Origin of the sequence: Limnobacter alexandrii (genome assembly GCF_005871185.1) — a bacterium.
GTDB lineage: Bacteria > Pseudomonadota > Gammaproteobacteria > Burkholderiales > Burkholderiaceae_B > Limnobacter > Limnobacter alexandrii.
The window spans coordinates 636,368-694,038 of sequence record NZ_SWKN01000006.1; the positions used below are offsets into that span (position 1 = coordinate 636,368).

53 protein-coding genes (2 of these 53 running past the window's edge) are annotated in these 57,671 nt (G+C 52.3%); 43 read left to right on the forward strand and 10 right to left on the reverse strand.

The features are described from left to right. Positions 1-820, forward strand: the 3' portion of a protein-coding gene (locus FCS97_RS03265) for a DsbA family protein (protein WP_138516542.1). 467 nt of this gene lie to the left of the window's left edge; only the last 820 of its 1,287 coding nucleotides appear in the window; its start codon lies off the left edge, out of view; the stop codon is at positions 818-820. A gap of 49 nt (positions 821-869) precedes the next feature. Then, on the forward strand, positions 870-1,526 hold the full coding sequence (locus tag FCS97_RS03270) for a cation efflux transmembrane domain-containing protein (protein ID WP_138516544.1): 657 nt from the start codon (positions 870-872) through the stop codon (positions 1,524-1,526). Positions 1,527-1,541: 15 nt separating this feature from the next. On the opposite strand, the gene FCS97_RS03275 is transcribed toward FCS97_RS03270, so the two are convergent. Next, positions 1,542-2,495 (reverse strand): GlxA family transcriptional regulator, encoded by a 954-nt coding sequence (locus FCS97_RS03275; RefSeq protein ID WP_138516546.1) that lies wholly within the window; start codon positions 2,493-2,495, stop codon positions 1,542-1,544. A gap of 104 nt (positions 2,496-2,599) precedes the next feature. Between FCS97_RS03275 and FCS97_RS03280 the strand changes: the two genes are divergently transcribed. Next, positions 2,600-3,421: an MBL fold metallo-hydrolase gene (locus tag FCS97_RS03280; RefSeq protein ID WP_138516548.1), complete on the forward strand. Its 822-nt coding sequence runs from the start codon at positions 2,600-2,602 to the stop codon at positions 3,419-3,421. Here FCS97_RS03280 and FCS97_RS03285 read toward each other — a convergent pair. Both FCS97_RS03285 and FCS97_RS03290 read right to left on the reverse strand, forming a co-directional pair. After that, positions 3,372-4,703: an ABC1 kinase family protein gene (locus FCS97_RS03285; RefSeq protein ID WP_138516550.1), complete on the reverse strand. Its 1,332-nt coding sequence runs from the start codon at positions 4,701-4,703 to the stop codon at positions 3,372-3,374. The genes FCS97_RS03280 and FCS97_RS03285 overlap by 50 nt on opposite strands. 107 nt (positions 4,704-4,810) lie before the next feature. Continuing rightward, positions 4,811-5,122 (reverse strand): hypothetical protein, encoded by a 312-nt coding sequence (locus tag FCS97_RS03290; RefSeq protein WP_138516552.1) that lies wholly within the window; start codon positions 5,120-5,122, stop codon positions 4,811-4,813. Between the two features lie 187 nt (positions 5,123-5,309). Here FCS97_RS03290 and FCS97_RS03295 point away from each other — a divergent pair, with 187 nt between their 5' ends. The 24 genes from FCS97_RS03295 (at position 5,310) to FCS97_RS03410 (ending at position 28,289) form a co-directional block, all read left to right on the forward strand. Then, the gene (locus tag FCS97_RS03295; protein WP_138516554.1) at positions 5,310-6,026 is read left to right on the forward strand and encodes a heavy metal response regulator transcription factor; all 717 of its coding nucleotides are present in this window, start codon (positions 5,310-5,312) and stop codon (positions 6,024-6,026) included. Positions 6,027-6,058: 32 nt separating this feature from the next. Next, positions 6,059-7,369 (forward strand): ATP-binding protein, encoded by a 1,311-nt coding sequence (locus FCS97_RS03300; RefSeq protein ID WP_138516556.1) that lies wholly within the window; start codon positions 6,059-6,061, stop codon positions 7,367-7,369. Between the two features lie 47 nt (positions 7,370-7,416). Then, positions 7,417-7,713: a hypothetical protein gene (locus FCS97_RS03305; protein WP_138516558.1), complete on the forward strand. Its 297-nt coding sequence runs from the start codon at positions 7,417-7,419 to the stop codon at positions 7,711-7,713. A 23-nt stretch (positions 7,714-7,736) separates the two neighbouring features. Next, positions 7,737-9,134, forward strand: a complete 1,398-nt coding sequence (locus FCS97_RS03310) for a TolC family protein (protein WP_138516560.1) — start codon at positions 7,737-7,739, stop codon at positions 9,132-9,134. After that, entirely contained in the window at positions 9,131-10,519 is a 1,389-nt protein-coding gene (locus tag FCS97_RS03315) for an efflux RND transporter periplasmic adaptor subunit (protein ID WP_246065786.1), read from the forward strand. The genes FCS97_RS03310 and FCS97_RS03315 overlap by 4 nt, the downstream gene beginning before the upstream one ends. Further along, complete coding sequence (locus FCS97_RS03320) at positions 10,516-13,650, forward strand: efflux RND transporter permease subunit (protein WP_138516562.1); 3,135 nt, start codon at positions 10,516-10,518, stop codon at positions 13,648-13,650. Before FCS97_RS03315 ends, FCS97_RS03320 begins: the two co-directional genes overlap by 4 nt. A gap of 99 nt (positions 13,651-13,749) precedes the next feature. After that, positions 13,750-14,265 carry a hypothetical protein gene (locus FCS97_RS03325; protein WP_138516564.1) on the forward strand — a complete coding sequence of 172 codons (516 nt, stop codon included), beginning with the start codon at positions 13,750-13,752 and terminating at the stop codon, positions 14,263-14,265. Between the two features lie 154 nt (positions 14,266-14,419). Beyond that, entirely contained in the window at positions 14,420-15,148 is a 729-nt protein-coding gene (gene phnF / locus FCS97_RS03330) for a phosphonate metabolism transcriptional regulator PhnF (RefSeq protein ID WP_138516566.1), read from the forward strand. A 17-nt stretch (positions 15,149-15,165) separates the two neighbouring features. After that, positions 15,166-16,110, forward strand: coding sequence for a phosphate/phosphite/phosphonate ABC transporter substrate-binding protein (locus tag FCS97_RS03335; protein ID WP_138516567.1), 945 nt, complete (start codon positions 15,166-15,168; stop codon positions 16,108-16,110). Positions 16,111-16,121: 11 nt separating this feature from the next. Continuing rightward, the gene (gene phnC / locus FCS97_RS03340; protein ID WP_138516569.1) at positions 16,122-16,925 is read left to right on the forward strand and encodes a phosphonate ABC transporter ATP-binding protein; all 804 of its coding nucleotides are present in this window, start codon (positions 16,122-16,124) and stop codon (positions 16,923-16,925) included. Between the two features lie 25 nt (positions 16,926-16,950). Then, complete coding sequence (phnE, locus tag FCS97_RS03345) at positions 16,951-17,976, forward strand: phosphonate ABC transporter, permease protein PhnE (protein ID WP_138516571.1); 1,026 nt, start codon at positions 16,951-16,953, stop codon at positions 17,974-17,976. A 12-nt stretch (positions 17,977-17,988) separates the two neighbouring features. Next, on the forward strand, positions 17,989-18,456 hold the full coding sequence (phnG, locus tag FCS97_RS03350; protein ID WP_138516572.1) for a phosphonate C-P lyase system protein PhnG: 468 nt from the start codon (positions 17,989-17,991) through the stop codon (positions 18,454-18,456). Then, positions 18,449-18,994, forward strand: a complete 546-nt coding sequence (gene phnH / locus FCS97_RS03355) for a phosphonate C-P lyase system protein PhnH (protein ID WP_138516573.1) — start codon at positions 18,449-18,451, stop codon at positions 18,992-18,994. Before phnG ends, phnH begins: the two co-directional genes overlap by 8 nt. Next, entirely contained in the window at positions 18,994-20,112 is a 1,119-nt protein-coding gene (locus FCS97_RS03360; RefSeq protein WP_138516575.1) for a carbon-phosphorus lyase complex subunit PhnI, read from the forward strand. Before phnH ends, FCS97_RS03360 begins: the two co-directional genes overlap by 1 nt. Further along, positions 20,099-21,034, forward strand: a complete 936-nt coding sequence (locus tag FCS97_RS03365; RefSeq protein WP_281283830.1) for an alpha-D-ribose 1-methylphosphonate 5-phosphate C-P-lyase PhnJ — start codon at positions 20,099-20,101, stop codon at positions 21,032-21,034. Before FCS97_RS03360 ends, FCS97_RS03365 begins: the two co-directional genes overlap by 14 nt. Beyond that, on the forward strand, positions 21,031-21,861 hold the full coding sequence (locus FCS97_RS03370) for an ATP-binding cassette domain-containing protein (protein WP_138516577.1): 831 nt from the start codon (positions 21,031-21,033) through the stop codon (positions 21,859-21,861). The genes FCS97_RS03365 and FCS97_RS03370 overlap by 4 nt, the downstream gene beginning before the upstream one ends. 14 nt (positions 21,862-21,875) lie before the next feature. Further along, positions 21,876-22,586 (forward strand): phosphonate C-P lyase system protein PhnL, encoded by a 711-nt coding sequence (gene phnL, locus FCS97_RS03375; RefSeq protein ID WP_138516579.1) that lies wholly within the window; start codon positions 21,876-21,878, stop codon positions 22,584-22,586. Beyond that, positions 22,583-23,785: an alpha-D-ribose 1-methylphosphonate 5-triphosphate diphosphatase gene (locus FCS97_RS03380; RefSeq protein ID WP_138516581.1), complete on the forward strand. Its 1,203-nt coding sequence runs from the start codon at positions 22,583-22,585 to the stop codon at positions 23,783-23,785. The genes phnL and FCS97_RS03380 overlap by 4 nt, the downstream gene beginning before the upstream one ends. Then, the gene (phnN, locus tag FCS97_RS03385; protein WP_246065787.1) at positions 23,778-24,344 is read left to right on the forward strand and encodes a phosphonate metabolism protein/1,5-bisphosphokinase (PRPP-forming) PhnN; all 567 of its coding nucleotides are present in this window, start codon (positions 23,778-23,780) and stop codon (positions 24,342-24,344) included. The genes FCS97_RS03380 and phnN overlap by 8 nt, the downstream gene beginning before the upstream one ends. Continuing rightward, entirely contained in the window at positions 24,335-25,105 is a 771-nt protein-coding gene (phnP, locus tag FCS97_RS03390; RefSeq protein ID WP_138516586.1) for a phosphonate metabolism protein PhnP, read from the forward strand. The genes phnN and phnP overlap by 10 nt, the downstream gene beginning before the upstream one ends. Then, complete coding sequence (locus FCS97_RS03395; RefSeq protein ID WP_138516588.1) at positions 25,102-25,950, forward strand: EamA family transporter; 849 nt, start codon at positions 25,102-25,104, stop codon at positions 25,948-25,950. The genes phnP and FCS97_RS03395 overlap by 4 nt, the downstream gene beginning before the upstream one ends. A 49-nt stretch (positions 25,951-25,999) precedes the next feature. After that, positions 26,000-26,308, forward strand: coding sequence for a PepSY domain-containing protein (locus tag FCS97_RS03400; protein ID WP_138516590.1), 309 nt, complete (start codon positions 26,000-26,002; stop codon positions 26,306-26,308). 5 nt (positions 26,309-26,313) lie between these two features. After that, complete coding sequence (locus FCS97_RS03405; RefSeq protein WP_138516592.1) at positions 26,314-26,982, forward strand: response regulator transcription factor; 669 nt, start codon at positions 26,314-26,316, stop codon at positions 26,980-26,982. After that, positions 26,979-28,289, forward strand: coding sequence for a sensor histidine kinase (locus FCS97_RS03410; protein WP_171035149.1), 1,311 nt, complete (start codon positions 26,979-26,981; stop codon positions 28,287-28,289). The genes FCS97_RS03405 and FCS97_RS03410 overlap by 4 nt, the downstream gene beginning before the upstream one ends. On the opposite strand, the gene FCS97_RS03415 is transcribed toward FCS97_RS03410, so the two are convergent. Both FCS97_RS03415 and FCS97_RS03420 read right to left on the reverse strand, forming a co-directional pair. Further along, positions 28,286-28,621, reverse strand: a complete 336-nt coding sequence (locus FCS97_RS03415) for a PepSY domain-containing protein (protein WP_138516596.1) — start codon at positions 28,619-28,621, stop codon at positions 28,286-28,288. The two genes, FCS97_RS03410 and FCS97_RS03415, sit on opposite strands and share 4 nt — an antisense overlap. Before the next feature lie 85 nt (positions 28,622-28,706). Continuing rightward, positions 28,707-33,686, reverse strand: coding sequence for a PAS domain S-box protein (locus FCS97_RS03420; protein WP_138516598.1), 4,980 nt, complete (start codon positions 33,684-33,686; stop codon positions 28,707-28,709). 74 nt (positions 33,687-33,760) lie between these two features. On the opposite strand from FCS97_RS03420, the gene FCS97_RS03425 reads away from it, so the two are divergent. Beyond that, positions 33,761-34,636 (forward strand): DMT family transporter, encoded by an 876-nt coding sequence (locus FCS97_RS03425; RefSeq protein ID WP_138516600.1) that lies wholly within the window; start codon positions 33,761-33,763, stop codon positions 34,634-34,636. A gap of 100 nt (positions 34,637-34,736) precedes the next feature. Here the strand turns inward: FCS97_RS03425 and FCS97_RS03430 are convergent, their stop codons facing one another. The 4 genes from FCS97_RS03430 to FCS97_RS03445 form a co-directional block, all read right to left on the reverse strand. After that, entirely contained in the window at positions 34,737-35,303 is a 567-nt protein-coding gene (locus FCS97_RS03430) for a fasciclin domain-containing protein (RefSeq protein ID WP_138516602.1), read from the reverse strand. Positions 35,304-35,429: 126 nt separating this feature from the next. Beyond that, positions 35,430-35,996 carry a histidine phosphatase family protein gene (locus tag FCS97_RS03435; RefSeq protein ID WP_246065789.1) on the reverse strand — a complete coding sequence of 189 codons (567 nt, stop codon included), beginning with the start codon at positions 35,994-35,996 and terminating at the stop codon, positions 35,430-35,432. Positions 35,997-36,084: 88 nt separating this feature from the next. Then, on the reverse strand, positions 36,085-36,846 hold the full coding sequence (locus FCS97_RS03440) for a TerC family protein (protein WP_138516604.1): 762 nt from the start codon (positions 36,844-36,846) through the stop codon (positions 36,085-36,087). Positions 36,847-36,927: 81 nt separating this feature from the next. Then, entirely contained in the window at positions 36,928-40,005 is a 3,078-nt protein-coding gene (locus FCS97_RS03445; RefSeq protein ID WP_138516606.1) for an ATP-binding protein, read from the reverse strand. 174 nt (positions 40,006-40,179) lie between these two features. On the opposite strand from FCS97_RS03445, the gene FCS97_RS03450 reads away from it, so the two are divergent. The 15 genes from FCS97_RS03450 (at position 40,180) to FCS97_RS03520 (ending at position 56,405) form a co-directional block, all read left to right on the forward strand. Beyond that, complete coding sequence (locus tag FCS97_RS03450) at positions 40,180-40,704, forward strand: YgjV family protein (protein ID WP_171035150.1); 525 nt, start codon at positions 40,180-40,182, stop codon at positions 40,702-40,704. A gap of 304 nt (positions 40,705-41,008) precedes the next feature. Then, a complete protein-coding gene (metH, locus tag FCS97_RS03455) occupies positions 41,009-44,806 on the forward strand; it encodes a methionine synthase (protein WP_138516609.1) in 3,798 nt (1,265 codons plus the stop codon). 99 nt (positions 44,807-44,905) lie between these two features. Continuing rightward, positions 44,906-46,222: an HrpJ domain-containing protein gene (locus tag FCS97_RS03460; protein ID WP_138516611.1), complete on the forward strand. Its 1,317-nt coding sequence runs from the start codon at positions 44,906-44,908 to the stop codon at positions 46,220-46,222. Positions 46,223-46,233: 11 nt separating this feature from the next. Beyond that, the gene (locus FCS97_RS03465; RefSeq protein ID WP_138516613.1) at positions 46,234-46,647 is read left to right on the forward strand and encodes a hypothetical protein; all 414 of its coding nucleotides are present in this window, start codon (positions 46,234-46,236) and stop codon (positions 46,645-46,647) included. Continuing rightward, on the forward strand, positions 46,637-46,936 hold the full coding sequence (locus FCS97_RS03470; RefSeq protein ID WP_138516615.1) for a hypothetical protein: 300 nt from the start codon (positions 46,637-46,639) through the stop codon (positions 46,934-46,936). Before FCS97_RS03465 ends, FCS97_RS03470 begins: the two co-directional genes overlap by 11 nt. Further along, complete coding sequence (sctV, locus tag FCS97_RS03475; RefSeq protein WP_171035151.1) at positions 46,933-49,023, forward strand: type III secretion system export apparatus subunit SctV; 2,091 nt, start codon at positions 46,933-46,935, stop codon at positions 49,021-49,023. Before FCS97_RS03470 ends, sctV begins: the two co-directional genes overlap by 4 nt. 22 nt (positions 49,024-49,045) lie before the next feature. Next, complete coding sequence (locus tag FCS97_RS03480) at positions 49,046-50,068, forward strand: hypothetical protein (RefSeq protein WP_138516618.1); 1,023 nt, start codon at positions 49,046-49,048, stop codon at positions 50,066-50,068. An 8-nt stretch (positions 50,069-50,076) separates the two neighbouring features. Beyond that, positions 50,077-51,429, forward strand: coding sequence for a FliI/YscN family ATPase (locus FCS97_RS03485; RefSeq protein ID WP_138516620.1), 1,353 nt, complete (start codon positions 50,077-50,079; stop codon positions 51,427-51,429). Beyond that, positions 51,429-51,869, forward strand: coding sequence for a hypothetical protein (locus FCS97_RS03490; protein WP_138516622.1), 441 nt, complete (start codon positions 51,429-51,431; stop codon positions 51,867-51,869). The genes FCS97_RS03485 and FCS97_RS03490 overlap by 1 nt, the downstream gene beginning before the upstream one ends. Before the next feature lie 52 nt (positions 51,870-51,921). After that, positions 51,922-52,539, forward strand: coding sequence for a hypothetical protein (locus FCS97_RS03495; RefSeq protein WP_138516624.1), 618 nt, complete (start codon positions 51,922-51,924; stop codon positions 52,537-52,539). Continuing rightward, the gene (locus FCS97_RS03500; RefSeq protein WP_138516626.1) at positions 52,532-53,578 is read left to right on the forward strand and encodes a FliM/FliN family flagellar motor switch protein; all 1,047 of its coding nucleotides are present in this window, start codon (positions 52,532-52,534) and stop codon (positions 53,576-53,578) included. Before FCS97_RS03495 ends, FCS97_RS03500 begins: the two co-directional genes overlap by 8 nt. Beyond that, positions 53,575-54,237, forward strand: coding sequence for a type III secretion system export apparatus subunit SctR (sctR, locus tag FCS97_RS03505; protein WP_138516628.1), 663 nt, complete (start codon positions 53,575-53,577; stop codon positions 54,235-54,237). Before FCS97_RS03500 ends, sctR begins: the two co-directional genes overlap by 4 nt. Further along, the gene (gene sctS / locus FCS97_RS03510; RefSeq protein WP_138516630.1) at positions 54,234-54,503 is read left to right on the forward strand and encodes a type III secretion system export apparatus subunit SctS; all 270 of its coding nucleotides are present in this window, start codon (positions 54,234-54,236) and stop codon (positions 54,501-54,503) included. Before sctR ends, sctS begins: the two co-directional genes overlap by 4 nt. Further along, positions 54,500-55,303: an EscT/YscT/HrcT family type III secretion system export apparatus protein gene (locus tag FCS97_RS03515; protein ID WP_138516632.1), complete on the forward strand. Its 804-nt coding sequence runs from the start codon at positions 54,500-54,502 to the stop codon at positions 55,301-55,303. The genes sctS and FCS97_RS03515 overlap by 4 nt, the downstream gene beginning before the upstream one ends. A 16-nt stretch (positions 55,304-55,319) precedes the next feature. Beyond that, complete coding sequence (locus FCS97_RS03520; protein ID WP_138516634.1) at positions 55,320-56,405, forward strand: EscU/YscU/HrcU family type III secretion system export apparatus switch protein; 1,086 nt, start codon at positions 55,320-55,322, stop codon at positions 56,403-56,405. Between the two features lie 27 nt (positions 56,406-56,432). Here the strand turns inward: FCS97_RS03520 and sctC are convergent, their stop codons facing one another. After that, on the reverse strand, positions 56,433-57,671 hold the 3' portion of the coding sequence (gene sctC / locus FCS97_RS03525) for a type III secretion system outer membrane ring subunit SctC (protein ID WP_138516636.1). 504 nt of this gene lie beyond the right edge of the window; 1,239 of the gene's 1,743 nt are visible here — the last part of the coding sequence; its start codon lies off the right edge, out of view; the stop codon is at positions 56,433-56,435.

Sequence of the window (57,671 nt, forward strand, 5' to 3'; positions counted from 1 at the left end):
ACCAGAACAGATCAATGCATTGAAACCAGTGTCCAGCCAGGATGTGCAAAACCACATTGCGCAATCTGATGACTTGCGAGAAAAACTGGGCCATTACCTGGGCGGTATGTTGTATTACGAGGGCGAATGGTACTGGGGCATTGATCGCCTGTATCACCTGGAGCAACGCCTGCAAGAACTGGGTGCGCAACGCAGCGGCGTGTTTGGCCTGCTGTTTCCTGCAGACGACAGCCTTGCAAATGCCAAGCCGCTGAACAACCCGCCCGATATTGATTTTTTCTTTTCATTCCGTAGCCCCTATTCCGCCATTGTGGCGCCGCGCATTTTTGAGCTGGGGCGGCTGACTGGCGCAAAAGTGAACTTGCGCTTTGTGTTGCCCATGGTAATGCGGGGGCTTCCCGTGCCCAAAGTGAAACGGGAATACATTGTGTACGACACCGCGCGAGAGGCGCATGTGCGCGGTATTCCCTTTGGTCGCTTGAATGACCCCGTGGGCAAACCCACCGAGCGTGGTTTGGCCTTGATTCCGTTTGCCGAACAGCACAGCAAAGGGCAAGAATTTGTGCTTTCCTACATGCAGGGTGTGTGGGCTGAGGGCATTGATGCAGGCAGCGACAAGGGCTTGAAAAAAATTGTCGAGCGTGCCGGTTTGCGTTGGGAAGGTGCACAAGTGGCTTTGCAACACGAGGCCTGGCGCGAGCGCGCCGCTGCCAATCGGGAGGAATTGTTTGCCGCTGGCCTGTGGGGTGTGCCCTCGTTCAAAATGGGAAGCCGGGTGGTGTGGGGGCAAGACCGCCTTTGGGCCTTGACCTTGCCATAGTGTCAGGGTTTCTAATAGAGTTATTACATATTCTGATTCAGGACACGCCATGCCCGGTTGCAACCACTGCCCATCTGATGAAGCGGCCAAGTCCGCAGCAAACAACCCCGGCTTTCGCAAGGTGTTGTGGATTGCGCTGATTGCCAACGCCGCCATGTTTTTCATTGAAGTGGGTGCCAGCTGGTCAGCAGGCTCGGTTTCTTTGCTGGCCGATTCGCTCGATTTTGGGGGCGATGCTGCCAATTACGCCTTGTCACTGTTTGTATTGGGCATGGCCTTGCAAACCCGCGCCAAAGCGGCTTTGCTCAAGGGTATCTCCATGGGCCTGTATGGTTTGGGTGTGTTGGGTTTTGCCGGGTATGCCGCACTTCATGGCGAGGTTCCTTCCTACGCAACCATGGGCATTGTGGGTGTCATGGCTTTGAGTGTGAATGTGGGCGTTGCTGCCATTCAGTACCGCTACCGCAATGGCGATTCCAACATGCGTTCAGTGTGGCTGTGCAGCCGCAACGATGCAATTGGCAACCTGGCGGTTTTGGGTGCCGCGTTGTTGGTGGGTGTAACACAAACCGCCTGGCCCGATCTGGCCGTGGCAGCACTGATGGCCACGCTTGGTTTAACCGCGTCTGTCAGTGTTATCAAACAGGCCCGGGCAGAAATACGTGGCGAAGTGCTCGAACACGCCTCGCATTCCCATTCACATTGATTCCATTTCAACCCATTACCTGGCGTATTTTTGCCGGTATTGAAATGGCGACAAACCGGTCACGGTTTTGAACTGCCTGCGCAGGTTGGACTCATTGCTGTAACCCAGACTTTCGCTGATGCTGCTGACGGGTGCGGCGGACCATATTAATTGTTCGCTCACCTGCTGAAGCTTTAACAGGCGCACATAACTGGCCACAGAATGTTGGGTGAGGTTTTGTACTTTTCTGGCCAGTGTGCGTTCACTCATGTTCAGGTAGCTTGCAAGTTGCCCCACGGTAATTTCTTCTGCGGGCAGGCGGGTCACCAGTGCAGCAAGTTTTCTGAGCAGTGGGTCAGCCTGTTCCATCAAGGCAAATGATCGAAACGCCGGGTGATGCTGCACTGGTCGGGGTAGCACCATCAACTTCATGAATTCCTGAAAGGCTGCTTTGCTCAGCGACTTTTCAATCAGTTGCTGCGCAAGCAGCAGGTAACCATGCACCCCGGCTGCAGTGGCCACCTTGCTGGTGAACATACAGTCGCTGTCAATTTGCCAATGCACTTTTGGGTAATGTTTTTGCATGAATTCGACCAGCCACCAGGTGACAGTCGCCTTCTGGTTTTTCAGGCGACCACTGGCAGCCAGCAGGCACACGCCAGTGCAATAACTCCACACTTGTGTGCTGGCTGGCAAGTGCTGAAGGGTGTCAATCAACCCGGCATGCTGGGCCAAACGGGCAGGAATGTCAGTGGGCGATTCGGTCCACATGCCTGGCACCAGCAGCACATCGAGCTGCGTTTCTTCAAGCAATGAATTGGCAGTCAACACCATGTGATTGGCGCATTGCACAGGTTTCAGGCTGGTGCCAACCAGGCAGGTTTCAAACAGTTTTTTACCCGACAGCCTGTTGCTGGCTTGCAGCAGGTCATTGAATGCCAGCAACCCCGCAGGCATGCACCCGTTGTAAAGCAAAAGCCCAATTTTCATTCACACCCCGTTTGGCAAGAAATGACTGAATATTGTCATTCTATGCCATAACGGTTGGGTGTGTTTTATTGGGATGATCAGCCATCCAGTCAGGGAGCTGAATCATGAAAATTCAACAAATACGCAATGCAACCATTGTTGTGGAGTTCGGACCATACCGTGTGCTGGTCGACCCCATGTTGTCGCCGAAAAACGCCTTGCCACCGCTGAAGTTCACCCAAGGCATGCAAAGAAACCCCACTGTCAATTTGCCCCGTGAAGCGGATTTGGCTTTGCTGGGCGTTACCCATTGTTTGATCACGCACTGCCAGAAGGGACATTTTGATCACCTGGACCGTTTTGGAAAGGCCTGGCTTCGAGAACATCAAATTCCCGTGATTTGTACGGCGCATGATGCACCGCACCTTGCAAGCAAAGGCTTGAATGTTGAGGCCTTGCCAGCCGATGTGGGTAGCAAGAAGGCCCATTTTCTGGGCGGCCTGATCAGCACGGTGCCTTGCGTACATGGCCGTGGTTTCGTGGGTTCCTTGATGGAACACGGTGTGGGTTACTTCATTCAAATTCCGGGTGAGCCTTCGCTTTACCTAACCGGTGACACTATTTTCACACCGCGTATTCAAGAGTTTTTGTGGACGCGCAAACCCGAAGTGAGTGTGGTGCCCGCAGGTGGCGCGCGTTTTGATGTGGGTGGGGAAATTATCATGGGCGTGAAAGATGTGCTGCAGTTCACCCAGGCCTCCACAGGCTTGGTGATCGCCAATCACCTGGAGGCAATCAGCCATTGCCCGGTGACTCGAACAGAACTTTTGAATGCGGCGAGAAGTGCTGGCCTTGAGCACAGAATGCGCGTGCCGCATGATGGCGAAAAACTGGTGTTTACAACTGAGCAGCCTTTGCCACATTCACCCGCGCTTTCAGGCGGGTGACCAGCAAAAACAGGCCCCCTAACTTGCGGTGTATGAACAGGCAGTCAATGGGCGGGGCATGCCAGAATTTTCGGTCCTCGCCCAACTCGAAACCTTTGTCGCGAATTCGTGCGGCCAGGTCGGTGTTGCCAAAATCGAATTCACCTTGGGTACAAAAAGGCTCGCAAGCCAGTTCCATTAAATCGAGCACCAGTTCACGGTGATGTGGGGCGGTGGTGTTGTCGAAATATCCAATCCGGGTGGCGGCTTTCAGCATCATCTCACGGCTGCCAGCCTTGGCTGCATTCATCACATCCACATAGCCGTCCACCAATTCTTTCTGAAAGCTGCGGGTGGCACCGAAATCCAGCAACACCACTTTGCCGGTTTTGGGGTTGTAGCGGTAGTTGGCAAAATTGGGATCGGTTTGCATCAGCCGCATGCCCAGCAATTCTTTAAACAGCAATTCGAACATGGTGGTGGCAATTTTGTCGCGAATTGGCTGTGTGGCATGGGCCATTTGTTCAATGGGCACGCCTTCCACATAACGCATCGCCAAAATTCCGTGCGTGGTCAAGCCGGCGTTGACGGTGGGAATTTCAAACCGATCGTCGTTGCCCAGCGCCTCGGTGTATTTCACGATGCATTCGGCTTCGCGCAGGTAATCGGCTTCTTCGTGCAATTGTTTTTTGGCTTCAGCCAGCAGTGCGGCCAGGTCGAATGTTTTGGGCACCAGGCCGGTGAAGCGCAAAATGGTGACTACGTTGTCAATGTCGCTGTCAATGCTGTCGCGCACACCGGGGTATTGAATTTTGATGGCGAGTTTCTCACCGTCCAGCGAAATGGCCTCGTGCACCTGGCCAATCGATGCAGCCGCGATTGGCGTTAAATTGAATTCACGAACCTGTTCCCGCCAGTTTTCTCCCCACTCCTTTTCAAGCACTGAAAGCAATTGTTTGCGCGGCATGTGTTTCGCGTCTTGCCGAAGCTTGGCCATAATTTCAGCCAGTTGGGGTGGCAACATGTCGCCTGCATCCATGGACACCAACTGCCCCAGCTTCATGGCGGCACCACGCAATTGAGCCAGTTGGTCTGCAACCCGCAGGGCGTTTTTTGGTGTGAGCAACAATTTGCTCAATTGGGGCCGTTTGCCCTGGGCGAGTTGTTTGGTGCCGTTCTTAACCACAGACCCTGCCACTGTTGTGGCCAGCGCACCAAAACGGCTTAAGCGCGCAAAACGCCCGGAAGGCACTGCCGATTCATTGCTGCTTTTGTTGGCTGGGGGTTTCTGGCTAGACGACATGAGGACTGCTTGGGTGCAAAGTTGAACCTCATCTTAAAACAAAAGGCGCCTGTGCGGGGAATCACAGGCGCCCTTAGAAAACCGGTCAATCGTCCGGTTTTTAACACTTAGCTGGCATCGCCTTTGGTCAGATCAACACCATTGATCTTGCTCAACACTTCAGCACGTGTGGCTGTTGACTTGCTGGTTTCGAAGGTCTGGCTGGCATCACCAGCCACTGGGCTGAATTCGCCAGTTTGTACTGCTTTTTGATATTCGTTCAGCACGGCATTGCGTGTGGCTTGGTCACGCTGGCTGTCAGCCGCATACACGTGGCGGGTAGCGTCGCCTTGCTGGGTTGCTGAGTTGGCCATGACCACGGCTGGTACAGATGCTGAAATGGCCAATACGGAAGTAGCGATCAATTGACGTGCGTTCATGGTAAATCTCCTTTTAGGGTACTTCATCAAGTTTTGCCGTTGCATTGTTGCGTTGGCATGAGTCGTACTTTACGCAGGGTCGAATTACCAAGGCCCCACACGCACATTACAAATTTGTAATTTTAAAAAGCACGCGTGCCTTCTATACTTCAAGGCATGTTTGTTCACGCACAGCGAAGTTGCGCCCATGAAAATTTTGGTGATTGAAGACGAGAAGAAGTTGGCCAGTTACCTTCAAAAGGGGCTGAACTCCGAAGGCTTTGTGGTGGATGTGGCCCACAACGGGATTGATGGCCTGCATTTGGCCACTGAAGGCCATTACGAGCTCATTATTCTGGACGGCATGTTGCCCGATCTGGATGGTTTGGGTGTGTTGGCCGCCTTGCGCCAAACCATGAATATTCCTGTGCTCATGCTCACAGCCCGTTCCATGGTCGAAGATCGTGTGAAGGGTTTGCAGGCTGGGGCCGACGATTACCTCACCAAGCCTTTCGCATTCTCCGAACTGGTGGCCCGTGTGCATGCCTTGGCACGCCGTGCCCAAGGCCAGCAAAGTGCCACAGCTGACAGCAGCCACCTAAGCTTGGCAGACCTTGAACTGGATGCAGTGAAGAGGCAGGCCAAACGTGCCGGGCAGGACCTGCGTTTGACCGCAAAAGAGTTTAGCTTGCTGTGGTTGCTGTTGCGCAGAAAGGGCGAGGTGTTGTCGCGCACTGAATTGGCCGAGCTGGTGTGGGACATGCACTTTGACAGCGAAACCAATGTGGTCGATGTGGCGGTGCGCCGTTTGCGCAGCAAAATGGACGAGCCATTTGACCAACCCCTGTTACACACGGTGCGTGGCATGGGCTATGTGCTGGAGCAACGCGCAGCGGAGCACACCGTGGGAGACTTCGAATCGTGAGGCGTTCAATTGCAAGGCGATCGTCATTGCAAATGTCGATACTCAGTATTCTGGGTGTGGGCATTATCGCCATCATCAGTTACCAGGCCATTTGCATGTGGCAAGACATGCGGCACCAGGACACGCTAAGCCGCGCGGCTTCCAGCGTTGAACAGGTGTTGGCGCGCAACAGCGAACTTCTGCCCACCGAGATGTGGGGTCGGGTGGACGAATTGCTGCTAAGCCTCGGCAATGTGCGGGCCAAAGTACACGGCGAGAACGGGCAAGTGTTGTATGGCCCACAAGTGTTGCTGAGCCAGGTGAAGCACAAGGTGACGTACATGCACCCCTTGAATGGCTTGGGTGGCAGCATGCCGATGAACGATCTTGAACTGGCCATGGATGTGTCGGAAGACAAGCGGTTTTTAAAGTTTATTGCCCTGCTATTCACTGCTGTAACCCTGGTGTGGGGCTTTTTCATCATGTTGCTCAGCGGCACCCTGGCCCGTTTTGAATTGAAGCCCCTGAACAAGTTTGGCCGGAAAATTGCCGACTTTGATCCTTCAAATGTAAACGCCAGAATTCAAAGCGACAAGGAACCCGAAGAGCTTTACCCGGTGGTTGAGCAGTTCAACAAACTGATGGGCAAGGTGGGCCAGTATCAAGAGCAATTGCGTTCATTCAATTCCAATGTGGCGCATGAGTTGAACACGCCATTGTCCAGCCTGACCGTGAGCCATGAATTGCTGCTGCGTGAGAAAACCCCGGACCCTGAACACTTGAAAGAGGCCTTGCACAGCCATTTGGAAGAGCTGCAACGCATGAACCGAATTATTCAAAGCATGCTGTTTTTGTCGCACGCCAGCCAAGGGCAGTACAACGATTTTCGCTGGGTAGACAAGTTGAGTGAACCGGTGATGACGGTGATGGACTACATGGAAGCCATGCTGGAAGAAAAACATCTGCATTTTGAATTGCATGGCGATGCGGCAGCCCGGGTTGATTCGGAATTGATTAAGCGGGCTTTGTCCAATCTTGTGTCCAATGCCATTCGTTATGCGGAGGAAAGCAGCACCATTCAAGTTCACATTGAACCAGAACTCGGCAGTGGTCGGGTTAGCGTGACTGTGAGCAACAAGGGTGTGTGTATTCCTGAGCGCAGCGTGCCGCATTTGTTTGAACCCTTTTATCGGGTTGATCAATCCCGCAATGAAAGTGGTCACAACCACGGCTTGGGTCTGGCCATTGTGGCGGCCATTGCGCGTTTGCATGGGGGCGAACCCTTTGCCCAGTGCGACGGCGACTGGGTGCGCATCGGGTTTTCACTGAAGCAGGGTGCCCAGCCTGCGCTTGCCGAGGCTTAAATGGGCTGTGCTAAACTTGATTTACCGCAGTTTGTAGATTTCACCCAATGATTCGTCGGATCGGTGTTCATGTGTTGTTGCTGTGTGCGCTCATGTTTCAAAGCATGGCCCACGCAATGCCGTGTTGCGCCGACATGCAAACCGAACAGCACACCATGCATTCGGCAGTTGATCTTGACCATGGCTGTTTCGAGGGTTCTCCCCTGTGTTGCGCTGTGCCTTCCCTGCCGTACGCAGCGGCAGTCATCATTCCCCAAAGCCCCTCTCCGGTGTATGCCACTGTAGAACAGGTGCTTCAAATTTCTTTCCAGCAAAGTTCTCCTGAACGCCCGCCCCGGGCCTGATCACGCCTGAATTGCATTGAGGGTTGGGTTGGCTGCATGGCCACCCCGACTGCGTGATTGTTTCTCACGGCTTGATTGCCGTGTGGGAGAACCCCATGCCGGGTAAACATGTTTTATTGAAAATTGTGCTGGCTGTGCTGGCATTGTTTGTATTGCTGAATTTTGGTGGGGTGCTGGCCGCCCAGCAATACACGTTGGAGCAGGCATTGGCCGCCCCTGAAAGCCCGCAGTCTTCCGGGCCACTCAGCCTGAGCCGCGCACTTGAATTGGCCGAGCAGCGTTCCGAATCAGTACGCGCCCAAAAGGCCGCTGCACAGGCGGCACAAAGCGAAGCAGTGGCCGCCGGTGAGTTGCCCGACCCCATGTTGAATCTGGAGGTGAGCAACATTCCAGCCAACGGGCCTGACCAGTTCAGCCTGGCTGCAGACTTCATGACCATGCGGGGGGTTGGTATTTCCCAAACTTTCACACGGCAAGACAAACGCAAAGCCCAGGCCAATGTGTTTTCAAAAAATGCTGAAGTTGCCCAAGCCAGCGAACTGTTGGCCCTGAGCCAATTGCGCACTGGCACCGCACAAGCGTATCTGGACCGGGTGTACCTGCAACAAATGCTTGAATTGCTGCAAAGCCAGCGCACTGAATTGCAATTGCAAATTGATGCAGCCGATGCCTTGTTTCGCGCTGGCAAAGCACCACAAACCGATGTATTCACCGCGCGCACTGAACTTGGCCTGTTGAGTTTGCGAATTCAGGACACCCAGGCCATGTTGGACAACGCGCAGGCCGATTTGAACCGTTGGGTTGGCGATGCAGCAGACAGTGAGTTGAATGACAGTGTTGATTTGACGCGCTCCAGCCTGGGCGAAGTGGATTTGGCTGAAAGCCTGAACAAACATCCGGAAATCCTTGCCCTGCAAAAAGCAGAAGATGCAGCACTGGCCAATGCCGAAGTCAAACTGCAGGAAAAATCGGCCGATTGGACCTTGTCGGTGATGTACGCAGGCCGTGGCCCCGAGTTTTCTGAAATGCTCACGCTGGGTGCCTCCCGGCCCCTGTTTGTTGATCAAACCTCCAGGCAAGACCAGGCAGTGGCCGCTGCCAATTCCATGGCGACCAAAGCGCGTTCAGAGCGAGTCGAGTTGTACCGCAGCCACTTGGCACAGACCAAGCGCTGGCAGCAAACCTGGCAAAGCAATTTGAAGCGGTTGAGCGACTTTGATCAAAGCCTGATCCCCTTGACCCAACAACGCACGCAAGCCGCGCTGGATGCCTATCGCGGCAACACCGGCACCCTGAGCGAGGTGTTGGCGGCGCGCCGCATGGAGCTGGACATGCGCATTGAAAAACTTCGTATTCAAATGGACACAGCCCGGCTTTGGGCCCAACTGGAATACCTGATTCCCGAAGAGGTACAACAATGAAAAAGACGCACATCGCAATCAGCGTGGTGGCATTGGCAGCCATGGCAGGTGGGGGTTATGGCTTGTGGGCATTGGGCATGAGCCAGGGCATGGAGATGATGTCGGCACCGATTGGTTCTGCAACTGAGGGCAGCGCTGACGGAGAAGCGGGTTCGGGCAATTCAAGCGGTGTTGGGCAAGACCCTTCAACCTGGAACATCCCCCAGGGTGAGGCGGCCACCCGCAGACACATGGAAAGCGGAATCAAGGCCGGTGATGTCGATCCGGAAACCGGCTTGACTGTGCAGTATTACCACGACCCCATGGTGCCGGGCCGCAAATTTGATTCGCCGGGCAAAAGCCCGTTCATGGACATGATGCTGGTGCCCGCCTATTCCGGTGCCGATTCTGCCGACACCAGCAGCGTGAAGGTGAGCCCCCGAATTCAGCAGAACCTGGGCATCCGCACGGCCAGGGTTGATATGGGCATGCTGGCGCCAGAAATTACGGCCAGTGGCGCGGTGCAGTGGAATGAACGCGACCGGGTGGTGGTGCAATCCCGTGCCATGGGTTATGTGGAAAAACTCAATGTGACGGCCACGCTGGACCCGGTCAAGCAGGGGCAAACTTTGCTGACCGTGTACGTGCCCGACTGGATTGCGGCACAAGAGGAATTTTTGTCGTTGCGAAAAATGAAGGGCGATAACTTGCAGCCACTGGTGGATGCAGCCCGGCAACGCATGTTGCAGGTGGGTATGAGCACAGCGCAAATACGGCAGGTGGAACAAAGCGGGCAAGTTCAGCCGCGCGTCGCCATTGTGGCACCCCGCAGCGGCGTGGTCACGGAGTTGATGGTGCGCGAGGGCATGACCGTGCAACCTGGAACCACCTTGATGGAAATCAATGGGCTTTCCACGGTGTGGGTGCAGGCCGAAGTGCCTGAAAGCCAGGCTGCGTATGTGCAGCCTGGGGTCACTGTGAATGCAGTTGCGCAAGCCATGCCTGGGCAGGTGTTTGAAGGCCAGGTACAAACAGTGTTGCCACAAGTGAATGCCAATTCCCGTACGGTACTGGCTCGCCTGGTGTTGAAGAATCCGGGCAACAAGTTGCTGCCCGGCATGTTTGTACAAACCCGGTTTATGGACACCAGCAGGCCGCAATCCCTGATTGTGCCCTCCGAGGCTGTCATTCAGACCGGTCGCCGTGCAGTGGTGATGCTGGCTGGTGAGGATGGTCGCTTCTCGCCGGTTGAAATCAAAACAGGCATTGAATTTGGTGGACAAACAGAAGTACTCGCAGGCCTGGAGGCGGGGCAGGAAGTGGTGCTGTCTGGCCAGTTCCTGATTGATTCCGAAGCCAGCTTGCGTGGGCTTGAAGCGCGCCTGAATGATGGGGAACAACGATGATTGCAATGCTGATTCGCTGGTCGATCGCCAATCGACTGCTGGTGCTAATCGCCACTGTAATGATCAGTGCTTGGGGCGTGGTGTCGGTGTACAAAACACCGCTGGATGCCCTGCCCGATTTGTCCGATGTTCAGGTCATTGTGCGCACCAGTTTTCCGGGGCAGGCGCCGCAAATTGTTGAAAACCAGGTGACCTACCCGCTCACCACCACCATGTTGTCCGTGCCGGGTGCAAAGGACGTGCGAGGTTTTTCCTTTTTCGGTGACAGCTTTGTCTACATTATTTTTGAAGATGGCGTGGACTTGTACTGGGCCCGCTCACGGGTGCTGGAGTACCTGAACCAAGCGCAAAGCCAGTTGCCGGCGTCGGCAAAAAGCGTGTTGGGTCCCGATGCCACAGGCGTGGGCTGGATTTACCAATATGCCCTGCGCGACACCACGGGCAATATGGATGTGTCGCAACTGCGGGCCTTGCAAGACTGGTTTTTGCGTTATGAACTGAAAACAGTCGAGGACGTGGCCGAGGTGGCCTCGGTGGGCGGCTTTGTGAAGCAGTACCAGGTTGAGCTGGATCCGCAAAAGCTGGCGGGCTATGGCATCACGCTGGATCAGGTGATTCAGGCGATCAATGATGCCAATCAGGAAGCGGGTGGGTCGGTCATTGAACTGGGCGAGGCCGAGTACATGGTGCGCGCCACCGGTTATCTGGAGAATCTGGAGGATTTCCGGTCTGTCCCGTTAAAGGCCAGCCTCACGGGCATCCCGGTGCAGCTGGGCGATGTGGCCCGCATACAGATTGGTCCCGAAATACGCCGTGGCATTGGTGAACTGAATGGCAATGGCGAATCGGTGGGCGGCATTGTTGTGATGCGGTCAGGAAAAAATGCCCTGCAAACCATTGATGCCGTGAAAGCAAAGCTTGAAAGCCTGAAAGCAGGCTTGCCGCAAGGTGTTGAAGTGGTAGAGGTGTATGACCGCTCCACGCTGATTAACAATGCCATCGACAACCTCAGCTTCAAATTGCTTGAGGAATTCATTGTGGTGGCACTGGTGTGCTTTGTGTTTTTGCTGCATTTTCGCTCGGCATTTGTGGCAATTGTTTCCCTGCCCTTGGGCGTGTTGATTTCGTTCATCGTGATGCAGCAGCAGGGCGTAAATGCGAATGTGATGTCGCTGGGTGGAATTGCCATTGCCATTGGTGCCATGGTGGATGCTGCACTGGTGATGATTGAAAATGCGCACAAGCATTTGGAACAGTGGGCACACGACAATCCAGATCAGGAGCTAAAAGGCGCCGAGCGCTGGCGCGTGATTGGTGATGCTGCCGTGGAGGTAGGGCCAGCCCTGTTTTCTTCCCTGTTGGTCATCACGCTCAGCTTTATTCCGGTGTTCACGCTGGAAGCACAAGAGGGGCGTTTGTTCTCGCCACTGGCCTACACCAAAACCTATGCCATGGCGGCCTCTGCCGGTTTGGCGGTTACGCTGATCCCTGTTTTGATGGGGTATCTGATTCGCGGAAAAATCCCATCTGAAAATTCAAACCCGATTAATCGAGGCTTGATTGCGGCATATCGACCTGCGCTGGATGTGGTGCTGAAGTTTCCCAAGGCTACCGTGCTTGTGGCGGTGGTGTTGCTGGGTATCAGCTTTTATCCGCTGACCAAGCTGGGCACTGAATTCATGCCCCCGCTGGACGAAGGCGATTTGCTGTACATGCCCACGGCCTTGCCCGGCTTGTCCGTGGGCAAGGCGGCTGAATTGCTGCAGCAAACCGACCGCTTGATTAAAACTTTGCCGGAAGTTGAAAGTGTGTATGGCAAGGCGGGGCGGGCAGAAACCGCCACAGACCCCGCGCCTTTGGAAATGTTTGAAACCACGATCCAATTCAAGCCCAAAGACGAATGGCGCGACGGCATGACTGCCGACAAACTGATCGAGGAGCTGGACCAAATTGTTCGGGTACCGGGCTTAACGAATATTTGGGTGCCACCCATTCGCAACCGTATCGACATGTTGGCCACTGGTATTAAAAGCCCGGTGGGTGTGAAAGTAACCGGCCCCGACTTAAACACCATCAATGAAATTTCCGTGAAGGTTGAGAAAGCGGTGAAAAACATTGAAGGCGTGAGCAGTGCCTTTGCGGAACGGCTTACCGGTGGGCGCTACATTGATGTCGATATCAATCGCGACAAAGCGGCGCGCTACGGCATGAATATTTCCGCTATTCAGTCGATTATTTCAAGCGCAGTGGGCGGCATGAACATTGGCGAAACCGTCGAGGGGCTGGAGCGTTTTCCGATCAATGTGCGCTACCCGCGTGAACTGCGCGATTCGCTCACTCGCCTGCGTGCCTTGCCCGTGTACACCGACACGGGTCAGCGCATTGTGTTATCCGATGTAGCAAGCATTCAGATCACCGATGGCCCACCCATGTTGCGCAGTGAAAACTCGCGGCTGGCCGGGTATGTGTACATCGACATACGGGGTCGTGATTTACGCTCTGCGGTATTGGACATGCAACAGGTGGTGGCCGAGCAGGTCAATTTGCCCGCAGGCTATTCCATTTCATGGTCGGGTCAGTTTGAGTACCTTGAACGCGCAACCGAGAAATTAAAACTGGTGGTGCCTTTCACGGTACTGATCATTTTTGTGTTGCTGTACATGACTTTCAAGCAAGTGGACGAAGCCTTGTTGATCATGGCAACCCTGCCCTTTGCACTCATTGGTGGTGCATGGCTGCTGTGGCTGCTTGACTTTAATTTGTCGGTGGCTGGTGCTGTGGGCTTCATTGCCTTGGCCGGTGTGGCGGCTGAATTCGGCGTCATCATGCTGCTGTACCTGAATCAAAGTTGGGCCAACCGGGTCAAGCGTGGCGCAACCGAAGAAGATGATTTGCTGGATGCAATTCGCGAGGGTGCTGTGTTGCGCGTTCGGCCCAAGGCCATGACCGTATTGACCATTCTTGCGGGCCTGATACCCATTATGTGGGGTACGGGTACAGGAAGTGAGGTCATGCAACGCATTGCCGCACCCATGGTAGGTGGTATGGTCAGCGCACCCCTGTTGTCCATGTTCGTGATTCCTGCCGTGTTTCTGCTGATTCGGCGTGGTCAAGCCCGAAAACCTGACTGATTTGCTTGCTGCTGTGTAAACCCAGACCGAACTGTGACGTTGAGAAAGATGCAGCTTCAATGCAAATATCCCAACCTCACTCACAGAAGGTCACCAGCCATGTTTAACCAACGCAGCAGGTCGCGTTCCCTGTCGTTCGATTCCAGTCGAAGGCAGGGTTCGTTTCTGGGCAAAGCCAGTAAATTTCTCTTTGTGTTGTTCAGCCTCATGGTCGCCACTGCACTCACCTTGTTCGGTGTGTCCTCCTGCCAGGAAAAAGCAGCAGCGCAGCAGGTGTTGTCGTATGCCTCGAAAAACAATTGCGAGTTTCGCTTTGAAGGCGTGGGCCACACCCTGATCGAAAACCATTGTGGCAACAACGCAGGTGTGTATTTCATGACACCGCAAGGTTTGCACACTGCACCCTTGATTGATCCTGAGATGAGTGAACTGGTGAACCAACACGGTTGCGAAGCACCCAACCAGTGTGTATTCAATCTGGAAATGAAGCCCCGCGCAATCAGCGGTCAGTTTGACTACACCATCAACGGCAAGCAGGGTTTTTACAGTTTTGAGTGGCCACGGGACGAACAACCCCGCCTGGTTGAAAGCAGCAGTACGCCCAATAAATCCTGATTCACAATAATTTCAAACAACGCCAAGAGGTCCTTTCCAAGGGCCTCTTGGGATAGTTTCACGCCCCGCCCCCGGCTTGTTACAGCCAGCGTCATAAAAGCTTAACGACCCATTCGTACACTTTGTGCATTGTCTACATGTCTAGATCACTGCCATGACCCTGTACGCCCTTGCCCGAGACACCGGTGAAGCCCTTTACTTCCAGATTGCCCGTCAACTGGAGCAGGAAGTGCTGCGCAACTACCAACCAGGTGATGGATTGCCTGCCGAGGGTGAGCTTGCCAAAAACTATGGCGTGAACAGGCACACCCTTCGCCGCGCAATTGACGAGCTGGTTGATTCTGGCTTGCTGGAGCGCCGCCACGGCAAGGGCGTGTTTGTGTTGGACACGTATCTGGATTACCAGATCGGCCAAGGCACTCGTTTCACTGAAAACCTGGCAGCGCATGGCATGCAGGCCGAAGACATTGTTCACAAGCGACAAATCATTCCGGCGATTCACCGAGTGGCCGAGCGCTTGAACATTGCTGTGGCCGACCCCGTGGTGTGGATTGAGTCTGTGCGCACCGGCGAGGGTCGCCCCCTGTGTGTGATCTCCCATTTCCTGCCTGCCGCCAAATTCCCGAATCTCGAAAACTTGTATGAAGGCGGATCGTTGCATGCCTTGCTGAAAAAAGAGTATGGCTGCACGCCCCGCCGCACGGAAAGCCTGGTGACCTCCGTGTTGCCACAAGGTGATGACGCGCGGCTGTTGAGCATGCCGCAAAACCGCCCCGTGCTGCGTGTGAAAAGTTTGAACCTTTGCAGTAAAACCGGCGAGCCGGTGGAATACGCAATTACGCGATTCCGCGCAGATCGCATTCAGTTACGAATCAATCCTTGACCCATTCGGAGAACACCATGATTTCCAAACGCAACACCCTGAAAACCTTGACTGCGCTGGCTGTTGCAGCGGCATTTGCACCCAACATTGTCATGGCGCAGGTTCAAAACGATGGCACCGCCAACAAGCCCTTGCGCGTTGTGCTGATTCCCGCCGATGGCGGCACCGAAGACGGCACCAAAAAAGACTTCCAACCCGTGTTCAGCGCGATTACCCAAGCCACCGGCATTAACTTTGACATCAAGGTAGGCCAAAGCTACTCGGCTGCAGTAGAAGCCATGTGCAGTGGTGCTGCAGACATCGCGTTTTATGGCCCAGCCACGTATTTGCAAGCCAAGGCCCGTGATTGTGCCGAACTGTTGGCGCTTGCTGTGCGTGGCGGTGGCTCTGTGTATTACAGCGGTATTTTTGCCCGCAAAGATGCCAATGTGAACAGCATTGCCGACATCAAAGGCAAGCGCATTGCGCTGGGTGATGTCAACAGTACCTCAAGCTTCAATGTGCCTGTGGCCATGATGATGCAGGGCGATGTGAAGCCCTGGGCCGATGCGAAGAGTGTGAACATGGCAGGTAGCCATGCCAATGTATTGAACGCATTGAATGAGGGCTTGGCCGATGTGGGCGGTGCCTCATTCGATTCGTTTGAAAAGGCTGTCAATGCCAAGGCGATTGACCCCAACAAATTCAAGGTGGTTGCGAAGAGCACGCCCATTCCTTACCCACCACTGGCGATTCATCCCAAGGTGAATGCCGATGTGAAAGCCAAATTGCGTGCTGCCTTCGACACCGTGCATACCATGCCTGGCATTACCAAAGACCAAATCCGTGGATACGGCGGCACCAAGGTGGATGCCTATACATCCAAAGTGAGCGAGGAAGACATGGCCAATGCGGGCAAGTTGTTTGACCTGGTGACAGAGAACGTCAAGCAAGACCTGATGGCCAAAGCCAGCAAGCGATAAAGGAGCACACCATGATTGAGTTCAACACCATTTCCAAGCAATGGGCCGATGGCACGCATGCTTTGAGCAATGTTTCCCTGCAAGTACCCAAAGGCCAGTTTTGCATTATTTTGGGCCCCTCTGGTGCAGGCAAATCGACCTTGCTGCGTGCAGTCAACGGCTTGGTGAAACCCACACAGGGTTTCGTCAAAATTGATGGCGAGGTGTTGAACTCGAACACCGAGAAAATGCTGCGTCAACGTGTTGCGATGATTCATCAGCATTTTAATTTGTCGCCACGGTTAAGCGTGGCATCCAATGTGTTGGCAGGCATGTTGCCCAAAGTCAGCATGGCGCGTGCGCTGTCAGGCTGGTTTGAACCGGAGCAGCGCGACAAGGCTTGTGCGCTGGTTGAGCAAGTAGGCTTGAAGCCTGAGCACCTGACGCGCCGCGCTGGTGATTTGTCCGGTGGGCAGCAGCAGCGTGTGGGTATTGCCCGTGCCTTTATGCTCGACCCAGAAGTGGTGCTCGCTGATGAGCCTGTGGCCAGTCTGGATCCTAAAATTTCAGCCGATATTCTGACCTTGATTCGGGACGCCGCACGCGAACGTGGCGCCACAGTGCTGTGCAGTTTGCACCAGGTGGACCTGGCCCGCGAGTTTGGCGACCGGATTGTGGGCATGCGAAACGGCAAGGTGGTATTTGATGGCACACCCGCTGAATTCACTGACAGCAAAGTGAGCGACCTGTACCACGGTGCCCGTTGGGAAGACAGCCCGACCGAGGACGAAGAGTTTGAAATGGCCGTGCCGGGCCTGCGTTTGGCAACCGCCTGATCAATACAATCAACAGGACAACATCATGAGCAGCAAACCCATTCCCATGCCGCCACCTGGCACGGAGCTTCGCTGGAAACTGGAAGCCCCCTACAGTTCAAAACATCTATTGATTTTGATCTGTGTGTTTGCCTTGTTGTTGGTCACAGGCCATCGCACAGAAATGGACAAAATGGTCAATATGACCAGCCAAGCCTTTGGCAATTTAATGGGCTTGAATGACGACTCTCAAGTGGTTCGCGGTTTTTCCCGGGTGGGCGATGTGATGTGGCCGCCCATTGTGGCCACCCAGGAAGAAACCAATCGCATGCCCGATCTGGACCGAAATAATCTGCCTGCATTTGCCTATATCGAGACGCAGGAAATCACTACACAGCGCATGAACACTGACACGCTGGAAATGGAAAGCGTGACGGAAACCCGCGAAGTACTGGTTCGACCACTGGGTTATGTGTGGGATGTGTTTGTGAAGATGATTCAAACATTAGAAATCGCATTCTGGGGCACGATTATCTCGGTGGTGCTTTCAATTCCCTTGGCCTATTTTGCAGCAGTGAATTACAGCCCCAACAAATTCACCTACACAGCAACGCGGGGTGTGATCAGTTTGTTGCGTTCCATGCCCGAGCTGATTGTGGCGTTGTTTCTTGTGCTCGCTTACGGATTTGGGCCCATTGCCGGTGTGCTGGCTTTGGGTTTTCATGCGGCTGGTTTTTTGGGGAAGTTTTACGCGGAAGACATTGAAAATGCCGACCGAAAACCACAAGAAGCGCTAGAGGCGATTGGTTCGGGCAAGTTGAAAACACTTTGGTATGGCGTTATTCCACAGGTGTTTCCGCAGTACATCGCTTACACCGCGTACATTCTGGACCGCAACTTGCGCATGGCCACAGTGATCGGTTTGGTGGGCGCGGGTGGCATTGGTCAGGAATTGAAAGGCCGCTTTGATTTGTTTCAGTATGGCCATGTCATGACCATTCTGATTGCAATTTTCATCTTCGTGTTTTTGCTCGACCAGTTGTCGGCGCGTATTCGCGCCAAGCTGATCTGAAGGGAGTTTCAAATGAACAACTTTCCCCGCAGTCAGTGGTTGCGCTTGTGGCAGGCTTGCGAACCTGCACACATCAAGGCTTTGGCCAAACAGGTCAGCGCCGGCTGCAACATCAGCGATCTTCACATTCCAAAAGCCGGTTTGGGTTTGCTTCAGCTTCGGGACAGTGCGCTGGGCGATGCCTACTTTCTGGGTGAAATTCCAGTCACCAAATCGCATGTGCGTATTCACCATCCAGAAGGAAAAGTCGCAGAGGGTGCGGCTGTGTGCATGGACGACCGTGTGGGTTTGACTCGCGCCATGGCCATTCTGGATGGCGTGTTGTCCGCCAAGCTTCCGGGCTGGGAGTTGGTTGAACGCAGCCTGCACACCGGGGCAAGCCAAGTGCAGGCTGACACCGCACTTCGCCGTGCCAACCTGAGTGCAACCAAAGTTGATTTTTCGCTGCTTGGTGCACTGGAGGAAGACGACCATGTTTGATGCTTACACACCCCAGCTTCAACAACTGAACTTCAACACCCTGATGAATGCATTTGCGTACCCGGGGCGCATTCAACAACTTCAAGGCCAAAGCCCTGCCATTGAACAGGTACTAGCCACATTGATTGACGGTGAGGTCAGCCTGGCCGATCCCGATTCAATCTTGAATGGCGATGTGCGCATGCGGCTAGAGGCAAGAATGGTCGAACCAGAGCTTGCAAATTTCATTGTTTGTGTGGGCAGCAAGGTACCTGAATTTCAACCTTTGTTGGGCACGCTGGAAGAACCCGAGCATGGTGCCACCCTGATTGTTCAAGTACAGGGTTTTGATGATCACGCCCAAGGGTTAACACTTCAATTGACTGGCCCCGGCATTGAAACAACAAACAATTTGAAAGTGCTCGAACTGAACACTGCCTGGCTGCATCGTCGGGCTTTCTGGAATGCGGCCTTCCCAACCGGTGTCGATTTTATTTTGCTCAGTGACAAGCAACTCGTGGCCTTGCCCCGCACCACTCAAATTCAAGGAGACTTCTAATGGGTTATGTGGCCATTAAGGGTGGTGCAAAAGCCATTGAAGGTGCCGAACTGGCTTTTGAAGCCTTGCGCACCGCAGAAGGTCAAGAGGGCACTCCGATCAGCTTGACTGCCATTGAAAACCAGTTGCGCCTGTTGACCAGCCGAATTGTGTCGGAAGGTGGTTTGTATCACCCACGGCTTGCTGCGCTGGCAATCAAACAGATGCACGGCGACACGCTGGAGGCTGCATTTGCGTTGCGTGCCTATCGCTCAACAAAACCTCGTGTGCTTGAAACCCCGGTGCAAAGCACCGGCAACATGCGGCTGATTCGCCGAATCTCCAGCGCATTCAAAGACATTCCGGGCGGACAAATGCTGGGCCCAACCACCGACTATGCGCTGCGTCTCATGCGCCTTGAACTGGTGGACGAACAAGCCGAGGTGTTTCAAGCCATGGCGCGTCGTTTTTTGAGAGAGCATGCCGCCAGCGCAAGCCTGCCTGACACCTTTCCCAAGGTGCTCGATTCGCTGCGTGTTGAGGGCCTGATCCCGTCGGTGAAAAACAACCCTGCACAAGCCTTCGACATCACACGCGAGCCTTTGGTTTTTCCCGTCAATCGTTCCGCTGCACTGGCCACCATGGCACGTGCTGAAACTGGTTCCTTGCTGGCCATGGCGTATTCGAACATGCGCGGTTATGGCGACATTCACCCCACGATTGCCGAACTGCGGGTGGGATATTTGCCGGTGATGTTGCCACACCCAGTCACTGGCGAACCCACAGAGGCGGGTGAAGTTTTAATCACCGAGTGTGAAGTGGTGGCCATGTATGAAGGTGCAGAGCCTGGCGAGTTGCCCACCTTCACCCTGGGTTACGGCGCTTGTTTGGGGCACAACGAAACCAAGGCGATTTCAATGGCCATTCTGGACCGTGCCTTGCAAAAAGGCATGCGGGACGGCCCTTCCAACCCGTCCGAGGACCCGGAGTTCGTGCTGCTCCATATTGATGGCGTGGATTCCATGGGATTTGCCAACCACTACAAAATGCCGCACTACGTCACATTCCAAAGCGACATGGACCGACTGCGCGCCACCCAGATGAAAACAAGAGGAGACCTGCACGATGCGCCACTATGAACTGCCCGCGATTCAAGAGAAAGAGGCAGACAGCGACATGATTGCCGGTGCTGCCTACAACTTTGGTTTCCTGGATGAATACGCCAAGCGTGAAGTGCGCCGCACCATCCTGAAAGCGATTTCAATTCCGGGTTACCAGACTCCTTATGCCAGCCGTGAAATGCCCATGGGCCGTGGCTTTGGCACAGGCGGATTGCAGTTGACCCTGTCCTTGATTGGGCAACACGACACACTGAAAGTGATTGACCAGGGCGCCGACGATTCTGTGAACGCCGTAAACCTGCGCCACTTTGTGGAACTGACTTGCCCCGGTGTGTCGACCACTGAGCGCACGGTGGAAGCTTCGATTATTCAATCGCGCCACCGCATCCCCGAAGTGATGTTGCGCGAGGATCAAGTATTGGTGTTGCAAGTGCCTTACCCCGACCCCTTGGTGGTGGTCGAGCCTTCAGAAGAAAAGCGCAAAACCATGCATGGCGAAGGCGATTATTCCCGACTACTCACCAAGCTTTATGAAGACATTGTGCAATTCAACGAGATCACGATTTCGCACAGATACCCCACGAAAATCAACGGGCACTATGTGATCGACCCCAGCCCCATTCCCCGCTATGACGTGCCGCGTTTGCACCATGCGCCCAACCTCACCTTGTTGGGTGCCGGCCGCGAGAAAAAAATATACGCAGTACCGCCCTACACCGGGGCTGTACCACTGGCTTTTGAAGATGTTCCCTTCCGCACGGAGAACTTTGTAGATGCACAAGGCAATCGGCATGCCTGCATGCGTTGCGGCTGCACCCACAGTTTTCTGGACGAAGTCATCAGCGAACAGGGCGACAGACAATTTCAGTGTTCCGACAGCGACTACTGCAATGAGCAACTCGCACTTCAGGTACAACACCCCGAGGGAGCCAGCGCATGAAACCCATACTCAGTGTTCAGGGCTTGAGCAAAATTCATGGCCGTGGGTGTTCCAAATGCATCGAGACCACAGGCCCCGAGCAGGAGACCAACATTTGCAGCTGGTGTGGGTCGGTGGTGGCAGCGCACGATGTGAGCTTCGATCTTCACCCCGGTGAAATATTGGGCATCATGGGTGAATCGGGCAGTGGAAAATCCACTGTGGTCAAAACCCTGTTTTTTGATGAAGAACCCACCCGGGGCTCTGCCCAATTTGTTGAGCACGACCATGCCTGGAACCTGTTCGATTTGAACGCAGCACAACGACGCTGGCTGCGCAACCACCGCTTTGGCATGGTGTATCAAAATCCCCACCTGGGTTTGAATTTCAATGTGTCAGCCGGTGGCAACATTGCCGAGCGCTTGCTGATGAGCGACCTTGTGAATTACAAGGCCATTCGGGAACGTGCGCTCGATTTGCTGGCCCGCACCGAGGTGTTGGCTGATCGCATCGACGATTCGCCCAGAAAATTCTCGGGTGGCATGCAGCAGCGCGTGCAAATTGCAAAGGCCTTGGCCACGCAACCCCCCTTGCTGTTTCTCGATGAAGTTACAACCGGGCTCGATCTGTCAGTGCAAGCCCGAATTCTGGACCTGATTCTTGAAATTCAACAGGAACTGAAAACCGCCATGGTGGTGGTTACCCACGACCTCGGTGTGATTCGCCTGTTGACCAGCCGGGCCATGGTGATGAAATACGGCCGAGTGATTGAAACCGGCCTGACCGATCAAATACTTGAAGACCCCCAGCATGCTTACACGCAGCGCCTGGTGGCTTCCGCCCTGTGAAGGTTGCTACGCACATGAATCCAATTCTAGACATTCAAAACCTGAGCAAGCACTTCACCCTGCATGAACAGGGCACACAAATACCTTCGTGCAGCGATGTGAACCTGACTGCCACACCGGGGCAATTGACCGCGCTGGTAGGCCCCACAGGTGCAGGAAAGTCCTCCGTGCTCAAGTGCGTCTACCGCACTTACCTGCCCAGCAGCGGCGGTATGTTTTTTACGCAAGAAGATGGCAGCACCATCGATTTAAGCGGTGCCAGCGAAAGTGAAATGCTGCGTCTTCGTGAACGCGACATTGGCTTTGTCACCCAGTTTTTGCACTGCTTGCCGCGCAAGGCTGCGCTCGACATTGTGGCGGCGCCTTTGATCAGGCAAGGCGAGAGTGCTTCGCGTGCCCAATCCGAGGCCTGCGAACTGCTCCGTGTTCTGAACGTGCCAGAGCGGCTGTGGAATGTACCCCCTGCTACATTCTCAGGTGGTGAAAAGCAGCGTGTGAATTTGGCCCGTGGCTTGATTGCCAAGCCGCGTCTGCTTTTGCTCGACGAGCCAACTGCGAGTCTTGACCCCGACACCACCGATCGCGTGGTTGATTTACTTAACAGCATCAAACAACAAGGTGTGGCCATGTTGGCCATTTTCCATCACCCGGCGCTCGTTGATCGTTTGGCCGATCGGGTGGTTGAACTGACCATGGCGCACAACACAACGGAGTTACCCGCATGAACAAGCAACTTTTGACCAATGCACGTGTGGTGTTGCCACAGGGGGTGTTCAATCACCTGGCTGTGCTGATCGACAATGGCGTAATCACTGCCCTGGATCCGGATTCATCAGCGGGCGCACAAATTATCGACCTGAAAGGCGCCATGCTGATGCCTGGCTTGGTTGATTTGCATTGCGACGCACTGGAAAAGGAAGTTGAGCCCCGCCCGGGTGTGCACTTCCCAGTGAACTTTGCCTGTGCGCAGGCCGACAAGCGCAATGCAGCTGCAGGGGTCACCACCATTTATCATTCACTGTCATTTGCCAACCACGAGCTGGGTGTGCGCAACAACCAGTTTGCCGCCGAACTGGCGCGTGCGGTCCACGCATGGCAGCAACACGCTTTGGTCGATAATCGTGTACACGCCCGATATGAAGTCACCGATGAAACTGGCGTGTCGGTGCTGACTGATTTGCTGACTCAGGGTGATGCCCATCTGATTTCCTTCATGGACCACACACCGGGACAGGGTCAATTCAAAAGCGTCGAAGCCTATCGAAATTACCTGGGCAAAACCTACAAAAAAAGCAACGAAGAGTTCGATGCAATTTTGCAAAACAAATTGGCAGCTGCCCAAGGTGCGACTGCCCGCATGGAAACACTGGCTGCGATCGCCAAAGCGCATGGTGTGTCGATTGCCAGTCATGATGACGACACACCCGAGAAAGTAGACATCGTGCACAGCCTGGGTGCGGTCATCTCTGAATTTCCCATCAATCTTGAAACAGCACAGGCTGCCAAGGCCAAAGGATTGGCCACCTTGTTTGGTGCACCCAATATTTTGCGTGGCAAATCACAATCGGGATCCATGCGTGCGCTTGATGCAGTCATTCACAATGTGGCTGATTGCCTGTGCGGCGATTATTCTCCGGCGGCTTTGCTACCCGCTGCGTTGGCTCTGCCTGCATTGGCAGGCATCTCGGTCAGTGAAGCCGTGGCTTTGGTCACCTTGAACCCGGCGCGTGCAGCAGGCCTGCACGATCGCGGCCAAATTGCAGTTGGAAAACGGGCCGACTTGATTGCTGTTGCCCACCCGGACAACCTGCCGCAAGTTGAACGCGTGTGGGTGGCTGGAAAGGCCGTGTACAGCGCGCAGTTTTCCAACGTGCAACACACATTCACCGATGCGCAGCAAAGTGCGGAGCATTCGCTTGTCTAACCGGCTTCTTTATGTCGTCGGGCCCAGTGGCAGCGGGAAAGATTCCATCATTGCCTATGTGCGTGCGCAGTTGGCGGGCCAGGCTTTGGTGCAGTTTGCCCACCGATACATTACTCGGCCGGCAGACTCGGGTGGTGAAAATCACATTGCCTTGTCTCAGGCGGAATTCAATGCCCGCGTTCAGGCAGGCTTGTTTGCCATGCACTGGCACAGTCATGGCAACAGCTACGGCATTGGTGTCGAAATCAATCAATGGCTTAGCAAAGGAATTACAGTGGTGGTCAATGGTTCGCGAGAGTATCTGCCGAAAGCGATGCAGAACTACCCCGAACTGTTGCCTGTCACCATTGAGGTGTCGCATGATGTATTGAAAGCGCGCCTGTTGAATCGGGGTCGTGAGACTGAGACCGAAATTGATGCTCGCTTAAGCCGCAACCGCATTTTGCAGTTGAGTCACCCGGCCTGCCTTACTGTATCCAACAACCAGAGTCTTGAGCAGGCTGGTGAGCAACTGATGAGTTTGATTGAACAATACAGCAAGGTGACCGTGTGCGAATAACTTATTTGGGAACAGGGGCTGCAGGCGGTGTGCCCCGTTATGGCTGCAATTGCCCAGCCTGTGAACGTGCACAGAATAATCGGGTGTTTGTTCGCCGTCCCTGTTCGGCGCTGATCGAACATGGCGATACCCGGGTTGTGCTGGATGCAGGCCTCATGAACCTGCATGACCGCTTTCCCTTGGGCAGTTTCAATGCGATTGTGCTGACCCATTTTCATCCAGACCATGTGCAGGGCCTGTTTCATCTGCGCTGGGGTGTTTCAGGCAGCGTGCCGGTGTATTGTCCTCCCGATTCCGAGGGATGTGCAGACCTGTTCAAGCACCCGGGCATTCTTGAATTCAAACCCCAAAGCAAGTTTGACACCTTTCAAGTCGGCTCATTGACGTTCACGCCCTTGCCCCTGATTCATTCCAAAGTCACTTTTGGCTATTTGATAGAAAGCAATGAGGGGGCACGGTTTGCCTATCTCACTGACACGGTTGGCTTGCCTCCCAAAACAATCGAACATCTGCAACAATGCCTTTTGCACGGCATGGCCATTGATGCCACAGATCCCCCGCCAGTCAATGCCGAGGCCCCGGCAGGCAATCACAACCACTGGGACCAGGCGCTAGCCCTGATCGATCAAATCAAACCTGTGCGGGCGTGGCTTACCCACTTAAATCATCGCAGCGATACCTGGCAAATGCTGAATAACCCCACATTGCCTCAAGGTGTTCATGTGGCTTGCGACAACGCGATCATTGAACTTCAAGCATGAGTCAAGCGGCAGTGTTCATTGGTCTTTCTGTGTGCATGCATGTGGTGTGGAATCTCATGGCACGCCAGCAACCCAAAGCACGTTATGTGTTGTGGTGGGTTTTAATCGCTCACCTGGTGCTGCTTGCGCCGTGGGGCTTGTACACACTCTTTCAGCACACCGTGTTCACGCCAGAGTTTCTCGCTTTGGCGGCCACGTCTGCAACAGCGAATGCCTTGTATTTTCTGGGATTGAAAAAAGCCTATGACCATGCACCAGTGGCTTTGGTGTATCCACTGGTGCGCGCCTCGCCCTTGCTGATTGCGCTGTGGGGACTGATTTTGTTTGATCAACAGCTTGGCCTGGCTGCGTGGGTTGGAATTGGCATCAGCGTACTTGGCCTTGCTTTACTGGCCGATACCGGGCGCGGCAGTGCCAACAAGGCCGCCTTGCCTTGGGCTTTTCTTGCCATGGTGTGTACCAGCGTCTACTCGCTCAGCGACAAGGCAGCCACGGCCCACATCGAGAGTTTCTCGGGCCTGCTTGGCTTTGTGTCTCTGGGTTATTTCGCAGCCTGGTTGGTGCTTACCCTGGAATTAAAACGCAGCACGGGTCGATGGACTCCTGCCGAGCGCCCGCCGCTGTGGATAGTTGCTGTGGGTGGTCTGTGTGTTGGCCTGGCCTATGTGCTGGTGATCGCTGCCATGCGAAGCATGCCTGCTGCAGTGGTAGTCGCCTTCACCAACGCGGGGATTGTGCTGGCCACATTGGCATCTATCTTCCTGTTCAGGGAAAACGCACACTGGAAAATGCGATTGGCGGCGGCAGCCACCATTGTCAGTGGTTTGGTGGTGTTGCGCTTCTAGTCATTTTTTTAAGCTTCAATTCAGGTGAATCAGGTACATTACTTTCATCATGAAAGCCCGTGCACTCGCCTTTATCGCCCTTCTGTCCTGTTCTGCTTTTGCCTTGCCTCTGGCTGCGCATGCTGACGACGACAAACGCATTCGCCAACTGCAGCGCAGTGGCGAAATTCTCTCACTGGAAAAAATATTTGCAGCGGCACGTGCGGTCAAGCCAGGGCGGATTGTGGATGTCGATCTCGACAAAGAAGACGGCCGCTATGTCTATGAAATAGAATTGCTGGATGCGAGCGGCCGTGTCTGGGAAATGGAATTTGACGCCCGCACCGGCGAGTTGCTTCAACTTGAACAGGACGACTAAGAACCATGCGACTCTTGTTGGTGGAAGATGATCCGGTGTTGGGTGCCCAGTTGCACAAATTGCTGGGCAAGTCAGGCTATGCGGCAGACTGGGTTCAAGACGGCGCCGAAGCTGAAATTCAAGGTCGCCTGGAGCCCTATGATCTGGTGGTTCTTGATTTGGGTTTGCCCGGCAAGCCGGGCCTGGATGTGCTCAAAAGCTGGCGAGCACAAGGCCTGAAGTTGCCGGTCATTGTATTGACCGCCAGGGGCACTTGGCAGGAAAAGGTCGAAGGCTTTAATGCCGGTGCCGATGATTATGTGCCCAAGCCTTTCCAGCCCGAAGAACTTCTCGCTCGAATCGGCGCGGTACTCAAGCGTGCCGCAGGCAACGCGCCTGATGCATTGAATGCCAGAGGACTGGTTCTCGACGAAACCTTGCAAACTGTGCAAGTGAACGACGAGTCGCCCCAACAGCTCACCGCCACCGAATTCCGTTTGCTGCGCTATTTCATGCTGCACCCTGGCCAACCCTTGAGCAAAACTCGCCTCACTGACCATGTGTATGAATACGACGCCGACAAAGACAGCAATGTGATGGAGGTGTATGTGAACAGGTTGCGCAAGAAAATCGGCCCCCAATGGATACAAACCCGCAAGGGTCAGGGCTATGTGTTTGGCGAGCCCACCGAATGAATTCACTTCGCAACCGGTTGTCGTTTGGCTTGATCCTCAGTTTGCTGGTGTTGCTGTTGGCGCAATGGTGGCTTTCTTCTCGGGCCATCGAGAATTTGCTGGAGAAACAACTGCTCGATCAACTGCAGCAAGACAGCGAGGCCCTGCTTGCCGGTGTGGAGTTTGATGCGGCTGGCGTACTTGCGCTAAGTGCCACCGGTTTGGCACCCACTTATCAGCAACCTTATTCCGGTGCTTATTTTGCCTTGCAACACCAGGCTGAAGTTCGCTATTCACGTTCGCTTTGGGATGCTGATTTTAATTTGCCGAACCCCGGCGGGGCGCAGGCCTTGATCACACGGCAGACTGGGCCTGACGGTCAGTTTCTGTTGGTGCACTCGCGGCAGTACCAGAAAGACGGTCAATCGTTCTTCATTGCGATTGCGCGCGATATCACGCCGTTGCGAAAAAACCTGTTGCAGTACCAAATGGCCAACGCTGGTTTCTCCGCGCTGTTTCTGCTGGCCCTGGTGTTGATTCAGCGCTGGATCGTTGTTAATACTTTAAAGCCGCTTAGTACGGTGCAAGCGGCCTTGGCCCGTTTGCAGCAAGGCGAAATTGCGCAACTGGAATTCAAGGGCCCCGATGAAATCAAACCGCTGGTGGATGAGCTTAACCGACTGTTGATTGCCATCGATCAGCGTTTGAAACGTTCGCGTGAAGGCATGGGCAATTTGGCACACGCCTTGAAAACCCGGCTTGCCCGGCTTTCCCAGCTCAGCGGCGAGACTGACCAAAGCGGTTTTTCCGCTGAAGTACAGGCGCTGACCCAAGAGGTTGCGCGTTTGATCGATCGCGAAACTGCACGTGTGCGGGTGGTTGGCGATTTACGCCCCGGCCAACGCGTGAATCTCCATGAAATCCTGAGCGCGCTTGTCAACAGTTGCAAGGCCTTGTACCGCGACAAGGCCATTCAATTTACATTGCAGGTACCTGACAACACCCGCCTTCTGGGTGATCGGGAAGACTTCTTCGAGTTGTTTGGCAATCTGATCGACAACGCATCGAAATGGGCGAACTCGCAGGTCAACATTTCACTTCAGGGCAACACCCTGATTGTTGCCGATGATGGTCCTGGTTGCCCTTCCGAGAATCTGGATGCATTGACACGTCGCGGTTTTCGCGCCGATGAAAACACGCCGGGCAGTGGCTTGGGGTTGGCGATTGCACAAGACATTGCAAGCACCTACCGTGCAACACTTGAATTCAAAAACGGCAATACCGGGCTGCAAGTGTGGGTCACTTTCAAGCCCGGTGCCCTGGTTTAAAACCAGTCTTTGTCCACCTTCAGTACTTTGCCGGTTTTAGCGTCAATGTCGACTTCCACTTCACGGCCATCCGCGTTGGCCACTTCAACTTCCCATTTCCAGCCTTTGGCATAATCACGGTCGTCCAGCTCAAGTTCTGTGACAACGCCGGGCGCTTCTTTCAATGCAATTTCACGGGCCTTTTCGGCACTGATCAATCCGAAGGCTTGCACAATTTCGCTGTCTCGGCCACGGTCATCATCGGCATGTGAAATCTTCGGCAAGGCCATCGCAGTGGCGGCGAGCAAAATCAGAGCAAGGGCTGACAGTGTTGGGGTAGGGCGACGAATCATTTTGTTTCTCCTGTGTGGGTTCAATGTGTTCCCAGTGTAGAAAAGCAAGATGAATTGAAGCTGAAAAAATAGGGTTCCCAAAAACTCAATGAAGTTGCTTGTGCAACAAAGCCTGTATGTCAGAAATTTTCGGCGGCTTGGCCAACACGGCGTCAATGTTTTCCATGGGTGCCGTCAGGGTGTCCAATTGATTGCCCCAACCCGTCAACAGGTTCACAGGGCATCGATCATTCAGGCGTTTGATCGCCTCGGCCACTTGTTTGCCGTCCATGCCGGGCATTCCGAGATCTGTGATCACGGCGTCGAACGGTGCGCCCTCGTTCATTGCTTTGGAGAAAAGCTCAATGCCGGCAGATCCCGAACTTGCAGTTTGAACGCGGTGTCCGCAGGCGCTCAGTCCGTCCCGAAGCGCATTCAATACTTTGCTGTCGTCGTCGATCAGCAGAATATGAAAGTTGTTTGAAGAGGTGTTCGCAGGCAGTGCTTCAGTAGCCGCACGTTTTTGCCGACAGGCCGATGGCAACAATATCCGCACGGTGGTTCCGTGTTGTTCCTCGCTGTCAATTTCAATTGAACCGCGCATGCGCTTCACAATGCCATACACCATGGCCAGGCCCAAGCCAGTGCCACGCTCGCCTTTGGTGGTGTAGAAGGGCTCCAGGCATCGCCGTCGGGTTTCTTCATTCATACCCACACCAGAATCCCGAATTTCAATCACCACCTGGTCGTGATTTCCCCTTCGCTCCAGTCGCGTGGCCAAGGCAATGGTCCCACCGTTTGGCATGGCATCCACTGCATTAAAAATCAGGTTGGTCAGTGCTTCCCGCAATTCCGATTCGGCCGCATCGATTTCTGGCACATTGTCGTCATGCTCCACAGTAAACTCAATCGATATGCCATTGCGAAGCGGAATATCGTGCCATCTCGCCCTGGTCAATTCCATGGATTGTTCGCACACAGTCCTCAAATTGACTCGGGTCAATTCAGTGCCTTCCTCCTGTCGCCTGGAAAATTGACCCATCCTGTCCACGGTTCTTGCCACATCATCAATCGCCAGTTGAATTGTTTTCAACTGTTTGATGCCGCGCTCGCTCAAATTGGTCTCGGAACCCAGCAGGGCGTCGGTGTACAGCGCCACGGGTGAAATTGCATTGTTGATGTCGTGCGCAATACCACCGGCCATTTCTGCCAGTGCCCTTAAACGCTCCTGCTGCAGCACCAGCTGTTGGGTGCGTTGCAAATTCTCGTAAGCCTCTTGAAGTTCTTGAAGCAACTCGGTTTGCGCCAGCGCCAGCGCCACGTGCTCTGCAAGCTGCCTCAAGAAGTCCAGTTCATCATCTGAAAACGAATTCAAACCCTTGCGCGCTGTGGTGATGATACCCAGCACTTTTTTGTCTTTCATCAAGGGCGCAATCACCATGCTGTCCAGCCCGGCCAGTTCATGCATGCCTTCGCCCGTCAGGCACAAGCTGCCGCCCAAATCGGGTTGGTAAACGAATTCGCCCCGCAAGGCGCGGTCCAGGTGCACTCCTTTGGCAGGAATGCTCGCGTGCAGGAAAAATCCGATCTTGTTGGCGGCCTCCTCTGTGGCATTGCCGAACGATCTGAATGAAATGGTTTTGTCCGGCTCTGAATAAGATGCGGTCAAACAGAAGTCTGCAGGCAACTCGATTTCAATGCTGTTGGTGACTACTTGGTAAATGCTGTCCAGGTCATGACGGTTGCCAATTGCACGCGTAATTTCGTTAAGCAGGTTCATGCGCGCCAATTGCGCGGTGCTTCGGCGTTCAGATTCCCGGATGTAGGTCATTTCGGTCATGCCACCGATCATCCGAATGCCTTTCCCAAACTCGTCACGAATAATATAGCCGCGGTCCAGAACATCCAGCCAGTGGCCGTCTACATGCGCGAAGCGATATTCCTCCTGCCAGTTCTCAACATCTGAATTGATGGCTGCAAATATGCTTTTGACTGCGCGGTCACGATCCTCTGGGTGTATCCGGTTGATCCAGGAGTCGTTGTTGGGTTCAATCTTGCTGCGATCAAATCCAAACAGTTTCTCGAATCCCTCATTCCACCAAATTTCGTCCGAGATGATGTTCCAGTCCCAGATGCAATCCCGGGCAGCGCTGGCAAGCAAACGGAATCGTTCCGAGCCTTCCTTCAAAGCCGCTTCAGCCTGCTTTCGTTCGGTGATATCCCGTTCAATGGCCACCCAGTGGGTGTACCACCCGTTCTCATCAGCCACCGGAACAATCTCCAGTTCAAGCCAAAACATTTCACCACTCTTGGTGTAGTTGATGAGTTCTTCACGAACTGGTTTCCAGTCCTTTAAAGCTTGACGAATGCGGCCCAATGCATCCCGCTGCGTTCGTTCACCTTGCAAGATCCGGGGCGTTTTTCCGATGGCTTCCTCGCGTGTGTAGCCTGTTCGGCGCACGAATGCGTCATTGACATAGAGTATTTTCGGACCATCGCCATCAATTGGTTCGGCCTCGGTGATCAGCACAATGTCGTTGAGCCGCTCCACGCAGGTTTCAAGCAGCTTCAGGCGTTCTGAGTTGCGTGCACGCTCTTCCGCAAACAGCAGATTCTCAAATGCAAAAGACAAACTTTTGGACACTGTTTTCAGAAGTTGCCGAACTTCATTGGTGAAAAAATGTATGCCCGCTCCGAATAGCACCAAGCTTGCCCGCAGTTTGCCCTGCGCATGAATCGGCAATATCGCAAACGATTCAAGCCCCTCTTCAATGGCTTGTTTGTGCCACATTCTGGCCTGGGGTTCTTCAGCCACATTCTGGCAAATGTGCATTCTTCCCGCCCGCAAACGCTCTACCAGTTCATGGTCGCGAGGCAGGGTGGTGGTCTTCATGATCTGGCTTACAAACTCTTGCTGGGAACCGTCCGACGCCGTGACCTTGAGGTCGCTTAAGTCTTTGCCAAATTCACAAACCCAGGCCAGCGGAAGACCACCCAGTGAACAGAACACACTGCACACTTGTTGCAGCAGTTTCTCGGGTTTGTCCAGGCTGCTTGTAATTTCATTCACACGGTGCTGGGCTTCCAGCAGGCGGTTCATGTGCATCAGGGTCAGTACGGCCAGTTTGGTGTCGGTGATGTCCTGAAACGCACCTTGAACCCGCACAATCTCGTTTTTTTCATTGCGTACCGCTTCACCCACCACGCGTGCCCAAATGCGTTTTCCGCTCTCGGATCGCATTTCCGGCTCCAGTTCAAAAGGCAGACCCTCGGTTGAACAGCGGTGAAGGGCAGCCTCCACTATTTTTTTCCATTTGCCGTGGTAATGGCGCAGGGCATCGTCATAACTGCTGGGCAGCCTGCCTTTGGCAATATCAAGGATGCCAAAGATTTCTTCTGACCAATAAAGCTTGGGCACCGGTCCCAGATCAATCGCCCACGCGCCAAGTTTTGCCAGGCGACCGCCAATTCGCTGAAGGGCCTCATTGCGTTTCAGTCGGTCTTCGGATTTGCGTCTTTCGGTGACATCGCGCTGTATGGATGCAAAATAGGGCACCTCACCTTGTGCGCTCAGCACTGGCACAATGTCCATTTCAAGCCAATGTGGTTTCCCGCTTTTGCCGTAATTAATCAGTTCAACATGTACAGGTTGACCGGTGGACAAGGCCTGTCGAACTTTTTCCAACTCAGCCTTGTCGGTTTCGGGTCCCTGCAACAGGCGTGGGCTTTTGCCAATCACCTCATCGCGGGTGTAGCCAGTCACCTTCTCGAAAGCGGCGTTCACATACACAATCCGGGGACCTGGGGCGTCTATCGGCGTAGCCTCGGTAATCATGACAATGTCATTCAGGCGTTCAACACAGGCACCCAGTAAATCCATGCGTTGCGGGTCAAGCCTGGTTTCATTTTGGTCAAGTAATTCCGTGTGTATATGCCTCTCGGGCAGCACCGTTGTTGCAGGCTTGGTGTTTTGGCCTTGGCGTGTCGGCAGAATCAAGGTGAACACAGCGCCCTTGTCAGGCGCAGACTCCGCTGAAATGTGGCCTCCATGTCTTTCGATGATGCGTTTTACATTGGCCAAGCCCATGCCGTGGCCTTCAAAATCGTGGGCGTTGTGTAGCCGGTGGAAAGGTTTGAACAGTCCATCAGCCCTGTCAGGGTCAAAGCCGGCACCGTTGTCGGTTACCTTGATTTCCACCAGGTCCCGCGCGACATTGGCTTGTACAGAAATGCTGGGTTGTTCCCTAATCTGACTGAATTTCAACGCGTTCGACAAGAGATTGACGAACACCTGTTCCAGCAAAGACTCATCACCCTCGATGTCTGGCAATTTGGCAATGCTCCAGTCCGCTTGTCGAAGTCCCTCAGCCGACTCGACCTGTGCCCTGGCTTTTTCAACCACCTCGTTCAACACCACCTGATTGAACTTCAAATCGCCCGAGCCCAATCGTGCAAAGGCCAACAGGTCGGACACAAGTTGACCCCCACGCGCACTGGCCTCATTGATGCGCAGCAGGTAACGCTGTTCCTGTTCATCCAGTTTGCTGTTGGCCCGGCGCGTCAGGCTGCCTGCAAAGCCCTGGATGATGTGGCAAAGCGAGTTCAGATCGTGCGCAACGCGCCCGGCGAAATGGTCCAGTTCATGATTCATTTCCAGCAAGCGGGCGTTGCTGGTTGAAAGTTCGTGAATCAAACCGGTGTTCTGACGCTTCAATTTGCGTATCTCAATGGCCCGGTTGACCACTGGCATCAGCTCACTCACCTTGAATGGTTTCAGGATGTAATCCAGCACCCCAAGCTTCATCGCATCCACTGCGGTTTTGATGCTGCCGTGCCCGGTCATCAGCACCGCGCTCAGGTCTGGGTCCAATTGGCGCGCACGCTGCACCAGCTCAATGCCATCCATGTCGGGAAGTCGCAGATCGGTGAGCAACACATCAAAGCTTTGACTTTTCAAGTGCTCAAGGGCTGGGTCTGGTTCGGAAAACCCTTTGACATCGAATCCCGCTTCCTGCAGCAGTGAGCACAACGCCTCAAGTTGGGGTTTTTCATCATCCACGACGATTATTCGGAACTGCTCGAGCATCTAAAACTCCGGTCGCCGGCTTGGTTGAGCGTATTCGCTGATTACAATGTCTCACAATTACTGGATTTCCTTGAATGAATCAATCCCCCCTTTTGAGAAACGCTTCATTGGCGTTTCCATTCGTACTGATCTGGACCAGCGCGTTTCCTGCCGCGAAAATTGGTTTGATCGACAGCCCACCCCTGTTGTTTTTGACCTTGCGGTTTTTAGTGGCCGGCGCTTTGATGCTGGCCTGGGCCCGCTGGCGGGGCACCTTGCGCAAGTTGACCTTGCAAGAGTTGGGCGTGTTGAGCGCCCTGGGTTTGCTAAACCATGCGCTCTATTTGGGCTTGAGCTGGACCGGCATGGGTAGCCTGTCTTCGGGTTTGTCTACCATCCTTATTAGTGCAAACCCTATCGTGGTTGCTGTGCTGTCATCGTTCTTGTTGCGTGAACCCCTCACGCGCCAAAAGGTGTTGGGTTTGGCCCTGGGCTTTTTGGGTGTGGCTTTCATTGTTCGCAACAGAATCGGGTCCAGCACAGACACGCTCGAAGGTTTCTTGCTGGTGTTGGCGGCTTTGCTGACCTTGGCCTTTGGTACTATGCTGTACAAAAAATGGCCTGTGCGCACCGACATCGTGACTGGAACCGGCTTTCAGATCATTCTCAGCGGCCTCCTGTTGTTGCCTGTGGCGCTGTTCATGGAGGACTGGTCCGCAATTGTCTGGACCCCATCATTTGCCGGGGCATTTGTATGGTTGGTGCTGGTGGTGTCCATTACCGGCTATCAGCTTTGGTTTAACCTGCTCGAGCGTGGCAGCGCGAGCGCAGCCAGCGTCTGGTTCTTCCTGACGCCGCCGCTTGGGCTTCTGGCTGGCGCATGGTTGCTGGATGAACCACTGAACTGGATCGATTTCATCGGCATTGTGCCCGTGGTCTTGGGCATTGTGTTGGTGACCCGGGCCCGTTAGCAACACCACAAAAAAAGGCGAACCACGCAGGCTCGCCAAAACAGCAATTTAAGGGTGGAGATGAGGACGGGCTTGCTGAGGGCCCGTCAGGAAATCAAATTCAGGAGTTGGGCAACAATACGCTGTCGACCACGTGGATCACACCATTGGATTGCGTCACATTGGCAATCGTTACCTCGGCAGTGCCGCCCTTCTCATCAACCAAGACCACTTTGTCGCCTTGCAATTTGGCACCCAGCGATGCACCCGACGCTGTTTTCAAGGTGGCCATGCCGCCAGCCTGAATAATCTTGTTGCTCAAATCGGCAGCCGTAATTTTGCCGGGCACCACGTGGTAGGTCAGTACGCCTTGCAAAGCTGACTTGTTTTCTGGCTGCAGCAATGTATCCACAGTGCCGCTTGGCAGTGCGGCAAAGGCATCATTGGTCGGCGCAAATACGGTGAAGGGGCCTTTGCCTTTCAGGGTGTCCACCAAACCTGCGGCCTGTACGGCAGTCACCAGGGTGGTGTGGTCTTTTGAATTGACAGCGTTATCAACAATGTCTTTGCTTGGCAGCATGGGGGCACCGCCCACCATGATTTCGGCGTGGGCAGGCAGACTAAAAGCGGCCGCTGAAACTGCAATAGAACCAATCAGGCCTGCTGTCGTAAATTTGGATTTCAACATGTTAACTACCTCCAGTTGGAATTTCGAGCTACAAGATTTTCCAAACGTCCCGGCTGTTGAACCGAAATCGTTAACTGTTCGAGGCAGTTGCACCTGTGAAGTTCATCGTTTACAGGTTAAGTTTTGTTAAGGCATTTGAATCCGACCGACTACGTTTACTTCGCCCTGGGGTGTGAACCGGAACAACACAACCTCTCCCGAATTCGGATAAACGCCGGTCAAGGCGGTTGTATTGACCTGATGAGTAACATAGAGCACTTTGTCGCTTGGCTTGAGCATGGCCAAGTGGTTTTTCAATGCCTCAGTTTGCGCTGTGCTGCTACCTCGTCCCTGAAAAAATGAATTCAAGGCAGGCAAAGCTTGCACCTTGCCCAGCCTCAATTCTTGTGCGGTGTCTAAACACCGGCACCATTGGCTGGAGTACACAGCAGTCAGTTCAATCCCTCGGCTTCGTATGGCTGCTCCCAATGCGCTTGCTTCCTGCCGACCCGTTTCGTTCAAGTTACGTTGTGTGTTGCATTGCCCAAGCCGGAAATTTTCAGGGTCGCCAAAGCCTGGCGCGGTGGCGTGCCGCATGATTGCGTGAACGCCGGGCTGCTTCCAGACATTCCAGACATCGGGTTCGGTGTGCCCCAAAGTTGGAAATACAATCAAAGGAAGAAGAAAAAGAAGTTGAGTAATTCGATACCACATGAATTCACCCTGCAGGGCCCGTTTGCTGGCCCTTAAAACAAAAAAGCCAGTTTACACTGGCTTTTTTGCAAATCACTACCTGGCTTTGTCAAGCAGCACTGGCTTTGGACCGTGCAATTTCCTCAAGCCGTTGACGCTTGGCCTTGGAACGCAGGTTCAGCAATTCAACCAGCAGAGAGAAGCCCATGGCGCTGTACAGGTAAGCCTTCGGCACATGCTGGCCAAAGCTTTCTGCAACCAGCAGCATACCCACCATCATCAGGAAGGCCAGTGCCAATACCTTTACCGAGGTGTGTGCTTCAACAAACTCGCCAATCGACTTGGCAAACAGCATCATGACACCCACAGCCACCATCACCGCAGCAATCATCACTTCAATGTCGTCGGCCATACCCACGGCGGTAATCACGGAGTCCAAACTGAACACGATGTCCAGAATACCGATCTGGATGATGGAGTACCAAAACAGCTTGGCACCGGTTTTCTGGATTGCAGCGCCAGCTTCCAGCTCTTCTTCAACCTGGTGCGGCGCTTCCACTTCCAGGTAAATTTCCTTGGAGGCCTTCCACAGCAGAAACAGCCCCCCGAAGAAGAGTACCAAGTCTCGCCCGGTGATCGATTTGCCCGCGATGTCGAACAGGGGTTCGGTCAATCCGATAATCCAGGACAGCGAGAACAACAGGCCTACACGTGTGGCCATGGCAAACATCAAACCGAATTGGCGCACGCGGTCACGAATGTCGGCTGGCAGCTTCGAGACCAGCACGGTAATGAACACAATGTTGTCAATACCCAGCACAATTTCCAACGCCGTCAAGATCGCAAAAGCGATCCAAACGTTTGGATCCATTAATAATTCCATAAAACACCCCGTTTTTTAGTCAATTTTCAACAGCCCGCTATTTTGCACCACATTTCGTATCGTGGGTGATCATTTCGTATTCTGACTGCTTATTGCCAAGCGATTTAACAACAAATTGAATTGAATCGGTTTGGCAAAATGGTAGTTAAAGCCCGCTTCCACAGCCCTCTCGATGTCGCTGTCAAACGCATATCCCGTCAAGGCAGCGATTTCACAGTGCTGATTCGGGCCGCTTGAACTCCGGATCTTCTCCACAACCTCATAACCCGACATTTTCGGCATATCAATATCAAGCAATACAAAATCATAGGGCTCGGTCATCGCTTTGTTCAAGGCTTCCCTGCCGTCTCTGGCCACTTCCACCATGTGAGCGTCTTTTTGCAGGAAGGTCTGAATCAGCTTGATGTTCAGCGGTGTGTCATCCGCCACCAAAACCCGCAGGGGACGAATTGGCAAGATGCGTTCCTGGCTCTGATTGTCCAGCTGGTGCTCGCGTTTCAGGGTGACCGAGAACATCACCTGTGTGCCCTGCCCGGGCTCGGATTCCAGTTGAATTTCTCCGCCCATGGCCTGAACCAGGCTTTTGACAATCGACAAGCCCAGGCCCGTACCACCGAAGCGGTTCTCCCGGTCGGTGTGCACCTGAGAGAATGGCCTGAAAAGAAGGGCTTGTTTGTCTTTGGGGATTCCAAGGCCGGTATCACTGACTTCGAATGTGAGCAGGTCTTCGTCAGGATTCAAGGGTGTATTGCTGACCGATAAGCTCACTTTGCCGTGAGAAGTGAACTTGATCGCGTTAGATAGCAAATTCTGGAGTATTTGGCGCAAGCGGCCCATGTCGCCAGAATATATCTGGTGTTCGCCCAGTTTGTTGTGCAACTCAAACTTCACGCCCTTGGATTCGCAGGTCAGGCGTGGCAACTCGGTGCTGCCTTTGAGCAATTGCTCCATCAAAAATGGAGAATCTACCAACTTCACCATGCCCGACTCAAGTTTTGAGAAGTCAAGAATGTCGTTCAGAATGGCTGACAAGGTCTCCGAAGATTGCACCAAATAACCCGCTTGCTCCTTCAGTTCGCCGGACGGCAGGTCCATTTCGAGAAGGCGGGCAAAACCCATAATGCCGTTCAGGGGCGTGCGAATCTCATGGCTCATGGTGGCCAGGAAACGGCTTTTTTCAGCATTGGCATCCTTTTCTGCCTTGGCCGCAATCGCTGTTTCGCGCAGCCTGCTTTCCAGTTCCAGTTGCACAGTTCTGTCCAGGTGCGTACCCACCACGCGTGTGGGCAAGCCAGCTTCGTCCCGCACTATCAATGCCTTGGCTAGAATATGCACCCAGTGGCCGTTTTTGTGGGCCATGCAGAATTCCGCCTCATACGAGTCTTTCTCCGGGTTTTCCAGTGCATCGGTCAGTGTTTTTCTGGCAACTTCCAGATCATCTGGTGCGGTGAGTCGCTCCCAGGTGCTGAAATGGTTTTCAAGTTCATGGTCTTCATAGCCCAGCAAACGCTTCCAGCTTGGCGAGAAATACACTTTGTTGGTCGCCACTTCCCAATCCCACAGGCCATCGTGCGAGCCTTCCATGGCCAACTTGAAACGTTCTTCACTCTCAGCAAGGCTGTTTCGTATCAATCGCTCTTCGGTGACGTCTTTGCACATCAAGATGATGCCACCGCGGTGCCCGTCGGGTTTCAGCCAGGGTTCAATTGCCCAGTCCAGCCACACCGTATGTCCGTTGGGGTCTGTCCAGGGGTCTGAGGTGGCCGACAGGCTTTCTCCAGCCAGGCCGGCCTTGTGCGCCTGCCGCCAGCGCTCATGCAGGTTGGGTACTACCTCATAATGATTTTTACCCACCAGGCTGCCTTTGTGGCCATGTGCAAAGGTTTGTATCCAGCGCGAGGACGCCGCCACATAGTTCATGTCGGTGTCGAACATTGCAATCGGCAGGGGTGCCTGAACAATCAGGGCCTCCACCACCCAGTAGCTTTCTTTGGCCGATTTCAAGGCTTTCTCAAGCGAATGGCTCTTCTCGGACAATCCCCGCGTTAAATCCAGAATGTCCCTTGAAATGGGCTGCAACTCCGTGGGCAATGCCTGCATGGACTGCTCAAGTTCTTTGCCTTGCGGATCGTTTTTGCGAACAAGGTCAAGGTAAGCGCTCGCTTTGGCAGACAGGCTGCGTCCCAGGGCCAAGACCAGCAACAGCGTTGCCACGGTACCGATAATCAAGGCCACAATTGCGCCAATCAAGGCTTTCGAAATGGGAGAAGAAACTGCGTCCACGGGTGTCACGGTGGCCGAAATCCAGCCCAGGTCGCGTGTTTGTTCACTGTTGTTGGGCGCAAAGGCAACCAGGTAGTCGTTGCCGTCACTCAGGGTTTCGATTGACCAGTTGCGCTCGCCTGCCACGGCTTTCTGAAAACCAGCCATGGCTGTCCAGGCGGTGCTGTCTTGAAAGTCGGCCAAATCAAGTCGGTTGCCCATTCTCAAAGAGCCGTCTTTGGCCAGAATCACTGTGGGTGCAGACGGGTTGATGGTGTTGAATACATCCTGTTCGATTTCAGAAATGAAATACTTCCAGTCCAGGTGAATACCAATGACACCAATGATTTCATCGTCGCGATCGCGCAAGGGAGTCGTGAAATCAATGAACTGGTATTTTTCTTCTGCACGGGCGGGTAGCAAAGCGGCCAGCAAAGCGGCCTCATGCACGTCCATAATCGCGGGCTCAACAAGGCCGCGTTTGAACCAAGGGCGTGCAGCCACGCTTTTCCCCACCAACAAATTGTCCAGTGCAGCAAGCACGGTCCCGTCCGGGGCGGCCACACCAATCCACAAATAGCCCGGTGTGTGGGTACGCATGATACTGAGAAGCTTTGTTTGTTCCTCGGCGGAGAAATTGCCCAACGATTGCTCAATTCGACTGGTGTAGACCAGGTCCCGCAAGTGCTCGTTAAGGTGGCGATCTACCGATTGCGCAATTTGCTCGGTTTGCGCCATGGCGTTCAGGCCCGCCTGATTAATTGTGTTGTTTCTTAGCACCCAGTGCGCAGTAAACGCCACTGGTATGGACAGCAAAAACAGAGCAATCAAACTACCAACGATCAGGCGGCTGGTAAAACTCGCCCGAATATTGAAATTAAGCATGGGAATGAAGGTGCGGGAATTGTGGATGAATCACTGTAACTCACTGAGTGGTAACGCTCAATCTGAAAACCGGGCATAAATGTTTCTTATTTACAGCATGTACTTAGCAAGGTTCATATTTCGCAGTTAGCATTGGGCTGCCCTTTGGCCCTTCTTCACCGGATCCTGTCAACCTTGGACACCTCAAACCTGTTAATACGCGCCGTGGGTGCACTGGCCTTTGCCCTCAGCATCGCCGGGTTTTGTGTCATCTCCGAGCGTTTAACCAAGCTGCTGTTTGCCGTGTCGTCGCTGGCCTGGGGTGCGCAGTACTACTTGCTGGGTGTAAACACCGGCTTTTTCATCATGTTGCTGACCGGGGTGCGGCAAGCAGTCACTATTTATGCCGACGTCATGGGGCGAGGCCTTCGCCTGTGCCTTGTTGCGGGGTTTTCAGCAATCGCCCTGCTGATTGCCTACTTCACGTGGCAGGGTTGGCTGGCCAGTTCATTGCCCCTTCTTGCCACTTTGCTCGGTACTTGGGCACTTTTCATGATGGGCAATGTGGGCATGCGAAAGGCCACCTTGGTCACGAATATGCTTTGGGCTGTACATGGCTACCTGTTTGACTCTTGGGAGCTGTGCCTGACCATGATCGTGATCACGGTGGCCAATCTGTATGGCTTGTATCGTTTGCGCGGAGCTACGGTGGTGCCGTGAAATGGAGAAAAGCGGGTGACTCAAGGACACAGGGGGAGCAAGTGTGCTGTGCTGTTTTGCCGGCTTTGCAAGGCTTCCCGGCGGATTCGCAGCGCGGGGCGGTTCCGCAAGGAACCGATGCGAAGACGCCAAAGCGTTTCGCATGCCCCAAGCCAGAAGCATCAAGCCGGAATAAGAAGCATTGCTTAGGCAAGATTGCACGGCACACTTGCTTCACCGTACGTCCAGAGTGCAACGCTACTCAGCATTTCCCTGCTAAAATGCAGCCTGTTTTCAAACCTTTGCATCATATAGAGGCCCCGCGATGAACACGCGCCCCGCTTCTTCGCCTGCCGAGCACAACACGCTTGTTGTCAACGGCGCCGCAGTCGAAGCCCAACTCCGTGAACTTCTTTCCAAACGCATCCTGATTCTGGACGGTGCAACCGGCACCATGATTCAGCAGTACAAGCTCACGGAAGCCCAATACCGGGGCGAGCGTTTCGCTGATTTTCACCGCGACATCAAGGGCAACAACGAGTTGTTGGTGCTTACCCAGCCCGCCATCATGACCGAGATTCATGAGCAGTACCTGGCCGCTGGCGCTGACATTCTGGAAACCAACACCTTTGGTGCCACCACCGTGGCCCAGGCCGACTACGAGATGGAACACCTCGTAGACGAAATGAACCGCGAAGCGGCTCGCCTGTGCAAAGCTGCCTGTGTGAAATATTCCACCCCCGACAAACCGCGCTTTGCAGCCGGTGCCTTGGGCCCAACACCCAAAACCGCCTCCATCAGTCCCGATGTGAACGACCCCGGTGCGCGCAACATCACCTTCGATGAACTGGTGGCCACCTATTACCAGCAAACCAAAGGTTTGGTGGAAGGCGGCGTCGACCTGCTGCTGGTCGAAACCATTTTCGACACGCTGAACGCCAAAGCCGCACTGTTCGCCATCGACCAGTATTTCGAAGATTCCGGCAACAAATTGCCCATCATGATTTCGGGAACGGTCACTGACGCCTCTGGCCGCGTGTTGTCAGGCCAAACCGTGGAAGCCTTCTGGAATTCCGTGCGCCATGCCAAGCCCATCACCATCGGCTTGAACTGTGCGCTGGGTGCCTCGCTGATGCGCCCCTATGTGGCTGAACTGTCCAAAATTTGCGACGTGCCAATTTGCGTGTACCCCAACGCCGGTTTGCCCAACCCCATGAGCGACACTGGTTTCGATGAAACACCGGAAATCACCTCCAGCTTGGTGAAGGAGTTTGCTGCATCTGGCTTTTTGAACGTGGCCGGTGGTTGCTGTGGCACCACGCCCGATCACATTGCCGCCATTGCCAAGGCACTGGAAAACCAAAAGCCGCGCGTTATTCCCACCGTGGAGCCCAAGTGCCGTTTGTCTGGCCTGGAGCCCTTGAACATTGACGACAGCAGCCTGTTCATCAACGTGGGCGAGCGAACCAACGTCACGGGTTCCAAAGCATTTGCCCGCATGATCCTGAACGAGCAGTACGACGAGGCGCTCAGCGTGGCGCGTCAGCAGGTTGAAAACGGCGCGCAAATTGTGGATGTGAACATGGACGAAGCCATGCTCGACTCCAAAGCCGCCATGGTGAAGTTCCTGAACCTCATGGCATCCGAGCCTGACATTTCACGCGTGCCTGTCATGATCGACTCCTCCAAATGGGAAGTGATTGAGGCCGGCTTGAAGTGCGTTCAGGGCAAGGCGGTGGTCAACTCCATTTCCATGAAAGAGGGCGTTGATGAATTCAAACGCCAAGCCAAACTTTGCAAGCGCTATGGTGCAGCCGTCATCGTCATGGCCTTTGATGAAAAAGGTCAGGCCGACACCTACGCCCGCAAAATTGAAATTTGCGAACGTGCCTACAACATTCTTGTGAATGAAGTCGGCTTCCCTGCTGAAGACATTATTTTCGACCCGAACATTTTCGCAATCGCCACTGGCATTGAGGAACACGACAACTACGGCAACGACTTTATCGAGGCCACAGGCTGGATCAAGAAAAATTTGCCGCACGCCAAAATTTCCGGCGGTGTATCCAATGTGTCATTCAGTTTCCGCGGTAACGAACCCGCGCGTGAAGCCATTCACACGGTGTTCCTTTACCACGCCATTAAAAACGGCATGACCATGGGCATTGTGAACGCTGGCATGATGGGCGTTTACGATGAACTGGAACCCGAGCTGAAAGCCCGTGTGGAAGACATTGTGCTGAATCGCCAGCCCAATCTTCCAGCCAACGACCCCGACTTCGGCAAAACTGCGACCGAGAGAATGATTGAATTCGCAGGCACCCTGAAAGCGGGCGGCAAAAAGCTGGAAGAAAACCTGGAGTGGCGCAACCAGCCTGTGCAAAAGCGCCTGGCCCACGCACTGGTGCACGGCATTACCAACTTCATTGTTGAAGACACCGAAGAATGCCGCGCCGAAATTGCGGCCAAAGGTGGCCGCCCAATCAATGTGATTGAAGGCCCGCTGATGGACGGCATGAACGTGGTCGGCGATCTGTTCGGCGCTGGCAAAATGTTCCTGCCGCAAGTGGTAAAAAGTGCCCGCGTGATGAAGCAAGCGGTGGCGCATCTTATTCCCTACATCGAGGAAGAGAAAAAGCAACTGGTTGCAGCCGGTGGCGACGCCAAAGCCAAAGGCAAAATTTTGATCGCCACCGTGAAAGGTGATGTTCACGACATTGGCAAAAACATTGTCACGGTTGTTCTTCAGTGCAACAACTTTGAAGTTGAAAACATGGGCGTGATGGTGCCCGCCGAGCAAATTCTCGCCAAGGCCAAAGAAATCAATGCCGACATCATTGGTTTGTCAGGCCTTATTACACCTTCACTCGAAGAAATGGCGTATGTGGCCAGCGAAATGCAACGCGACCCCTATTTCCGCGACCGTGGCATTCCATTGTTGATTGGTGGTGCCACCACCAGCCGTGTGCACACTGCTGTGAAAATAGCTCCACACTACGATGGCCCCACGGTGTATGTGTCAGACGCCAGTCGCTCGGTCGGCGTGGCCTCGAATTTGTTGTCTGATGAATCGGCCGACACTTTCAAGGCCGAGTTGAAAACCGAATACGAACGTGTGCGTGAACAGCATGCCAACAAAAAGGCGCAACCGCTCATCAGCATCGAAGCCGCTCGCGCCAACAAACAGAAAATCGATTGGGCCAACTACACACCGCCCAAGCCGAAATTCATTGGCAAACGTTACTTCAAAAATTACGATTTGGCCGATATTGCGCAGTACATTGACTGGACTCCGTTCTTTCAAACCTGGGACCTACACGGTGGTTACCCCCGCGTGCTTGAAGACGAGCTTGTGGGTGAAGCCGCCCGCAAAGTGTTTGAAGACGGCCAGGCCATGCTGAAAAAGTGCATTGAAGGGCGCTGGCTGCAAGCCAATGCGGCGGTGGCGTTTTACCCAGCCAATACGGTGGGCGATGATCACATCGAAGTGTATGCCGATGACACCCGCAGCAAGGTTCTGTTTACCTACAGCCCCCTGCGTCAACAGGGTGAAAAACGCGAGGGTATTCCGAACAAATCACTGGCCGACTTCATTGCGCCCAAAGGTGAGGGTGCCGACTACATTGGCATGTTCGCAGTAACCGCTGGTTTGGGTGTGGAGAAAAAGGAAAAAGAATTTCAGGCTGCACACGACGACTACAGCAGCATCATGTTCAAGGCAATTGCCGACCGCATGGCCGAAGCCTTTGCAGAATGTTTGCACCAACGTGTTCGCAAAGACTTGTGGGGCTATGTGGCTGATGAAGCACTGAGCAATGAAGAACTGATTGCCGAGAAGTATCAGGGTATTCGCCCCGCACCGGGTTACCCCGCCTGTCCTGAGCACACCATCAAGCGAAGCATGTTTGAGGTGATGCAGTGCGAAGAAATTGGCATGACCCTGACTGAAAGCCTGGCCATGAACCCGGCGGCCAGTGTCAGCGGATTTTATTTCGCCAATCCTGAAAGCGACTATTTCAATGTGGGGCAAATTGGACCAGATCAGTTCAAGGCTTTGCAAGACTATTCCGGTAGGGATGAGGTTGATTTGAGAAGGGCATTGGCCGCCACCTTGAGTAGTTGATACGCAGGGGAAGTCATTGGGAATCGCGGCACGTATGGAACTGAACCGCGTCGTGATTCCACTTAATTGCACTAGGAATTAAACGGTGTCCTTCCCAGCATGTCAACCATTCACAGAATTCCATCTTTATCACCTGCTCACAGCCTCAACGAAGCAGCAGCAGATGCGCAAGCCGTGCGAACTCAGGCAGGCTTGGCTGTAAATCCAACGCATGGTCGACTGAAGACTGATAGTAAATCACGCAGTCATCTGAATTCGAGCAGCCCTCACGAACTTGATCGTACCCATGCGTTGCAGGCACACATGTGGAGGCACTTCAATATCGATCGCCTGCGTAGCCTTTATCGAAGCATGCGGGATGTCAGCGATCGTTCACTCGAAGATCAGACGGACCTTTTGTTCCAGAAATTTGTTCAAATGCGGTCGTCAGACCGCGGCTCTTGCGATGCGTTCGAGTCTCTGATTTTCTCGATCGAAGAGGATCCTTCCAAGCAATATGTGATCGCGGTGAGTGCACTGGACAGTCTTTACAAAGACCCAGATGCCACGCGTCCTAATTCCCTGAAAAGTTTTTATCTCAAGCAACTCAAGTCTTTGGCCCTGTCTCTGTATGAAAAAAAGGGTCTCAGCGTAAAGGCAGGGTTGAACAGCGCCAAAGCAATTGAGTCAGCACTGGAAATTTCGGGCGTACAGGTTACCAAGCGTGATATGAGAAATTTGTATCGTGAGTCGCTTATTGATCAAACAAAGCCTTCCGGATTGGTCGAAAAGCTGCTTGAAAAATATAAACCCGAAGAATTCCGCGTGATAGTGAAAGCCCTAGTAAATGCTGTCAGTGAAGACTTATCAAGTGCCGCTTGCAGTGACACATTGAGGGTAGCGAGCGCGCTCCAAAGCATGAAAATCGCCTCACATATTTTTGGTGTTCTGCGAGCTTTTGAAAAGGGAATAGCACAGGTAAATCATCGAGCGAAACAACTTGTGTCTTCGCCTGTGTCGTTCCCCAGTAAAGGCAGCGCTACCAACAGTGATGCCTTTGCTAACATGATATTGAACATGGCAGTGCCTCCCTACGCTTTCAAAAAGTCTTGGCAAAACCTGGCAACTGACCTGCTGAGACTTACAGGAGTTCCCCCCTCTAGAGAGTTAATTAAAGGGGTGCTTGTTCAAAAACATCTTCTTGAGCAGTATCAGGATGTCAGTCCTGGTTCAGTTGGTATGGCCTATATGTCCTTAGTCAAAAAGACAGTGTCCGAGCTACCAGCTGATGTATTCAATGGCACTTCCAAGCCTGCAGTGGTTACTGCGGAAATCAAACCAGAGCAGATCGCTGCTGTGAATCGATATTACTGGATAGACTACATTCAGGATATGTATCAGGGGCGGGATTTGAAACCAGATTGGGTTCCATGCTGAGGACTATTTAAATGGCCATTCAATCGAAAGGCACCGATAGGATTGGCCTAGCGCACAGTCCAAATACTGTTACCTTCGAGCTATCCAGAACAGGCGGGCCCACGTGGGCAGCGAAATCGGAAAGGTATAGTCCAACCGAAATTACTGCAGCCAATCAGAGTGGGCTTTATAGTCAAACAAATGCCTTTGATTATCAGATCAGTCTGAAGTTTTCCGGTCTCTTGAAGACGTCTGAAGCAAGTCAGCATCGTCTACGAACGGAGTGTATTGCCGCAATTTTGCATTGGGTTGATGAAAGCCATTTGAATTCAGGCTCTACGGATTTTTCTTTCGAACAGCTTGCTCAAGTCCGACAAATACTAGACGCTGAACTTGTGCAATCTCAGTTGTGGTTATCCAAATTAAGAGGCACAGATGAGCAATAACTTGTCGGCAGCCGATACTTTGCCATCTTGGGCTATTGATTTGTTGAAGGGCCTTGTGATCAAGAAAATGATGCTTCGCCAAGATTCCGACGCATTGCTGTTGTGTGGTTTTCTGCTTGCTTTGGGTCAAAAAGACGATCAGCTTGATATTCTCTTTTCAGTCGCCAGACTCAACAAGGGTGAGCCACTGAGTGCAGAATCCAAACAGCGGTTCGCTGTACAAATGCCCAAAGATGTATCCGAGATGATGCAGGCCCGATGCTTGCATCTCAGTTCGAGGTCCTCATGAAAAGCTCTGTGGATGTGGCTAATTTAACCCTTGGCCGTTTTGCCCAACGAGGTGAGTTGGTCACTGCAGTCATGCTGCTGGCCATTGTGCTGGTCATGATTTTGCCAATACCTACGCTGGTTCTCGACGTGTTGATCGGTTTCAGCATTTCTGTATCTGCCCTGCTGCTGATCATCGCGATCTACTTGCCATCACCTCTGGCCTTCTCTTCCTTCCCATCGGTACTGCTGTTTACCACACTGCTTCGTTTGGCCATTTCAGTTTCCACCACACGACAAATTTTGCTCGAAGCAGACGGTGGTCACGTCATTGATGTTTTTGGTGGATTTGTTGCAGGCGGTAACCTGGTTGTCGGGATGGTCATTTTTTTCATCATCACTGTGGTGAACTTTTTAGTAGTGACCAAAGGCAGTGAGCGTGTTGCTGAGGTGGCAGCCCGCTTTACGCTTGACGGAATGCCCGGAAAACAAATGTCTATTGACAGCGATCTCAGGGCTGGCTTGATTGATCAACGCGAAGCCAAGCGTCGCCGAACGGTTCTTGAAAAAGAAAGTCAGCTGTTCGGCGCTATGGACGGCGCTATGAAGTTCGTTAAAGGCGACGCAATAGCCGGTATTGTCATTATTTTTGTGAATTTGCTGGGTGGGCTCACTGTCGGCGTACTTCAACACGATATGAGCTTCTCCGAGGCGGGTAGGGTATTTTCCATTCTGTCTATTGGTGATGGTTTGGTCGCCCAGATTCCATCCTTGCTGGTCTCTGTTGCGGCAGGCATGACAATCACCCGTGTTTCCCAGTCAGATGATACGGTGTCTAGTCTGGGTCGTGACTTGGTAACGCAGTTGGCTGGTCAGCCAAAAGCAACAATTACGGCAGGACTTTTAATTGCCGTGCTTGGTTTGATTCCCGGCATGCCCTTTGGTGTATTTGGGTTGATCGCAGCGGTGTTGGTCGGATTTTCATGGTTACAGCTCCGACAGAGTAACCGTCCTGAAGAGGACAACGATGCGCCGCGCCTCCAGGATCAGGCTGATCTTGGACCAATGACTGCAAATCAAGATATTCATGACCTCGATGGTTTTACCCAGTTCAAGGCGATACATATTGACCTGGTGGGTTTTGATTCAGATGATTTGATTGCTGTTTATTCAAAGGCAGCAAGGCAAGCCAGGAATAATCTCATCTCTTCTTTGGGGGTTGCACTGCCCTATTTTTCAACCCGAGTGGTGAATTCTACAGAGCCTTGTCGGATTGATTTATATCTTTATAACGTACCAACCTTTAGTCATTTGGTAAGCCCACAGCTTTTATGTGTACGCGAGGCTTCTTCTCGTCTTACAGCGCTGCAACTTGATTTCGAGCGCGAAAAAGATCCGATTACAGGCTTTGAGCGATGCTGGGTTGATCGATCCGATTCCAGGTCCTTGCTTGATTTGGGTCTAACTGTGTGGGATGACAGTACAGTATTCGTTCAGCGGGTTGAAGACACATTGAGAAAGAATATTCATATGCTTTTTGGTTTGCAGGAGGTGTCGCAGATCATGACGGCCTTGCAGTCTGATCAGCCCGAGTTACTTAAAGAGCTTGAGCGGATGATTCCTGTCAGTCGAGTGGCAGAAGTAATGCAGCGCATCGTTTCTGAAAACATTTCCATCCGAAATATGAGAAGTATTTTGCAAACTTTGATCGAGTGGGCACCAAAAGAACGCGAGGTGATCATGCTCGTTGAGCAGGTAAGGGTGGGTCTGCGGCATCAAATTTGTCATCAACTTGCACGCAACGGTGTCTTGTACGCAATTTTACTGGATGAGAGTTACGAAGAATCAATCCGAATGGCAGTGCGTCAAACCTCTTCCGGGAATTTCCTGTCGCTCGATCCGGTGACCAGTGAGGACTTTCTTCAAAAGGTAGGCAAGGCAGTCGAGAATACTCAGGATGTTGCAGCGCCAGTGTTAGTTGTGCCACTTGATATTCGCCGTTATATCCGGAAGTTGGTTGAAAAAGACCACTTCAATTTGTCGGTCATGTCATTTAATGAGGTGTTGCCTGAACTTTCAGTCCAGACTGTGTCACTAATAGAGGAGTAGAAAGGAATTCTGGAGCTATAAAATGGTCTTTGTCAGAGTACACACAGGTATTCATCAGGGGGCTGAAGTAGAAATGACTGACAGCTTCACCATAGAAGCCGCAAGTGACTCTTCTTCTGATCTACCTAGCAAAGCCATGCTGAGCATCATTGACGCTGGCGGTCCGTTGCATTTAAGTTTTACGCGTAACGATCAAGATTGGTACTGCAATTCACACGCCGATACCAAGGTACTTATTTGCGACGAAGGTGGTCAGCCGCTCGAAAATCGGCCATTGATATTCCCATGTTTTATATCTGTTCGAAATAATCTCTTTTCTCTGGTTACATGTACTGCTACACCATTCAACGTTCCGTCAGGTGTCAGTCAATTTTTGGCGTGTGCAGCCTCCTTGCTGGAGGCAATGCCCGGTGAATCTCTCGGCGCCCCAACAGGCTCTGCTAGATCAGTTTCGGCTGCAGCCGGAATTCTGACTCCAGTCAATGCTCTGGCATTCTTAGGTTTGGCTTTGGCGCTTGGAATTGGTGCCCTCGGCGCGCTTTTCATGCCACAGCCAGGTATGACCAATGAAATAAAAGATCCCAAACCAAACCCAGTTCGGGTCGTTCGGGCAAACGTCAGTGCTCTAGAAAATACTCATACGTCTTTGATGGATTCAGCTCAAAAAGAAGATGTGGCGAAGAACTGGATTCTTGCAAGTCTCGAACAATTTGAGCTGGCTGAGGCGATCAGTGTAAAAGCACTGCCAGGGCAGTTGCATTTGAGCGGCGAACTCAACACCCGTCAAATTAAAACTTTTGAAAAGGTACTTTTAGATTTCGAAAAACTGAGCCATGACATTTTATTCACGGCATCCATTCGTGAGCGAAAACCCGCTCTGCCTTTCAAAATTAAAGAGATGTCGACCGGAAGCAATGGCTGGATCGTGACTGACTCGGGTGTACAAGTGTTTGTTGGAGGTGAGCACAAAGGATATCGGCTTGTTTCACTTAGTCAAAAGCGTATTCAGTTCACGGGCCCAGACTCAATCGACCTGTCGCTTTAAGCAACAATATGACCCCATCCGACCTCACATTTGCGCATGAAGCTCAGGTACGACAGGCCCTCGATGCCTTGATATTGTTTCAGACGCAGTCCAGCGTCAGCCGTGTCACCGGTTTGATTATCGAAACAGAAATGCCTGAATGCCAGTTGGGTCAACTTTGTCGGCTTGAAACACCTGGGCGTTCTCATGAAATTCTTGCTGAAGTTGTCGGGTTTACCGAGGGTGCTGTCCAACTGGCTGCGTTGGAAGACTGTACCGGTTTGTCTACCAAGACACGGATCACCCCTTATCGCCAGCAGCACACACTGATTGTTGGTGATTGCTTACTCGGGTGTGTGCTGGATGGTTATGGTCGAGACTATCAGAGTCGCCGATTCATTATTCCGCCAGATGAGTCTGGGACGTCTCAAGTCAATGTACTGAGCAATCAGCAAAGCGCGCTGGATCGTCCTCCAATCAAGGAAGTGGTTCCAACAGGGGTTAGGGCAATTGATTCAGCACTGACAATTGGCAAGGGCCAGCGGTTGGGGATATTCGCGCCTGCGGGTTGTGGCAAAACCACCTTGCTTGCAAGTCTTGCTCGTCAGATGCAGGCAGATGTCATCGTGCTGGCTTTGATCGGAGAACGCGGTCGGGAGTTGAACGAGTTTCTTGAACGCGAGCTATCAGCAAGTTATAGAAGCAAGTGCGTGGTGGTGTGCGCCACATCCGACAAAACCAGCATGGAGCGAGCGCGGGCGGCCCATACCGCAAGCGCCATTGCCCAAGCTTTTTGTGATGCCGGTAAAGACGTTGTTCTCATGGTTGATTCTCTTACTCGATTTGCACGTGCATTTCGGGAGCTCGGTCTCGCAAAAGGAGAGTCACCTGCACGTAGCGGCTTCCCTCCCTCGGTATTTGCAGAGCTTCCAAAGCTGATTGAGAGAGCCGGGATGAGCAAGTCAGGAAGCATCACAGCCCTATATACGGTTTTGATGGAAGATGGTGATGGTCAATCCGATGTGATTGCGGAAGAAGCTCGCTCTCTTCTGGATGGTCATATTGTATTGAGTCGTACATTGTCTGAACGAGGGCACTTTCCGGCAATTGATGTTGTTCAAAGTCTCTCGCGAGTAATGACTCATGTCGTCGATCCGTCGCATGCAAAACAAGCCGCCAATATCCGGAAATGGCTGGCCTTGTTAAATGAAGTGGAGCTACTGGTTCGTCTAAATGAATACGAAAAAGGCAGTGATGTCGAAGTCGACCTTGCCCTAAGCAAAAAGCAAGAAATTATTGATTTTCTCGTACAAGACTCAAAAACACCTTCTGATTGGACTGCGACGCAAGCCGCGCTAGAAAAAATTTCCATGGGGGTGTAATGAAATACAAAGAACTGTTTCTACTCAAGCAAATCAAGGCGAGACGTCTTGAGCGCCAAAAAAAAGAGCTCGTACGCCAGTCTGATATTGTTCACTCTCTTGTCGAAGAGTTGGAGCAGGCACATTTTGAAGAGGAGAAAACCCAGGCCGCTTGGCGTGATGTCAGGGCAGTAAGGCTGAAAAGTCTGCTTTCCACCAAAAAGCTTTTACCTGAAATCGAAAGTGAATATCGTGTCGAGCTTAAATGGAAAAAATCATGGCTTGATCAGATTCAGCACACAAAGCAAACGCATGAATTGCTACAAGCAGCAGAAAGCAAGCGAGCTGCAGATTTTCAGCGAGTCAATCTTCTTCTCAAGGAGAGTGAAAAATTCGAGTCTCTGTGCAGCACAGTCATGAAATCAGAACTGCGTCGAGAACTTAAAAGATCTGAGGGTTAACTTAATCCTTCAGGGGGAATTTCAAGTCGTTTACCAATGTCATAGTGAAGCCATGAATCAGTCCAACAAAACCCCACCTGTTCTTTACTCCGCCGCTGAAATGCGTCATCGTGATCATCTGCGTGAACGCAGTCAGCAGCGGTCAATTGATAACAAACAACTCCGGAAAAGCTTCTCTGACATTCGGGATGTAGATGATTTTCGCAAAGCCTTGGTTTGTGAGATTGAAGATGAATTCCAGCCTGTGGGTAAGCTTCCAATCCAGAGCGACAAGGCTGCACAACTGTCATGGATGAGTGGTAATCAAAATGAAGGAAATCCCGAGGAGGAACACCAAAGCAGAGGGCGCTGGATAACCGAATCTGAAGCTGAGCGACAGACAGGGCACATCATGGTCGCAACGACGGAGCGGAGTGAGTCTCTTCAATACCTATCTCAGGAAATTGGCTCGATGAATTCCGATTGGCAACAATTTGAGCTTGAAACCAAAACGGTGGGCAAGTTGAACTTTGCTTTCAAGCGAGATGAGCGCGGGCTCTGTTTGAAACTTTCTGCACAAGAAAAGACAGTTAACGAGATTCTGAAAATGAACTGGGAAGCGATCAGTAAAGACCTCTCAAAGGCGATGGGACTTAACGTTAGGCTGTTAGGCAGCGCCGAGAATGATTGAGCCATTTCAACTAAGGCGCGTTGACACTGAAGGCAGATTAAAACGCCATCAAGAGATTTTCTTTGATCTAAAATCTCCTCACCATGAGCAGCTACTTGAAGTTCGCTTGTTTCCATCTCAGCAGGCTGCAAGCTTCTCAGAAAGCCGTCATCTTTCGGAAGACACTGTAAAGATATTCGGTGCGGATTGGTCAATTCAATTCAGTCATTTTGAGTCGATCGCTGAGGCTTGGTTTGGCGTTTCGCTAAGCGAGTATGAAGGCGTGTTGAAGGAATGGATTTTCGATCTTATTCCTATTTGTCTGCAGCAGGACTTTGAACTTCATGCAATCTCAATTGGTCGACTTGAGCAGAATGTTCAGTCTGAGTACCTCAGTCATCGATATCTCCTTCAATGCTTGGTGGGTCAGTCTCTTATCGGACAGTCCTTAATCGAGGTGAATATAGACAATGCCACCACTGCAGCAGCGCTTGCTGCTGCCCTCGATTTTGTTTCATTTCCGAATCAGCCGAAAATCAAAGCCGCGGGGCAATCACTGATACCTACAAGTATTCCTCCCATGATTCTTCACATCGATGTGGGTTCATTCAACCCTTTTAATTCGAATCAGTCTCTGCTCATGTCCAGTTTGACTGAGGGATCCGTCTGGATTCTTGATCATGTGAATTTTAATGCCCAAGGTCTATTTGAGCGGTGCTTGGGTTCAGCTCGAGTTTCAATTGACCTTAATCTTGAAAGTACCCAATTTGGAGTGATTTCGATGTTGTTTGATGAAGAAAATTCCCAAGATTTATCCTTGATAAAAGATTGCCTTTCGATAGAACAGCACGTCGTAGTTCGCGCTGGCTCTCTGACGCTGACACTGGAGCAGATCAGTCGACTTCGTCGTGGAGAACTGATTGTATTGCCACACTGTGATTTCCCGATGGTTCGCTTGATGAATGGCGATATAGAAATCGGTCGAGGCGAAATGGTGGAATGTGACGGCAAGCCAGCAATTCAGATTGTGGACATTTATCAAAGAGGCTCGCCTTTATGAATCAGTTTGATCCTGTTTCACTGGCGCTTTTTCTGGCTTTAATGTCTGTGGTGCCGCTATTGATTGTTTCTTGCACCGCATTCCTGAAGATTTCCACTGTTTTACTCTTGGTTCGCAATGTATTGGGTGTGCAGCAGATTCCTCCCAACTTGGCTATATACGGTATTGCATTGGTTATCTCGGTTTTCGTCATGATGCCCACTCTTAGAGATTCATTTTCGAGAGTCGAAATGGACATGGAAAATCTGCCTAGTTCCAGCCAAGTGTTAGAACAGTCTGCTGACTTCCTCGAGCCATTTCGTGTATTCATGAATCGTTTTGCGCGTGAGGAGCAGAAGGAAGCTTTTTATCAGGCGGCTTTAGCTGGCAGCGCTTCAGCCGAGAACAAGCAGGAGGTTGTACCCAATATTACTCGTAATGATTACCTGGTTGTGGTACCCGCCTTTATCACCTCTGAGTTGACCGCTGCTTTTGAAATAGGCTTTATGCTGGCTTTGCCGTTCGTCATCATTGATCTTGTAGTTTCAAATATTTTATTGGCTCTGGGAATGATGATGGTCTCGCCCAACTCAATTGCGCTTCCATTGAAATTATTACTTTTCATTTCGGTGGATGGCTGGAGTCGCCTATTGCATGGCATCGTTTTGGGGTACCAATGATAGAAGGTTTTATCACCCTGTTTCAGAAAGCACTTATCCTCACAGCCCTGATTTCCATGCCCTCCATTCTGGCAGCCACCTTGGTGGGTACTTTGATTGCGTTTGTACAGGCGGTATTGCAATTGCAAGAGCAAACACTGCCCTTCGCATTGAAGTTGATCGTCATTTCTGTCGTACTGGTTGTTAGCGCAGGTTGGATCGGTTCGGAAATGTTTGTATTCACCGAGTACATTTTTGATCAGATAGCAGTGGATCGCTCCAAATGAACGCGATTGTTGACGCAAAGCAGTGGGGAATTTTTTTTCAGGAGTTCACCCGAATACTTCTTTTGTATGCACCTCGCGCCTTCTTGGCATTTGCTTTCGTTCCACTACTGTCTACCAAAATTGTTTCTACTTACGTAAGAAATGCGCTGGTGGTTTCCATGGTGATCATTCCTGTTTCCCTGCAATATGATCAGGTGGTGTCAATTGAGTACTCGGTCGCCAACTATATAACCTTGATCATCAAGGAATGTATTCTCGGGGTCTTCATTGGGCTCCTGATGGCTCTCCCATTCTGGGTCATGGACATGATGGGAACCATGATTGACAACGTACGGGGAGCCACATTTGCGTCAATTTTCAATCCCGGTACGCAAAGTGAAGATTTGGTATTCAGCCAGTTTCTGATTCTCGCCGGTGGGGTGTTTATTCTTCAGGCGGGTTATTTTGCCTTCATGTCCAAATGGCTTATTTCCACCTATTTCGTATTTCCAGTTTGGTCTATGTCTCCCGAATCGACTCTTTACAGTGTGGGTGAGTTAATTCGTGCTTTCTCCCATGTGTTGCTGATTGCAGTCTTGGTAGTCAGCCCGGTAGTTTTTGCTGTGCTGATTGTTGATTTCATTTTCGCACTGCTAAGTGCCTATGTGCCCAATTTACAGGTTTACAACTTGATTTTTGGATTGAAATCTGTGGTTGCGATTCTAATTGTGGCTTTGTATGCCTACTTTCTTTTTCATTATTCCGATGAGTATTTTCGTGTACACACTGACTTTATGGCTCGCTTGATTCCGAGTCGCTGACGGTGGAGTCTGATCAATGAGTGACAACAAAACCGAAGAGCCAACGCAAAAAAAACTTGATGACGCGCGCAAGAAAGGTCAGGTTGCGTCTTCAAAAGACGTTGTTCACGTATGGGTTCTTTTCTTCGGACTCTCGGTTGTTCTAAGTGATCTTTTCAATACTGCGGAGCGAATTCTTGCTGTGTTCGACAGGGCTTTTGATTTGATGAATGCGAAAGGTCCCCGTTTTCTTGGTGCCATGGCAACTGAGACCTTGAAAGATATTACTTTGATTAGCTTGCCTTATCTGGTCATCGCCATCCTTTCAATCTTGCTAGGCACGTTTTTTCAAACCCGTTTCCTGGTTAGCTTTGAATCAATCAAACCCTCATTCAAGAAGTTTGATGTGGTTAGTAATGTAAAGAATATGTTTAATGCAAAATCCCTTGTACAAATTATTTTGGGGATTTTCAAAATCGTTGTTGTAGGTACTGTGAGTATTCTTGTATTCAAGTCTTACGCTAACGACTTTATGCACATGCCCGCGTTGACAGTTGATCAGCTCTGGCCTTTCATCGCTCAGGTTTTGCGGATTGTCTTTTACAGTAGTTTTGTGATGTTTGTTGTTCTTGCTCTCATGGATTATGTCATTGTGCTTTGGAATCATATGAAGCAAATGCGAATGTCCAAACAGGAGGTGAAGCAAGAATACAAAGATCAAGAAGGTGATCCGTACATTAAATCACAGCGCAAACAGGAAGGTCGCCGTTTGATCGACTCAAATCCTGCCCACCTGGTAAGGCGTAGCGCAGCGGTGGTGACAAACCCAACACATATCGCAATATGTTTGGCTTACGATCCGCAAGAACACAGCGTACCTTTCGTTTTGGCTATACGAGATGGAATTGAGGCTCAAGACATGATGAAACTTGCTCGTGAAATGGGCGTTCCGGTCATTCGCCACATACCATTTGCAAGAGGTATTTATCGAAATGGGCTAGAAATGAGTTACGTACCAAGTGAGTACATCAAGCTGTCTGCGCTGATCATCCGATCAGTAATGAAATGGACGAAACTCAGCGAGACAGAAAAGAACTCCCGTTCAGATTGGGTAATTGAATAGAACTTAATTCGGCAACGCTGTTTATTTTTATCTGGATGATGCGTCCAGCTCTCGGCTCATTTTCAGTGATTGTGAGTCGGGTGAAGTTATAGAAAAGCTGACTGGCGAATTTTTTGGGGTGTGCTTGATAGGTGCAGCGGGTACTCTGAGAGATGGTGCGAAAAGAAGCTTGTCACTAGATTGACTATGTGCATTCTCAACAATTCGGGGCGTAATCATGAACAGACGCTTGCGTTGAATATTGTTTTTGAATTCACTGGTGAATGCTTTGCCTATCAACGGAATGCTAGACAGAAACGGAACCCTTGAAGATGTTTGATTGCTGCTTTCAACGTTATAGCCACCAATCAATAGCGATTGCCCTTCCCGTATTACAGCTTGTGTGCTGATATTTGTTTTTCGAACCAAGGGCAAATCGTTGGTTGAATTAATCGTATCTAAGGTACCGTCTTCAATATCCAGAATCAACTGAATCCGCTTGTTTCCGTTTTCTTCAATGACTCTGGGGGTTACCCTCAGCGTGGTCCCCGCTGTTACTGGAACGAGATTGGCTACCCGCTCCCCGCTGACCCTGCTGAAGAAGGTTTCTGTCAGGTCGAGAAAAGCGCCAAGATTGTTCACTGTAAGAATACGAGGGCTGGCCAGTACCTTGGCTTCACCATCCTGTTCCAATGCTCGAATCCGGGCATTGAATCCCTGGATATTGTTGACGACAGCAGAACCGTTTTTACCTAGTCCCACATCTGTACCGTTGCCCGGCTGTGTGCTGGCGTTAAAAGAGAAATATTCACTTCCGTATGCCAGGGCGCTACTGAACTCATCAAGTCGATTGAGCTCCACTTCCATGATAGATGCTTCAATTTCAATCAGCGCACTCGGAGTATCCAGCTCTGCCAATAGTTTTTCATAGTAAGTGAACCTGCTTGGATGATCACGAATAATTATTGCATTCAGTCTTGGATCGGATTCAACAAGGGCTGTACCGGAAATTCGGGATCCAGAATTTTTTCCTTTATCGTTACTCATGTCAGCTGAGATGACTCCGTCTTGTGAGTCAGCCATACTTAATGCGCCCGGCACCGGGCTGGCCATGAGGGGAACCGCTTTCTCATTTTCGTGTGTTGTTTTACCCGATCCGATGGTACGTTGCAAAATACTGGCTACGCCGGGGGTGATAATTTCCCTGTCTCTGTATCTAACAACCCGATCTTCAACTGCTGCGTGTTTTAATCGATAGATGAAGGTCTGGGTTTGCAAGCCACTACC

Excerpts from the sequence above, each read along its gene's own strand:
- FCS97_RS03395 (WP_138516588.1), top strand. The coding sequence starts at position 25,102 with ATGAGTCAAGCGGCAGTGTTCATTGGTCTTTCTGTGTGCATGCATGTG.
- FCS97_RS03380 (WP_138516581.1), top strand. The coding sequence starts at position 22,583 with ATGAACAAGCAACTTTTGACCAATGCACGTGTGGTGTTGCCACAGGGG.
- FCS97_RS03290 (WP_138516552.1), bottom strand. The coding sequence starts at position 5,122 with ATGAACGCACGTCAATTGATCGCTACTTCCGTATTGGCCATTTCAGCA.
- sctR (WP_138516628.1), top strand. The coding sequence starts at position 53,575 with ATGAATCAGTTTGATCCTGTTTCACTGGCGCTTTTTCTGGCTTTAATG.
- FCS97_RS03405 (WP_138516592.1), top strand. The coding sequence starts at position 26,314 with ATGCGACTCTTGTTGGTGGAAGATGATCCGGTGTTGGGTGCCCAGTTG.
- FCS97_RS03360 (WP_138516575.1), top strand. The coding sequence starts at position 18,994 with ATGGGTTATGTGGCCATTAAGGGTGGTGCAAAAGCCATTGAAGGTGCC.
- FCS97_RS03295 (WP_138516554.1), top strand. The coding sequence starts at position 5,310 with ATGAAAATTTTGGTGATTGAAGACGAGAAGAAGTTGGCCAGTTACCTT.
- FCS97_RS03430 (WP_138516602.1), bottom strand. The coding sequence starts at position 35,303 with ATGTTGAAATCCAAATTTACGACAGCAGGCCTGATTGGTTCTATTGCA.
- FCS97_RS03425 (WP_138516600.1), top strand. The coding sequence starts at position 33,761 with ATGAATCAATCCCCCCTTTTGAGAAACGCTTCATTGGCGTTTCCATTC.
- FCS97_RS03470 (WP_138516615.1), top strand. The coding sequence starts at position 46,637 with ATGAGCAATAACTTGTCGGCAGCCGATACTTTGCCATCTTGGGCTATT.
- FCS97_RS03420 (WP_138516598.1), bottom strand. The coding sequence starts at position 33,686 with ATGCTCGAGCAGTTCCGAATAATCGTCGTGGATGATGAAAAACCCCAA.
- sctV (WP_171035151.1), top strand. The coding sequence starts at position 46,933 with ATGAAAAGCTCTGTGGATGTGGCTAATTTAACCCTTGGCCGTTTTGCC.
- FCS97_RS03300 (WP_138516556.1), top strand. The coding sequence starts at position 6,059 with ATGTCGATACTCAGTATTCTGGGTGTGGGCATTATCGCCATCATCAGT.
- FCS97_RS03285 (WP_138516550.1), bottom strand. The coding sequence starts at position 4,703 with ATGTCGTCTAGCCAGAAACCCCCAGCCAACAAAAGCAGCAATGAATCG.
- phnL (WP_138516579.1), top strand. The coding sequence starts at position 21,876 with ATGAATCCAATTCTAGACATTCAAAACCTGAGCAAGCACTTCACCCTG.
- phnH (WP_138516573.1), top strand. The coding sequence starts at position 18,449 with ATGTTTGATGCTTACACACCCCAGCTTCAACAACTGAACTTCAACACC.
- phnF (WP_138516566.1), top strand. The coding sequence starts at position 14,420 with ATGACCCTGTACGCCCTTGCCCGAGACACCGGTGAAGCCCTTTACTTC.
- FCS97_RS03465 (WP_138516613.1), top strand. The coding sequence starts at position 46,234 with ATGGCCATTCAATCGAAAGGCACCGATAGGATTGGCCTAGCGCACAGT.
- FCS97_RS03490 (WP_138516622.1), top strand. The coding sequence starts at position 51,429 with ATGAAATACAAAGAACTGTTTCTACTCAAGCAAATCAAGGCGAGACGT.
- FCS97_RS03335 (WP_138516567.1), top strand. The coding sequence starts at position 15,166 with ATGATTTCCAAACGCAACACCCTGAAAACCTTGACTGCGCTGGCTGTT.
- FCS97_RS03445 (WP_138516606.1), bottom strand. The coding sequence starts at position 40,005 with ATGCTTAATTTCAATATTCGGGCGAGTTTTACCAGCCGCCTGATCGTT.
- FCS97_RS03305 (WP_138516558.1), top strand. The coding sequence starts at position 7,417 with ATGATTCGTCGGATCGGTGTTCATGTGTTGTTGCTGTGTGCGCTCATG.
- metH (WP_138516609.1), top strand. The coding sequence starts at position 41,009 with ATGAACACGCGCCCCGCTTCTTCGCCTGCCGAGCACAACACGCTTGTT.
- FCS97_RS03275 (WP_138516546.1), bottom strand. The coding sequence starts at position 2,495 with ATGAAAATTGGGCTTTTGCTTTACAACGGGTGCATGCCTGCGGGGTTG.
- sctS (WP_138516630.1), top strand. The coding sequence starts at position 54,234 with ATGATAGAAGGTTTTATCACCCTGTTTCAGAAAGCACTTATCCTCACA.
- FCS97_RS03400 (WP_138516590.1), top strand. The coding sequence starts at position 26,000 with ATGAAAGCCCGTGCACTCGCCTTTATCGCCCTTCTGTCCTGTTCTGCT.
- FCS97_RS03500 (WP_138516626.1), top strand. The coding sequence starts at position 52,532 with ATGATTGAGCCATTTCAACTAAGGCGCGTTGACACTGAAGGCAGATTA.
- FCS97_RS03280 (WP_138516548.1), top strand. The coding sequence starts at position 2,600 with ATGAAAATTCAACAAATACGCAATGCAACCATTGTTGTGGAGTTCGGA.
- FCS97_RS03480 (WP_138516618.1), top strand. The coding sequence starts at position 49,046 with ATGGTCTTTGTCAGAGTACACACAGGTATTCATCAGGGGGCTGAAGTA.
- FCS97_RS03325 (WP_138516564.1), top strand. The coding sequence starts at position 13,750 with ATGTTTAACCAACGCAGCAGGTCGCGTTCCCTGTCGTTCGATTCCAGT.
- FCS97_RS03370 (WP_138516577.1), top strand. The coding sequence starts at position 21,031 with ATGAAACCCATACTCAGTGTTCAGGGCTTGAGCAAAATTCATGGCCGT.
- FCS97_RS03315 (WP_246065786.1), top strand. The coding sequence starts at position 9,131 with ATGAAAAAGACGCACATCGCAATCAGCGTGGTGGCATTGGCAGCCATG.
- FCS97_RS03460 (WP_138516611.1), top strand. The coding sequence starts at position 44,906 with ATGTCAACCATTCACAGAATTCCATCTTTATCACCTGCTCACAGCCTC.
- FCS97_RS03320 (WP_138516562.1), top strand. The coding sequence starts at position 10,516 with ATGATTGCAATGCTGATTCGCTGGTCGATCGCCAATCGACTGCTGGTG.
- FCS97_RS03440 (WP_138516604.1), bottom strand. The coding sequence starts at position 36,846 with ATGGATCCAAACGTTTGGATCGCTTTTGCGATCTTGACGGCGTTGGAA.
- FCS97_RS03435 (WP_246065789.1), bottom strand. The coding sequence starts at position 35,996 with ATGTGGTATCGAATTACTCAACTTCTTTTTCTTCTTCCTTTGATTGTA.
- phnE (WP_138516571.1), top strand. The coding sequence starts at position 16,951 with ATGAGCAGCAAACCCATTCCCATGCCGCCACCTGGCACGGAGCTTCGC.
- FCS97_RS03365 (WP_281283830.1), top strand. The coding sequence starts at position 20,099 with ATGCGCCACTATGAACTGCCCGCGATTCAAGAGAAAGAGGCAGACAGC.
- phnC (WP_138516569.1), top strand. The coding sequence starts at position 16,122 with ATGATTGAGTTCAACACCATTTCCAAGCAATGGGCCGATGGCACGCAT.
- FCS97_RS03485 (WP_138516620.1), top strand. The coding sequence starts at position 50,077 with ATGACCCCATCCGACCTCACATTTGCGCATGAAGCTCAGGTACGACAG.
- phnG (WP_138516572.1), top strand. The coding sequence starts at position 17,989 with ATGAACAACTTTCCCCGCAGTCAGTGGTTGCGCTTGTGGCAGGCTTGC.
- FCS97_RS03520 (WP_138516634.1), top strand. The coding sequence starts at position 55,320 with ATGAGTGACAACAAAACCGAAGAGCCAACGCAAAAAAAACTTGATGAC.
- FCS97_RS03495 (WP_138516624.1), top strand. The coding sequence starts at position 51,922 with ATGAATCAGTCCAACAAAACCCCACCTGTTCTTTACTCCGCCGCTGAA.
- FCS97_RS03515 (WP_138516632.1), top strand. The coding sequence starts at position 54,500 with ATGAACGCGATTGTTGACGCAAAGCAGTGGGGAATTTTTTTTCAGGAG.
- FCS97_RS03410 (WP_171035149.1), top strand. The coding sequence starts at position 26,979 with ATGAATTCACTTCGCAACCGGTTGTCGTTTGGCTTGATCCTCAGTTTG.
- FCS97_RS03270 (WP_138516544.1), top strand. The coding sequence starts at position 870 with ATGCCCGGTTGCAACCACTGCCCATCTGATGAAGCGGCCAAGTCCGCA.
- FCS97_RS03415 (WP_138516596.1), bottom strand. The coding sequence starts at position 28,621 with ATGATTCGTCGCCCTACCCCAACACTGTCAGCCCTTGCTCTGATTTTG.